The organism is Gilliamella intestini (assembly GCF_900094935.1).
Lineage (GTDB): Bacteria > Pseudomonadota > Gammaproteobacteria > Enterobacterales > Orbaceae > Gilliamella > Gilliamella intestini.
The window spans coordinates 1-57,671 of the sequence record NZ_FMBA01000001.1 but is presented as its reverse complement, the minus strand read 5'-3'; the positions used below and the strand labels follow the sequence as shown (position 1 = coordinate 57,671).

General features: G+C 34.0%; 50 protein-coding genes, 1 tRNA gene, 1 other RNA gene, 1 pseudogene and 1 riboswitch (1 of these 54 running past the window's edge). Of the genes and pseudogenes, 21 read left to right on the top strand and 32 right to left on the bottom strand.

Annotation, left to right across the window (positions count from 1 at the left end; all coding sequences use genetic code 11):
- Positions 1-557, bottom strand: partial view of a carbohydrate porin gene (locus tag GA0061080_RS00265; protein ID WP_091119062.1) — the beginning only. It extends 1,159 nt beyond the left edge of the window; 557 of the gene's 1,716 nt are visible here — the first part of the coding sequence; it begins with the start codon at positions 555-557; its stop codon lies beyond the left edge, outside the window.
- A 409-nt stretch (positions 558-966) separates the two neighbouring features.
- Here GA0061080_RS00265 and GA0061080_RS00260 point away from each other — a divergent pair, with 409 nt between their 5' ends.
- Positions 967-4,053: a beta-galactosidase gene (locus tag GA0061080_RS00260; RefSeq protein ID WP_091119058.1), complete on the top strand. Its 3,087-nt coding sequence runs from the start codon at positions 967-969 to the stop codon at positions 4,051-4,053.
- A gap of 86 nt (positions 4,054-4,139) precedes the next feature.
- On the opposite strand, the gene recB is transcribed toward GA0061080_RS00260, so the two are convergent.
- The 16 genes from recB to GA0061080_RS00185 form a co-directional block, all read right to left on the bottom strand.
- On the bottom strand, positions 4,140-7,616 hold the full coding sequence (gene recB / locus GA0061080_RS00255) for an exodeoxyribonuclease V subunit beta (RefSeq protein WP_091119055.1): 3,477 nt from the start codon (positions 7,614-7,616) through the stop codon (positions 4,140-4,142).
- Positions 7,595-8,053: a phosphohistidine phosphatase SixA gene (gene sixA, locus GA0061080_RS00250; RefSeq protein WP_091119051.1), complete on the bottom strand. Its 459-nt coding sequence runs from the start codon at positions 8,051-8,053 to the stop codon at positions 7,595-7,597. Before sixA ends, recB begins: the two co-directional genes overlap by 22 nt.
- 10 nt (positions 8,054-8,063) lie before the next feature.
- A complete protein-coding gene (locus GA0061080_RS00245) occupies positions 8,064-8,360 on the bottom strand; it encodes a YfcZ/YiiS family protein (protein ID WP_091119047.1) in 297 nt (98 codons plus the stop codon).
- Positions 8,361-8,542: 182 nt separating this feature from the next.
- Complete coding sequence (locus GA0061080_RS00240) at positions 8,543-10,309, bottom strand: DEAD/DEAH family ATP-dependent RNA helicase (protein WP_091119043.1); 1,767 nt, start codon at positions 10,307-10,309, stop codon at positions 8,543-8,545.
- A gap of 347 nt (positions 10,310-10,656) precedes the next feature.
- Positions 10,657-11,517, bottom strand: coding sequence for a lipoprotein NlpI (gene nlpI, locus GA0061080_RS00235; RefSeq protein WP_091119040.1), 861 nt, complete (start codon positions 11,515-11,517; stop codon positions 10,657-10,659).
- 25 nt (positions 11,518-11,542) lie between these two features.
- Positions 11,543-13,657, bottom strand: a complete 2,115-nt coding sequence (gene pnp, locus GA0061080_RS00230; protein ID WP_065560646.1) for a polyribonucleotide nucleotidyltransferase — start codon at positions 13,655-13,657, stop codon at positions 11,543-11,545.
- Between the two features lie 306 nt (positions 13,658-13,963).
- Positions 13,964-14,233: a 30S ribosomal protein S15 gene (rpsO, locus tag GA0061080_RS00225; RefSeq protein WP_034909676.1), complete on the bottom strand. Its 270-nt coding sequence runs from the start codon at positions 14,231-14,233 to the stop codon at positions 13,964-13,966.
- Positions 14,234-14,382: 149 nt separating this feature from the next.
- The gene (locus GA0061080_RS00220; RefSeq protein ID WP_091119035.1) at positions 14,383-15,306 is read right to left on the bottom strand and encodes a LysR family transcriptional regulator; all 924 of its coding nucleotides are present in this window, start codon (positions 15,304-15,306) and stop codon (positions 14,383-14,385) included.
- Positions 15,307-15,551: 245 nt separating this feature from the next.
- On the bottom strand, positions 15,552-16,304 hold the full coding sequence (locus GA0061080_RS00215; RefSeq protein WP_085164448.1) for a TSUP family transporter: 753 nt from the start codon (positions 16,302-16,304) through the stop codon (positions 15,552-15,554).
- Entirely contained in the window at positions 16,301-17,374 is a 1,074-nt protein-coding gene (aroC, locus tag GA0061080_RS00210; RefSeq protein WP_065589546.1) for a chorismate synthase, read from the bottom strand. Before aroC ends, GA0061080_RS00215 begins: the two co-directional genes overlap by 4 nt.
- Before the next feature lie 30 nt (positions 17,375-17,404).
- A complete protein-coding gene (gene prmB / locus GA0061080_RS00205; protein ID WP_085164446.1) occupies positions 17,405-18,298 on the bottom strand; it encodes a 50S ribosomal protein L3 N(5)-glutamine methyltransferase in 894 nt (297 codons plus the stop codon).
- Between the two features lie 145 nt (positions 18,299-18,443).
- Positions 18,444-18,531, bottom strand: a tRNA-Ser gene (locus tag GA0061080_RS00200).
- A gap of 72 nt (positions 18,532-18,603) precedes the next feature.
- Positions 18,604-18,693 (bottom strand): cytochrome bd-I oxidase subunit CydH, encoded by a 90-nt coding sequence (cydH, locus tag GA0061080_RS13050; protein ID WP_141683063.1) that lies wholly within the window; start codon positions 18,691-18,693, stop codon positions 18,604-18,606.
- Positions 18,694-18,718: 25 nt separating this feature from the next.
- Entirely contained in the window at positions 18,719-20,797 is a 2,079-nt protein-coding gene (prc, locus tag GA0061080_RS00195) for a carboxy terminal-processing peptidase (protein WP_091119030.1), read from the bottom strand.
- A 9-nt stretch (positions 20,798-20,806) separates the two neighbouring features.
- On the bottom strand, positions 20,807-21,364 hold the full coding sequence (proQ, locus tag GA0061080_RS00190; RefSeq protein ID WP_091119026.1) for an RNA chaperone ProQ: 558 nt from the start codon (positions 21,362-21,364) through the stop codon (positions 20,807-20,809).
- Positions 21,365-21,427: 63 nt separating this feature from the next.
- Positions 21,428-21,784, bottom strand: a complete 357-nt coding sequence (locus GA0061080_RS00185; protein ID WP_091119022.1) for a DNA-binding protein — start codon at positions 21,782-21,784, stop codon at positions 21,428-21,430.
- Positions 21,785-21,963: 179 nt separating this feature from the next.
- Here GA0061080_RS00185 and GA0061080_RS00180 point away from each other — a divergent pair, with 179 nt between their 5' ends.
- From GA0061080_RS00180 to rnpB, 3 genes are all read left to right on the top strand, one after another.
- Positions 21,964-22,227: a helix-turn-helix domain-containing protein gene (locus GA0061080_RS00180; protein WP_065636293.1), complete on the top strand. Its 264-nt coding sequence runs from the start codon at positions 21,964-21,966 to the stop codon at positions 22,225-22,227.
- 235 nt (positions 22,228-22,462) lie between these two features.
- Positions 22,463-22,825, top strand: a complete 363-nt coding sequence (gene bamE / locus GA0061080_RS00175; protein WP_091119018.1) for an outer membrane protein assembly factor BamE domain-containing protein — start codon at positions 22,463-22,465, stop codon at positions 22,823-22,825.
- 167 nt (positions 22,826-22,992) lie between these two features.
- Positions 22,993-23,371, top strand: an RNA gene (rnpB, locus tag GA0061080_RS00170) — RNase P RNA component class A.
- A gap of 1 nt (position 23,372) precedes the next feature.
- Here rnpB and GA0061080_RS00165 read toward each other — a convergent pair.
- The 6 genes from GA0061080_RS00165 to GA0061080_RS00140 all read right to left on the bottom strand — a co-directional run bounded on the left by GA0061080_RS00165 (position 23,373) and on the right by GA0061080_RS00140 (position 29,687).
- Positions 23,373-24,068 (bottom strand): DedA family protein, encoded by a 696-nt coding sequence (locus GA0061080_RS00165; RefSeq protein ID WP_034909688.1) that lies wholly within the window; start codon positions 24,066-24,068, stop codon positions 23,373-23,375.
- 30 nt (positions 24,069-24,098) lie between these two features.
- On the bottom strand, positions 24,099-25,556 hold the full coding sequence (gene tldD / locus GA0061080_RS00160) for a metalloprotease TldD (RefSeq protein ID WP_091119015.1): 1,458 nt from the start codon (positions 25,554-25,556) through the stop codon (positions 24,099-24,101).
- A gap of 137 nt (positions 25,557-25,693) precedes the next feature.
- A complete protein-coding gene (gene rng, locus GA0061080_RS00155) occupies positions 25,694-27,169 on the bottom strand; it encodes a ribonuclease G (protein ID WP_091119011.1) in 1,476 nt (491 codons plus the stop codon).
- Positions 27,170-27,180: 11 nt separating this feature from the next.
- Positions 27,181-27,666, bottom strand: a complete 486-nt coding sequence (gene mreD, locus GA0061080_RS00150) for a rod shape-determining protein MreD (RefSeq protein WP_091119008.1) — start codon at positions 27,664-27,666, stop codon at positions 27,181-27,183.
- Entirely contained in the window at positions 27,653-28,495 is an 843-nt protein-coding gene (gene mreC / locus GA0061080_RS00145; protein WP_091119006.1) for a rod shape-determining protein MreC, read from the bottom strand. The genes mreD and mreC overlap by 14 nt, the downstream gene beginning before the upstream one ends.
- Before the next feature lie 145 nt (positions 28,496-28,640).
- Positions 28,641-29,687 carry a rod shape-determining protein gene (locus GA0061080_RS00140; RefSeq protein ID WP_091119003.1) on the bottom strand — a complete coding sequence of 349 codons (1,047 nt, stop codon included), beginning with the start codon at positions 29,685-29,687 and terminating at the stop codon, positions 28,641-28,643.
- A gap of 371 nt (positions 29,688-30,058) precedes the next feature.
- On the opposite strand from GA0061080_RS00140, the gene accB reads away from it, so the two are divergent.
- The 3 genes from accB (at position 30,059) to GA0061080_RS00125 (ending at position 32,607) form a co-directional block, all read left to right on the top strand.
- The gene (gene accB / locus GA0061080_RS00135) at positions 30,059-30,514 is read left to right on the top strand and encodes an acetyl-CoA carboxylase biotin carboxyl carrier protein (protein WP_091118998.1); all 456 of its coding nucleotides are present in this window, start codon (positions 30,059-30,061) and stop codon (positions 30,512-30,514) included.
- A gap of 39 nt (positions 30,515-30,553) precedes the next feature.
- Positions 30,554-31,900: an acetyl-CoA carboxylase biotin carboxylase subunit gene (accC, locus tag GA0061080_RS00130; protein WP_091118993.1), complete on the top strand. Its 1,347-nt coding sequence runs from the start codon at positions 30,554-30,556 to the stop codon at positions 31,898-31,900.
- Positions 31,901-31,968: 68 nt separating this feature from the next.
- Positions 31,969-32,607 carry a bifunctional 4-hydroxy-2-oxoglutarate aldolase/2-dehydro-3-deoxy-phosphogluconate aldolase gene (locus GA0061080_RS00125; protein ID WP_091118990.1) on the top strand — a complete coding sequence of 213 codons (639 nt, stop codon included), beginning with the start codon at positions 31,969-31,971 and terminating at the stop codon, positions 32,605-32,607.
- A 55-nt stretch (positions 32,608-32,662) separates the two neighbouring features.
- Here the strand turns inward: GA0061080_RS00125 and GA0061080_RS00120 are convergent, their stop codons facing one another.
- Together GA0061080_RS00120 and GA0061080_RS00115 are read right to left on the bottom strand one after the other, a co-directional pair.
- Positions 32,663-33,433, bottom strand: a complete 771-nt coding sequence (locus GA0061080_RS00120; protein WP_091118987.1) for an ABC transporter permease — start codon at positions 33,431-33,433, stop codon at positions 32,663-32,665.
- Positions 33,426-34,370 (bottom strand): ABC transporter ATP-binding protein, encoded by a 945-nt coding sequence (locus GA0061080_RS00115; protein WP_091118985.1) that lies wholly within the window; start codon positions 34,368-34,370, stop codon positions 33,426-33,428. Before GA0061080_RS00115 ends, GA0061080_RS00120 begins: the two co-directional genes overlap by 8 nt.
- A 230-nt stretch (positions 34,371-34,600) precedes the next feature.
- Here GA0061080_RS00115 and mog point away from each other — a divergent pair, with 230 nt between their 5' ends.
- The 4 genes from mog to GA0061080_RS00090 all read left to right on the top strand — a co-directional run bounded on the left by mog (position 34,601) and on the right by GA0061080_RS00090 (position 38,006).
- Positions 34,601-35,179: a molybdopterin adenylyltransferase gene (gene mog, locus GA0061080_RS00110; RefSeq protein WP_091118982.1), complete on the top strand. Its 579-nt coding sequence runs from the start codon at positions 34,601-34,603 to the stop codon at positions 35,177-35,179.
- A gap of 163 nt (positions 35,180-35,342) precedes the next feature.
- The gene (gene argR / locus GA0061080_RS00105) at positions 35,343-35,801 is read left to right on the top strand and encodes a transcriptional regulator ArgR (protein WP_091118979.1); all 459 of its coding nucleotides are present in this window, start codon (positions 35,343-35,345) and stop codon (positions 35,799-35,801) included.
- A gap of 108 nt (positions 35,802-35,909) precedes the next feature.
- Positions 35,910-36,083: riboswitch (Lysine riboswitch) on the top strand.
- Positions 36,084-36,157: 74 nt separating this feature from the next.
- Positions 36,158-37,522 carry a lysine-sensitive aspartokinase 3 gene (lysC, locus tag GA0061080_RS00095; protein ID WP_091118973.1) on the top strand — a complete coding sequence of 455 codons (1,365 nt, stop codon included), beginning with the start codon at positions 36,158-36,160 and terminating at the stop codon, positions 37,520-37,522.
- Between the two features lie 241 nt (positions 37,523-37,763).
- Positions 37,764-38,006 (top strand): GlsB/YeaQ/YmgE family stress response membrane protein, encoded by a 243-nt coding sequence (locus tag GA0061080_RS00090; protein WP_065636280.1) that lies wholly within the window; start codon positions 37,764-37,766, stop codon positions 38,004-38,006.
- Between the two features lie 47 nt (positions 38,007-38,053).
- On the opposite strand, the gene GA0061080_RS00085 is transcribed toward GA0061080_RS00090, so the two are convergent.
- Positions 38,054-38,386, bottom strand: coding sequence for a hypothetical protein (locus GA0061080_RS00085; protein WP_091118969.1), 333 nt, complete (start codon positions 38,384-38,386; stop codon positions 38,054-38,056).
- Positions 38,387-38,499: 113 nt separating this feature from the next.
- Between GA0061080_RS00085 and cysS the strand changes: the two genes are divergently transcribed.
- A complete protein-coding gene (cysS, locus tag GA0061080_RS00080) occupies positions 38,500-39,897 on the top strand; it encodes a cysteine--tRNA ligase (protein ID WP_091118965.1) in 1,398 nt (465 codons plus the stop codon).
- A 116-nt stretch (positions 39,898-40,013) separates the two neighbouring features.
- Here cysS and trmJ read toward each other — a convergent pair whose 3' ends face one another.
- Positions 40,014-40,703, bottom strand: coding sequence for a tRNA (cytosine(32)/uridine(32)-2'-O)-methyltransferase TrmJ (gene trmJ / locus GA0061080_RS00075; protein WP_439330208.1), 690 nt, complete (start codon positions 40,701-40,703; stop codon positions 40,014-40,016).
- Positions 40,704-41,017: 314 nt separating this feature from the next.
- Between trmJ and raiA the strand changes: the two genes are divergently transcribed.
- From raiA to mutY, 3 genes are all read left to right on the top strand, one after another.
- The gene (gene raiA, locus GA0061080_RS00070) at positions 41,018-41,350 is read left to right on the top strand and encodes a ribosome-associated translation inhibitor RaiA (protein ID WP_065589529.1); all 333 of its coding nucleotides are present in this window, start codon (positions 41,018-41,020) and stop codon (positions 41,348-41,350) included.
- A gap of 100 nt (positions 41,351-41,450) precedes the next feature.
- Positions 41,451-42,602, top strand: a complete 1,152-nt coding sequence (gene pheA, locus GA0061080_RS00065) for a bifunctional chorismate mutase/prephenate dehydratase (protein ID WP_091118958.1) — start codon at positions 41,451-41,453, stop codon at positions 42,600-42,602.
- Positions 42,603-42,607: 5 nt separating this feature from the next.
- Complete coding sequence (mutY, locus tag GA0061080_RS00060) at positions 42,608-43,648, top strand: A/G-specific adenine glycosylase (protein ID WP_091119245.1); 1,041 nt, start codon at positions 42,608-42,610, stop codon at positions 43,646-43,648.
- A 242-nt stretch (positions 43,649-43,890) separates the two neighbouring features.
- Here the strand turns inward: mutY and GA0061080_RS00055 are convergent, their stop codons facing one another.
- Both GA0061080_RS00055 and GA0061080_RS00050 read right to left on the bottom strand, forming a co-directional pair.
- Positions 43,891-45,075: an FAD-dependent monooxygenase gene (locus tag GA0061080_RS00055; RefSeq protein WP_034909725.1), complete on the bottom strand. Its 1,185-nt coding sequence runs from the start codon at positions 45,073-45,075 to the stop codon at positions 43,891-43,893.
- A 15-nt stretch (positions 45,076-45,090) separates the two neighbouring features.
- Positions 45,091-45,270, bottom strand: coding sequence for a Sec-independent protein translocase subunit TatA (locus GA0061080_RS00050; protein ID WP_034909727.1), 180 nt, complete (start codon positions 45,268-45,270; stop codon positions 45,091-45,093).
- Between the two features lie 626 nt (positions 45,271-45,896).
- Here GA0061080_RS00050 and GA0061080_RS00045 point away from each other — a divergent pair.
- Both GA0061080_RS00045 and GA0061080_RS00035 read left to right on the top strand, forming a co-directional pair.
- A complete protein-coding gene (locus GA0061080_RS00045; protein ID WP_167349144.1) occupies positions 45,897-46,586 on the top strand; it encodes a LexA family transcriptional regulator in 690 nt (229 codons plus the stop codon).
- Between the two features lie 914 nt (positions 46,587-47,500).
- A complete protein-coding gene (locus GA0061080_RS00035) occupies positions 47,501-49,336 on the top strand; it encodes an ABC transporter ATP-binding protein (protein WP_091118947.1) in 1,836 nt (611 codons plus the stop codon).
- A 73-nt stretch (positions 49,337-49,409) separates the two neighbouring features.
- Here GA0061080_RS00035 and dacB read toward each other — a convergent pair whose 3' ends face one another.
- On the bottom strand, positions 49,410-50,846 hold the full coding sequence (gene dacB / locus GA0061080_RS00030; protein ID WP_091118943.1) for a serine-type D-Ala-D-Ala carboxypeptidase: 1,437 nt from the start codon (positions 50,844-50,846) through the stop codon (positions 49,410-49,412).
- A gap of 181 nt (positions 50,847-51,027) precedes the next feature.
- On the opposite strand from dacB, the gene GA0061080_RS00025 reads away from it, so the two are divergent.
- Positions 51,028-52,044, top strand: coding sequence for a TerC/Alx family metal homeostasis membrane protein (locus GA0061080_RS00025; RefSeq protein WP_065635265.1), 1,017 nt, complete (start codon positions 51,028-51,030; stop codon positions 52,042-52,044).
- A gap of 49 nt (positions 52,045-52,093) precedes the next feature.
- On the opposite strand, the gene cycA is transcribed toward GA0061080_RS00025, so the two are convergent.
- Positions 52,094-53,467 carry a D-serine/D-alanine/glycine transporter gene (gene cycA, locus GA0061080_RS00020; protein WP_091118939.1) on the bottom strand — a complete coding sequence of 458 codons (1,374 nt, stop codon included), beginning with the start codon at positions 53,465-53,467 and terminating at the stop codon, positions 52,094-52,096.
- A gap of 201 nt (positions 53,468-53,668) precedes the next feature.
- On the opposite strand from cycA, the gene mltA reads away from it, so the two are divergent.
- The 3 genes from mltA to asmA all read left to right on the top strand — a co-directional run bounded on the left by mltA (position 53,669) and on the right by asmA (position 57,339).
- On the top strand, positions 53,669-54,766 hold the full coding sequence (gene mltA / locus GA0061080_RS00015; RefSeq protein WP_091118935.1) for a murein transglycosylase A: 1,098 nt from the start codon (positions 53,669-53,671) through the stop codon (positions 54,764-54,766).
- 71 nt (positions 54,767-54,837) lie between these two features.
- The gene (dcd, locus tag GA0061080_RS00010) at positions 54,838-55,419 is read left to right on the top strand and encodes a dCTP deaminase (RefSeq protein ID WP_091118931.1); all 582 of its coding nucleotides are present in this window, start codon (positions 54,838-54,840) and stop codon (positions 55,417-55,419) included.
- A 33-nt stretch (positions 55,420-55,452) separates the two neighbouring features.
- Positions 55,453-57,339: an outer membrane assembly protein AsmA gene (gene asmA, locus GA0061080_RS00005; RefSeq protein WP_091118927.1), complete on the top strand. Its 1,887-nt coding sequence runs from the start codon at positions 55,453-55,455 to the stop codon at positions 57,337-57,339.
- 26 nt (positions 57,340-57,365) lie between these two features.
- Here asmA and GA0061080_RS12870 read toward each other — a convergent pair.
- Positions 57,366-57,671, bottom strand: a pseudogene (locus GA0061080_RS12870) (hypothetical protein); the annotation flags it as partial.

Here is a 57,671-nt window from a genome sequence, read left to right as displayed (position 1 = left end):
TATTCATTACCAAATCGACCTAATGCACCTTCAGCATAATTTTTAGGTTTACCGTTGCTTGAGGTTGACCAACCACCACGGAAGTAACCATTATAAGAAAATCCTATTTCTTCTTTAATATAATCTTTAAATTCAGCTAAAGTAAATGATGTCTTTTCTAGATGATTGGTGTCTTGCGTAGTATCGTTTTTTGGTGCACTAACTAGTACAATTTGATTATTATTTGCTTGTACTGGGTTAATAGGTACCTGTTGATTTGTAATTATCGGTTTTTGGCTATTTTTAAGTGCTTTTTTCTGATTATTTATAACAATTTGTTGTTTTTGAAGGTTATTATTTAATTGAGCAAGCTTTTTATTAGATTCAATCACTTGTTTTTTCAAATCATTTGACTCTTTGCTAAGTGTTAATAGCTTTTGCTCTAATAACGCAATTCTTGCTTCTAACTCATCTTGAGTTGTAGCCATAGCATTGGGTAAATAACACAAACCCAATATAGTTATTAAAACAATTCTTTTTGGCCTGAATTTACATACAATTTTTTTTGAAATTTTCATTTTTCCCCCTATTCATTATTTAAAAAATAGATAAATATTTTTTAATTTGAGACAAAAAAAAACCTAAAGAATAGCCATAGCTATTCTTTAGGTTTTGCCCGCTGTAAGTCGGTAACAATCCAACACCTTTTAATTGGTAGTTTCAATATAACCAATAAAAACTACTATTCAAAAGCTAAATACTAATATTGTGATTAATATCACATTAAAAATTATGATGTTGTATACAACATATTGCGAATATATTTCTACTACAATTTTTGAACCAATAAAAACCTACAAAACTAGATTTAACAAATATGTATACGGTTACATAATTGTTATCTAGATCACTGTATTTAGTTACAAACTATCTATAATAACTAATAAATGACGTAGTAATATTAGCAATAAATAAAACGGAGAGCGTATGAATCCTTCTTTCAATGAAATTATAAACCGTCACGATTGGAATAATTTATCTGTTTTGAATTTAAATCGACTTGAAACACATCCGAAATTTCATAGTTGGCGAGATAAAGCGCAAGCTAAAAATAATAGTGATTCAAATGCTGTATTGTCATTAAATGGTGAGTGGTTTTTTAGTTATTTTACAAGTCCCAAACAAGTTCCAGAGTCATGGTTACAAAAGGAACTTGACGCAACCACAATTGAGGTGCCATCTAACTGGCAGTTGAAGGGATATGATGCGCCGGTTTATACCAATATACGTTATCCTTTTCCATATAACCCGCCTTATGTACCAGATGAAAATCCAACAGGATGTTATTCACGATATATTTCTATGACTAAAGAGTGGCTGACTAAAGGCGATACACGGATTATATTTGATGGGGTTAGCTCTGCATTTCATCTTTGGTGTAATGGACGATGGGTTGGTTATTCACAAGATAGTAGAATTCCAGCAGAATTTGATCTAACGCCTTTTTTGAAAGTCGGTAAAAACCGCATAGCAGTATTAGTCTTAAAATGGTGTGATGGCAGTTATCTTGAAGATCAAGATATGTGGCGATTGAGTGGTATTTTCCGAGATGTTTCTCTACTGAATAAACCTAAATCACACTTACGTGATATTCACATTGATACTTTACTTGACGATTGTTATCAAAATGCCACTTTATCTTTACAGGCCGATATTCAGCATGATGGAAATATGGATTTATTGGATGTAGGTATTGAATTGTGGCAACAAGATAAGTTAGTTGTTGAGCATATGCAATCAATCGGTTTACCTTTTGTTGACGAAAAAGGAGGGTACACTGACCGTTTACGTTGTCAAATACCGGTTACTAAACCACAATTATGGAGTGCTGAAACCCCAAACCTTTATCGAATTGTTGTTAGTTTATATCACAAAAAAACAGGCTTAATTGAATCAGAAGCTTATAACGTTGGATTTAGAACCATTGAAATTAAACATGGGCAACTATGCTTAAATGGTAAACCACTATTAATTAAAGGCACAAATCGCCATGAGTTCTATCCTGATTTGGGATATGCATTAACCGAAGAAGCAATGTTGCATGATATAAAATTGATTAAACAACATAATTTTAATGCTGTGAGGTGTAGTCATTATCCTAATGATCCTCGTTGGTATGATCTTTGTGATCTATATGGACTATATTTAGTTGATGAAGCCAATATCGAATCACATGGTATGTTTCCTATGTCTCGTTTGTCGGCCGATCCTAGATGGCTTGCAGCTTATAGTGAACGAGTAACGCGAATGGTTCAGCGCGATCGTAATCATCCTTCTATTATTATTTGGTCGTTAGGAAATGAATCAGGGCATGGATCAAACCATGATGCACTTTATGCTTGGATTAAAAGTAACGATCCAACTCGTCCTGTGCAATATGAAGGTGGTGGTGCAAACACCACTGCTACTGACATTATTTGTCCTATGTATGCCCGCGTTGAGCAAGATCAACCACACCCTAATGTTTCCAAATGGGCAATAAAAAAATGGATTTCATTACCAAATGAAAATCGCCCACTTATTTTGTGTGAATATGCCCATGCAATGGGTAATAGCCTAGGTGCATTTTATAAATACTGGCAAGCGTTCAGACAATATCCTAGACTACAAGGTGGGTTTATTTGGGAATGGGCTGATCATGGGATACGCTGTTCTACACCTTCTGGCGATAATTATTGGGCTTATGGCGGTGATTTTGGTGAAACTTATCATGATAGGCAATTTTGCTTGGATGGATTAGTCTTTCCTGATAGAACTTCTCACCCAAGTTTGATTGAAGCCAAAAAGGTACAACAGCCATTCCAATTTAAGCTAATTAGTCAAAAACCGTTGATTATTGATATTACGAGCGAATATCTATTTCACCATGCAAATAATGAAACTTTATATTGGGAATTATTAGTTAATGGAAAAAAATATCAAAAAGGAAAAATTAAGCTTAATATTAAACCCAATAGTTCATTACAAATAACTTTACTTGACAATATAGCAAATGATTTAAATTGTGAAGATTTACATTTATCAGTTAGTGTTATTCAAAACAAGGCTACACCATGGTCACAAGCTGGTCATATTGTTGCATGGGAACAGTGGAAATTAGCTAATTCTTATATTCCTTCATTAGCTTTTTGCCAAGCAAAAAATAAACTAAAATTGACTGAAACTAAAGATGATTACATTATTAATTACAAAAACCAAAGTTGGCAATTTAATAAAAAAACTGGACAGCTTTACCAATGGACAAAAGGTAATAAACCATTATTAGCTTCACCTTTTACTGATCAATTTGTTCGTGCACCTATCGATAATGATATTGGTATTAGTGGCGATTTTGATAGTAATAATAATCCATTCGCTTGGGTTGAGCAGTGGAAAGCCGCTGGTTATTACGATCTAACCCACCAATGTTTAGGTATGCATCTTACACAATCAACAGATAAAATTGTGATCGAAGCACTGCATGGATATTTGTTCAAAAACAAAAAAGTAATTCAAACTAAATGGCAATATGAGTTCGATCAAGAAGGCAAATTAACTTTATCTGTGCAAGTTGATATTGCTAACGATATGCCTGCACCAGCGAGAATTGGTTTAAGTTATCAAATGAGACAGATTCCTAAAAAAGTAAAATGGCTTGGTTTAGGACCTCATGAAAATTATCCTGATCGAAAAACATCTGCTATTTTTGGTGATTGGTCGTTACCTTTTGCAGAACTTTATACTCCTTATATTTATCCATGTGAAAATGGGTTACGTTGCGAGGTTAAAAGATTGCAACTTAATGAGATGATCATAACTGGACATCAGTTTAAATTTAACGTTAATCAATATGGGACAGAGCAATTAATAGAAAAAACTCATCGTCATTTATTGGAACCTAGGTCATGCGCATATATAAGTATTGATGCTTATCATATGGGAATTGGTGGAGATGATTCTTGGACACCAAATGTACATCATGAATTTTTACTGACCGATAAACATTATAGTTATCAGCTTATGTTTAAATGTTAAATAAGCCATCTAAAAATAAGGCACCGTTTTGAGTGCCTTATTTTTATTCAATTGTATTTTTCGATATGGTTATTTCTTAATAATTGTTATATTCCATTTAACATTTCACCATCAAACAGCTTATCAAGTTCTTCGATAAATTCTTGCTGAGGTAGGTGATAAAAGATGCCTTGCTCGGGCATTCCTCGTAAAAAGAGATAATATACCCCTCCAAAATGCGTTTGGTATTGGTAATTAGACAAACGTCCTTTTAAAAAACGATGCAATGCTAAACAGTAAAGTTGATATTGTAGGTCATAGCGATGATCGCACATCACTTTTTCAAGTGCTTCTTGGCTATAAGCATCAACACATTCACCTAGCCAATTAGATTTATAATCAACCACATAATATTTTCCTTCAAATTTGAAGACTAAATCGATAAAGCCTCTTAGCATACCTTGTACCGACTCAAAATCTAATTCGGGACATAATCTTGACAAATGATCATATTGTTTACATAAACTATCTAATTGCTGACTAGTGACTGTTTTGCGTATAGGGAGATAGAATTGCAATTCGTTAATATGTTGCCCCATTAACACTTGCGATAATATTAAATTTGGATCATGCAGTTTTGTAGTCAATATCTGTTGCATCCAATTTGTTACTACGCTATTCCACTCTGTTTCTAAATTGAGCTTTTTTACCATCTGATTACATAATTCAACAAGATTATCTGATGTGATATCTTCCATAATGCTGTGCATTAATGTACCGACATATGCTCCTTTAGGAAAATGGTGGATATCATATAGTGTGTCGTTTGATTGTACTATATCGGATTCGTATGGGGATTCGTCCCAGTCATTAATAAGATCAGGCTTATAAGCCAATACATTATGATTATGCCTTTGTAATTCAGTATAACTTGTGACCCGCCAACTGTTTGAGATATTACGCGAAAATACATTAGCCGATAATGATTGGTCTGGCAAAATTGGCGGAATATACTGTTCGCTCTCTATAGGTAATTGGACATCAATTAAATTAGCTATGTTGGCAATTGATCTTAATTCACTTTTTAATAAATGATTAATAGCCGATTGGCTTTTTTTCAATGAAGCAAGTCCAATACTGCAATGATAAACCGAGCGAGTCATTGCAACATATAATAGCCGCAAATCTTCAGCAAGTCGCTCTTTTTCTATCTGCTCTTTAATCTCATCAGACAGTAACCATGCATATGTTGGCTGATAGTCATTATTTTTATCATGATAAAATTGGCTGTCGGACGTACGATATATTGAAATAAATGGTAACCAAACAATCGGAAACTCTAATCCCTTTGATTTATGAATAGTAATAATCTTGACAAGGTTTTCATCACTTTCAAGGCGTTGCTGATGATTTTCTAAATTCGGATCTGGATTAATGATTTGTTTTGTCAACCAACGAATTAAAGCGTGTGCACTATCTAATTCATTTGATGCTTCTTGAAGTAACTCTCCTAAATGCATTAAATTGGTTAACGTTCGTTCACCATCTTGGCGAGCTAAGATGTTTTCAGCTAGATGTCGTTTTTTCATCATTCGGCGTAACATAACCAATACACCATAATATTGCCAAATTGCTTGATATTGTTTGAATTCTTCGACCAAACTTTCCCATTTATCTTGATCGTCAGTGATTTTTTCAAGATCAGTCATGGTTTGACCTAATAGCGATGTCATTAATGCTAGCTTGAGCATTGTTTCGTTTTCTGGCATTAAAACAGCTTGCAATAGGCTCAATACATCTTTTGCTTCATTTGAAGAAAACACACTACTATTGTTTGACAAGTAGACACTTTTAACACCGCAATGAGTCAATTTTTGTTGAATAACTTCGGCTTCACGTCCATTACGCACTAAGATTGCAATGTCTGCAGTAGTCACAAGACGTTGTTCGTTTTCGCTATCAATTAACATTGACGAATTAGACAGTAAAGTCACTATTTGGGTAGCACAACAACTAGCCATGTGTTCTTGATAATCAGAATTGGTTGCAATATCATCAGGCAGTAAGTAAGCAGCTAATGCCGATACTTCTTGGTTGTTAACTTGTAAAGACTTTTGCTGATTCCGTTTTGCCGCTTCCATGGGTAAAAAAGGAATATCATTAAATATAAATGGATTATCACAATTAGAAAATAATTGGTTAACAGCTTTGACCATCGAAGCAGATGAACGATGGTTTACATCCATGGTAAAAGAATTTTCCCCTGTCGATTGTTTAGCTTTTAAGTAAGTGAATATATCAGCACCTCTAAAGCTGTAAATTGCTTGTTTTGGATCACCAATAAATAGTAGCCCTCGATCCAACTTTTGCTTGTCATAAATACGATCAAAAATTTGATACTGAGCAGGATCGGTATCCTGGAATTCATCAATTAAAGCAACACAATATTTTGAGGCTATACTTTGCGCCAATCGATCGCCCGTTTTTGCTTTTAGTGCGCGATTAAGTTGCCCAATAAGATCGTCAAAGCTCATCTCGCCATTTTTTAGTTTTTCGTTATAGAGCCCTTTTTGAATTACGCTGACGATATCCATTAATATTTGACTTTGTAGATCAAAAGATTGTTTATATAGATCGTCAATTTGTTCAAAAAACGAATGACATGGAACACTTTTTCCTTCTTTCGTCTTTTCGATTAAAACTGATTGCTTAAATTTTTCAAGTTCGTTGGGTAATTCAAACGTTCGAGTTTCGCTGTTAGCCCATGCCGATACTTTAATTACCCAATTAGGTAGATTTCGACTACTATATGATTGTTTGCTGACACCTGATTGTGTAATGATTTCAACTAATTTTTCAGACAAAGCTAACCAAGATTGTTTGATATTTTCAATTTTTTCATAGCATTGCTGGTAAAAAAGCTTTATTTTTGTGCTTATATCTAGGTTTACCTTGTCAGCATTGTTAAGATCTAATCCTAAATATGGGGTGATGTCTTTTAGTAATGCCGTTGGATCTTGCCATGTAGCAAGCACTAAATAAGCAAGTGATTTATCAAGCGGTGTAAAATAGTGACGCCAAAAATCTTGGGTTACTCTTAATTTTAATTCATATTCATCTGAGATTAGCTTTTGCTCAAATAAAACACCCGATTCAAATGCATGGCTAGTTAGTATTCGTTGGCAAAAACTATGTATAGTATAAATAGCCGCATCATCCATTGACTGTTGAGCAATAGTAAGTTGCTGTACTGCAAATTTTCTATCATAAATTAATTCAATGAGTTGTTGATAAATAGGATCTTTATGATGTCCTTGTAATAACCCTATTCGCAGTTCTTGAATATTTTGCCTTATCCGCGATCGAAGTTCTTGAGTTGCTGCTTTAGTAAAAGTCACAACCAAAATTTCGTTAACATTTAAAGGCCTTGGATAACTATTTTGACCAATGCCCAATAATAACCTTAAGTAAATAAAGGCAAGGGAATAAGTTTTACCAGTCCCTGCCGATGCTTCAATTAAAGTTCGACCAGTTAGAGGTAAATCAAAAAGATTAAGTTTTTTTACTCCGCTTGATGAAACCATTCAAGATTTCCTGCAGAGTTTGGTAATAAACTAATACAAGCAATTGCAGCAGTAGAAAACATAGGAGGAGAAACTTGCGGACATAGTTCATTAACTAAATATCCCACTAATGGCAAATGCGATACAATAATCGCATTTTCAACCCCATCATTTAACAATATTGCTAATACGTCAGCAATATGAGATGGACTACCGCCAGGCACTAAAAATTGATTAGTTTCAACTCTTTTAACACTAACCTGTGATGATAATTCTGTCAATGTTTGTTGAGCTCGTAAATAAGGGCTAACTAAACCAATTTCAAATTGAAAATTTTGCTGTTTAAGCCATTTGCCAGCTAGATTTGACTGATTAACGCCATAATTTGTTAATGTTCTACTTGAATCTGATAAAGCAGAAAACCCTGCTTCACCATGTCTCATAATACAAACTTTCATCGATATTCAATCAACGTAATTTTAATTGGAAAATCATGCATTCTGCACCACAGCAAAAAGTGAATTTTACTGATAATTTAAAGCCATCATTAATTTTTTCAATATTACTCTCAATTTTGCAAGGCTCAGTTTCAACATCTTTGGCAGCTTGTGTTAATGATGCCAACTTTTGTTGAGCTTCAGATTCTGTCGCAAAAACGTGCTCATATTCAGCGCTACAATCCTCGTTGTCAATTATTGTACCAACATCCACGCAACAACATGCTGCTGTTTCGTTTGCTTTACATTTGTTTAAAGAATCTGTCATGCTCACCTCTAATTAACTGTTAATATTTCTAATAGTATACTCTTAATCATAACTTAGGGTAAAGCGCTAACTCTGTTTTGTTATCTATCTGAATATGATGCCGTATGTGGCCACTAAACTATTTTGTTAGTTGAGATAAAAGGAATTAAAGATACCTCTGCCGAATGGCAGAGGCCAATACATTAGAATTTAGGTGCTGTTGGGCGACTGCGTTTTTTTACAAACGCTTTATCAGATGTATCTGATTTATTGTTTTTACGAGCTCGTTTAGTATCAGACGTTGCTCCACTGATTAAGCTCATTTTCATTGGTTGATTAAGTACTCTTACTTTTTCAAAATGTTTTAGTATGTCTTTTGGCATGCCTTTTGGTAATTCAACAGTTGAATAAGTATCATAAAGTTTGATATTGCCAATATAACGGCTACTAATATCGGCCTCATTGGCAATTGCACCAACGATATGCCGTACTTCAACACCGTTTTCTTTACCAAGTTCGATACGGTACATATCCATATCACCCACATCGCGACGCTCACGACGTTTTGGTGTTTCGCGATTATCTCCTCGTAGACGGCGCTCACCACTACGGTTATCCCGATCTCGCATTTCACGCGATGGTTTAAACACTGGATCTGGTGGCAAAATTAAAGGGCGTTCCCCTTGTGCTAATTTTAATAAAGCGGTTGCAATCGTTTCAAGATCGGCTCCGCTATTAGCTTGTATTTGTGCTAATAACTTTTGGTACTCATCTAAATTACTACTCTCAAGTTGTTTCTGGACTTGCTCAGTAAATTTAGCTAAACGACGCCGTTCAAGTAGCTCTTTTGATGGCAATCCAACTTCTGGAATTGTTTTTTTGATAGTTTGCTCTATATTCTTAAGTAAACGACGTTCACGGCTATCAACAAATAAAATAGCTCGACCAGCACGACCAGCGCGACCTGTTCGTCCAATACGATGAACATAAGATTCAGAATCTAAAGTGATATCATAATTGATAACTAAGCTAATACGCTCAACATCTAAACCACGAGCAGCAACATCAGTTGCAACTAATATATCTAAACGACCATTTCGTAAACGATCTAATGTTTGTTCACGCAATTGTTGTGTCATATCACCATTTAATGCAGCACAACTATAACCGTGCTTTTCAAGCACTTCCGCCACATCTAAAGTAGCTGATTTTGTTCGAACAAAAATAATAGCCGCATCAAAATCTTCTGCTTCTAGAAAGCGAACGATAGCTTCGTTTTTACGCACACCCCGAACAAGCCAATAACTTTGGTCAATATCAGGGGCTGTTTGCTTGGTACCTTTGATCTGGACTTCTTTAGGATTTTGCATAAATCGTTTAGTAATACGACGAATTGGCGCTGGCATTGTTGCCGAAAATAAAGCTGTTTGATGATCATCAGGAATCGTTGTCATAATACTTTCAACATCATCAATAAAACCCATTCTTAACATTTCATCTGCTTCATCAAGTACTAATCCCTTAAGATTAGAGAGATCTAAAGTTTTACGATTTAAGTGATCAAGCAAACGTCCTGGTGTACCAACTACAATTTGAGGACCTTGTTTTAAGGCACGTAATTGAACGTCGTAACGCTGTCCACCATACAAAGCTAGTACTTTAACCCCTTTCATATATTTTGAATATTCAGAGCAAGCATCAGCAACTTGTATAGCCAATTCCCGTGTAGGAGCTAATACTAAAAGTTGTGGTGCTTTTAAGTTTGCGTCAATATTCATTAAGAAAGGAATTGAAAATGCAGCGGTTTTGCCACTACCTGTCTGTGCCATACCCAATACATCATTACCCTCTAATAATAGAGGAATACATTCAGATTGGATTGGTGATGGTTTGCTAAAACCAAGATCATTTAATGCGTTAAGAATATCCTCGGATAAACCAAGATCAATAAAAGAAACTTCTTTTGTCATGTAAACTCGCTTATAAATTTTGAATATATAAACTTACTTATTTAGTAAAAATCCTGATAATTATTAACTAATATCATATAAGTTTTATCTTATTTTTTTAAACCAAATAAAGAAAGCAGATATAAATTTATGCCAGCTCACTAAATTGAAAATTTACAACTCACCCCAATAACTAACTGCCTATGTTAACTCAACAAATCGAATCTAAAAAAATAAACTAAGGTTGATTGATATTTATATATCTAAGATAAAGCTAACCGCATTATCTAATGTTAAGAACATATTATTTGGCAAATCAGAACTACGCTATAACAATATTTTCACTTTTAAAACTGGCATGACCCTTGTTACTCTTCTTTTTCTTCAAGTAACTTCATTTCATAAAGTGCCTGTTGATGTTCAACATAGTTATAAATATTATTGGCTAAAGCATATTTAAATAACATTTTGGCACGTTCGTTGTCACCTTTACTTTGATAATATTTACCTAAGTAAAAGTAGGCTTCACAAAGGCGTTCGGCTAATTGTCGATTATTCTCTACACCTTGTTGAAGGTTCTGCATTAATTTAGATTCGCTAATTTTACCTAAATAAAATGCAATAATATTGCCACTATAACTCGTTTTATCATTAATCAGATCATAACGTTTTTGTAGCTCATTTTTGGCGGCTTTATTATCATTTTCCTTTTCAATCAAATAAAGCCATAGAATTCTAATAGGTTCATTCACATCATATTGATAAAACCGTAATGCATCACGCTCTGCAGCCTGATAATGGCCTGTACGATACAACGTAATAGCACGATTTAAATATGCATAAGTATAAGTGGAATCAAGCTCTAATGTAGTATTAAACGACATCAAAGCTGTATCAAAATCACCATCTCTTAATGCATAAGTTCCTAAAAAGTTGTAAATGTCAGGAACTTCCGGATTTAAACCCAACAAATAGGAAAAATCGCTTTGAGCAAAGGCTTTAAACCCCAATGAATCATAGGCGATACCTCGCTCAAATATGAGTTGCATTCGCGTTCCAGTATCAAGGCCTTTTTGAGATAGCTGTTGGCTGAGCTGAGCAATTTTTAACTCATCATCATATGAAACTTGCTCAGGAACAGCTAACAAAGGTTGAGAATTAGAACAACCTGACAAAAGAATAACAGCTAGCAAAATGCCGCATACAGTTCTCAGGTTGAATAATCCCATTTTTATCCCCTAATGAATAATAATTTTATTCTGCTGTTGAAGCAACTTCTGGTGTAGGTTCGACTGCATCTTTCATACTCAAACGGATTCTACCTTGGCGATCAATTTCTAGTACTTTAACATTTACTTCTTGACCTACTTTTAGATAATCAGCCACTTTTTCAACTCGATGATCGGCAATTTGGGACACATGAACAAGTCCTTCTTTACCACCAATAACCGATACAAAAGCACCAAAATCAACGATTCTTGTCACTTTACCTGTATAAATTTTACCAATTTCGACATCAGCAACTAAGTTAGTAATACGTGCCATAGCATCTTTGGCTTTATTGCCATCTGAAGCTGCAATCTTAACAGTACCATCATCAGTGATTTCAATAGTTGTTCCTGTTTCTTCGGTTAAAGCCCGAATTGTTGCGCCACCTTTACCGATAATATCGCGAATTTTGTCAGGATTTACATTCATTGTATAAATACGTGGTGCAAACTCTGAAATTTCTTGGCGAGGCTTATTAATTGCTTGTTCCATTACACCTAAAATATGTAAACGAGCACCTTTAGCTTGATTAAGTGCTACTTGCATAATTTCTTTGGTTATACCTTCAATTTTGATATCCATTTGCAATGCACTTACACCTTCGCGTGTACCTGCTACTTTAAAGTCCATATCACCAAGGTGGTCTTCGTCACCAAGAATATCTGACAATACGACAAACTGATCACCTTCTTTTACTAATCCCATTGCAATACCAGCAACAGATGATTTGATTGGTACCCCTGCATCCATAAGAGCAAGTGAAGCACCACAAACAGAAGCCATTGAAGATGAACCATTTGACTCAGTAATTTCAGACACTACTCGAACAGTATATGGAAATTCTTCACGGCTTGGCATTACAGCCGCAACACCTCGTTTAGCTAGGCGGCCATGACCAATTTCTCGGCGTTTTGGTGAGCCAACCATGCCTGTTTCGCCAACAGAATATGGAGGGAAATTGTAATGAAGTAAGAACCGTTCGGTATATTCACCAGTTAACTCATCAATGATTTGTGCGTCACGCTCAGTACCTAATGTTGCAGTAACTAGTGCCTGAGTTTCACCACGTGTAAACAGTGCACTACCATGAGTTCTTGGTAAGACATTAGTACGGATATCAAGTGCACGAATCATATCTTTTTCACGACCATCAATACGCGGTTCACCAGCAATAACACGCTTACGAACAATTTGACTTTCCAACTCAACAATAATATTAATCACTTCGTTTTCATCAAGCTCGTCATTTTGTTCTTTTAGTACAGCTAAAACTTCTTCTTTAATTAAATCGATTTGTGCATAACGTGCTTGCTTTTCAGTAATACGATAAGCTTCGCCCAAACGATCTTTAGCTAATTCAACAATGGCATTATATAGCACCTCATTTTTAGCCGGTGCTACCCAATCCCATTTTTCACAATTGGCTTTTTCTACAAATTCGTTAATATTATCAATAACAACTTGTTGTTGTTCATGACCAAATACTACCGCTGCTAACATTTGATCTTCAGTGAGTAAATCAGCTTCAGATTCAACCATTAATACTGCACTTTTTGTGCCCGCAACAACTAAATCTAGACGACTGGCTGCAAGCTCTTTTACTGATGGATTTAATACAAATTCATCATTAATAAAGCCAACACGTGCAGCACCAATAGGACCGTGGAATGGAACACCAGATAAGCAAAGTGCAGCAGAAGCGCCAATCATTGCAACTAGGTCAGGGCTCACCTCGGGATTAACCGAAACAACGGTTGCAATAATTTGGATTTCATTAACAAATCCTTCAGGAAATAATGGACGAAGCGGGCGGTCGATTAAACGTGCAATTAGAGTTTCACCTTCACTTGGACGACCTTCACGTTTAAAAAATCCACCAGGAATACGCCCCGCAGCATAGGTACGTTCTTGGTAATTAACTGTTAATGGGAAGAAGTCTTGACCTTCTTTTACTTTTTTATTTGCAACAACCGTGACAAATACAGCAGTATCATCCATATTAACCATAACAGCTGCGGTTGCTTGACGAGCCATAATACCAGTTTCTAAAGTCACGGTATGACGACCATATTGAAATTTTTGACATGTCGGATTAAACAAAATAGTGTCCTCTTGTTATTTGTTATGTTGAAGTTTGATATTTCGACAGGACGCAGCATTACGCTACGCTTATTGATACTCTCTTCAACAATGTGGGATATATACAACAAAAAGATTATTTCACTGTCACGACTAATGACAAATCTATAAATTATAGAGCTCTCATTAGTCGCGCGAAACATGAGATATAATCTTTACTTTGTTGGCTTACATAAAATAATAATTTTTAACGCTCCATATTATATCAGAGCATCGATTTTTCACAACGAAAAAGAGGCCTAAGCCTCTTTTCAAGTAGATTGTCAATTAGCGACGTAAACCTAGTTTTTTAATCAATTGGTTATAACGTTCAATATCTTTACGACGTAAATAATCTAATAATTTACGACGGCTAGACACCATACGTAATAGACCACGACGGCTATGGTGATCTTTTTTATGCTCAGAAAAATGACCTTGTAAATCATTAATACGTGCAGTTAAAAGAGCAACTTGAACCTCTGTTGAACCAGTGTCGTTAGTGCCACGACCATATTCGGCAACGATTTTCGCTTTAGCTTCTACAGTTAGAGACATAATAAACCTCTTAAAATAAATATAAAAAATGGAATGACCGATCTCTAATTCAGACATTCCTCGGTGCCCATATAGTGAATATATGAGCGAGGAAATTATACTGAAATCTATAAAAATAGCAATTTGATTTATTTAGTTAACAGCAATATTTACTTAAGCTCAAAACCATACTCTTCTTGAATTAGTTTTTTTAGCGCCTCAATATAATTTTGAGCCGATAAGCTTAGTTGAGCCTTTTGTGATGTGATCCAGCCTATTAGGATTTTTTCTTCTACATCTAACGGTATTGATAAAATATCAGATCCGTTTAAGTCAGCACTTAAAACCCCTGTACTAATGGTATAACCATTAAGTCCGTGCAATAGGTTAAATAAGGTTGCTCTATCACTAACGTGTATACTCTTTTTATGATAAACCGTACTTAAAATTTCTTCGGAAAAATAAAATGAGTTATACTCTCCCTGCTCAAAAGAGAGATAAGGATAATCCTCTAAATCATCTAAAGTTAATAACTTCATGGATGCTAATGGGTGATGAGTACTGATAAATACATGAGGATTAGCTTCAAAAAGTGGGTTAAAGGTTAATCTATGTTCTTTCAGTAACCGTAAAATCACTTTTTTATTAAAATCATTCAAATACAAAATACCAACTTCACTACGTAAATTAGCTACATCGGTGATAATATCATGTGTTTTTGTTTCCCTAAGCGTAAACTCATACTCATCTGTTTGATTATTTTTAATTAAATTGACAAAAGCATTAACCGCAAAAGCGTAATGCTGAGTGGATATGCTGCATAACTGCTTAGAGGGTTCTTTTTTGGAGTAGCGCTGTTCCAATAGCTCAGCTTGATCTAGAACTTGTTTGGCATAACCTAAAAACTCAACACCATCAGGTGAAAGTGAAACTCCTTTAGAACTGCGCACAAAAATCTCAATACCAAATTCAGCTTCTAGATCTTTCACCGCCGTTGATAAGCTTGGCTGAGTAATATATAAATTCTTAGCTGCTTCATTAATTGAGCCTGAACGTGCAATTTCTAAAATGTAGCGTAATTGTTGAAGTTTCATAATATCGGTTGACGAGTTAACACAAACTATCTTATATGACACAAATATATACTATATAATATTTAAGTGAAGTAAATATTTGTTGCTATTTTATACTCAAACATATAGTTACCGGAAAGTTTTTGACAAAAATTTTAATATAAATGAATTATGAAAGGCAAAAATGAGAAGCAGTAAAATTGATAATAAAATTACTTTAGATATTTTAGATAAAGAAAAATGTAAATTATTTAACTTATAAGTAATTAAAAAAAGTTTTCGTAAATTAATTTTATACTCATAAGGGTCGAAACTGTAATTAACATTGGTCGAATTAATTTACGACCTTTGGCGATAACCATTTTAGCACCAAGCCTTGCTCCTATAAATTGACCAACTAACATAACCAATCCAATTGACCATATTACTTCGCCCCCTATAATAAAAAACAACAAGCCGGCCAAATTTGAGGTAAAGTTTAGTACTTTGGTATGTGCAGTCGCTTTAGTTAAATTAAAACCAGCTAACGTGATATAAGCTAACGCATAAAATGAACCAGCTCCAGGGCCAAAAAAGCCATCATAAAAACCAATACCAAAGGCAGGAATTAATGCGAATTGAATAAGTGAAAGGCGACTGTTACGGTCGTTTTCTCCAATAGTTGGAGAAAGTAAAAAATAGAGCCCAACGCTAATAGTTAAAATTGGTAATAATAATTTTAAAAAATCAGCTTGGATACGCATCACAGATAATGTTCCAATTGCTGAACCAACAAAAGCAAAAACGATTGCCCATTTTTGTTGTTTCAAATCCACCATATGCTGCCGGATAAAATATAGGCTAGCAGAAAACGAACCACCGCAACTTTGCAATTTATTGGTTGCCAATGCACTAGCTGGTGGCAGTCCAACAGCAAGTAATGCAGGGACAGTTAATAAACCACCTCCGCCAGCAATAGAATCAATAAAACCGGCCAAAGCAGCAATCAGAAAAAGTAAAATAAGCAGATCATAACTCATAATTTATTTACATCACCACATTGAGCCCGATAACGAAGGTAGTGATCCATCAGCACAATAGCAACCATTGCTTCAGCAATTGGTACAGCTCGAATGCCAACACATGGATCATGTCGACCATGTGTAGATACTTCAACGCTTTCACCCAAAATATTAACTGATTTACCTGGAATTTCTATACTAGGCGTGGGTTTAAGAGCTATGCTAGCTGATATGGTTTGTCCTGAACTAATACCACCTAAAATCCCACCGGCATGATTAGATAAAAAGCCTTTAGGTGTTATTTCATCACGATTTTCGCTACCACGTTTATTCACAACAGCAAAACCATCGCCAATTTCTACACCTTTCACGGCATTAATACTCATTAGTGCATGCGCAAGATCAGCATCTAGTTTATCAAATACAGGTTCGCCAAGTCCTACTGGAATATTTTCAGCAACAATGCAAACTTTCGCACCTATTGAGTCACCCTCTTTTTTTAATGACCGAAGCAGCTGTTCAAGTGCATCTAATTTACTCTCATCTGCGCAAAAAAATGGATTGTGTTCAACTTGTTGCCAGTCTTTCAATTCACATTTTACATCACCCATCTGAGCCAAATAACCACGAATAGTAATGCCAAGCTTTTCTTGTAGATATTTTTTTGCAATAGCGCCGGCAGCAACTCTCATAGCCGTTTCACGAGCAGAGGAGCGACCGCCACCGCGATAATCGCGTATGCCATATTTATTTTGATAAGTGTAATCTGCATGGCTTGGTCTGAAGATATCTTTAATTTTACTATAATCTTGAGAACGTTGATCGGTATTTTCAATAAGTAAACCAATACTCGTCCCAGTTGTAACACCTTCAAATACGCCTGACAAAATTTTGACTTGATCTGCTTCTCGGCGTTGAGTTGTATAACGAGATGAGCCAGGTCTACGACGATCAAGATCATTTTGCATGTCTGATTCTGTTAACGCAAGTCCAGGAGGAACACCATCGACAACACACCCTAATGCTACTCCGTGCGATTCACCAAATGTGGTTACTTTGAATAATTTTCCGATTGAGTTTCCAGCCATAATAAATTTATTCCAATGATTAAAAACAGCTTATTTAAAACAGTAATGATATTGAATCAGTTCTTCACGTGTGATAGAAAATACACCCAACCCACCACGTTCAAATTCTATCCAATTAAAAGGGACATCGGGATATTGTTGTTGTAGGCTAACCCAACTATTGCCGACTTCACAAACTAATACACCTGCTGGTGTTAAATAATTTATCGCATCTCGTAAAATTTTTTTTACCAGATCTAAACCATCAAAGCCCGCTTCTAATGCTAATTTAGGTTCATATAAAAACTCATCTGGCAAATCACTCATATCTTCACTATCAACATAAGGCGGATTAGTGACAATCAGATCGTATTGTTTTTCAGGCACATCATCAAATAGATCTGACAAAATAGGAGTAACTTGAAAATCCATTTCGTGCATCTCAATATTTGTTTGGGCGATATCTAATGCTTCTAATGAAATATCAGTTATATCAACTTGAGCATCAGCAAATTCATAAGCGCAAGCAATCCCTATACAGCCACTACCAGTACATAGATCTAAAATATTTTTAGGTTCAGTTAATATTATTTGCTCAAAATGGTTATCAATTAGTTCACCAATAGGAGAACGAGGAATTAATACACGCTCATCCACATAAAAAGCATGTCCACAAAACCAAGCTTGGTTAGTTAAATAAGGGGTTGGTACACGATCTTTTATTCGCTTTTGAATAATATCAATAATTTGATTTTTTTCATCATTAGTTAGATTAGCGGAATAAAATTCTTCAGGAATAAACAACGATAATCCTAACGTTGCTAAAATTAATTGTTTAGACTCATCAATAGGATTATCTGTACCATGACCTAAAAAGACATCTGATAGACTAAGTTGTGATGCTGTCCAACGTATAAAGTCTTGAACTGTGCGTAAGTTTTCCATAATGGCTCCAAATGATTAAGGAGAGGAAGGTATTGTTTGTCATTTTAAGCAGCTAATCTTAATTGGATTTGTTAAAGTAATTCTGATAGCCATTTTAACAATAACATTGAACCAGATGTTCTTTCCTGCTATGACTAAATAGTTATGGCGGTGAGGAAGGGATTCGAACCCTTGATACGTTGCCGTATACACACTTTCCAGGCGTGCTCCTTCAACCACTCGGACACCTCACCTAATTATTAGAGCCTGCTTTGTTAAAGCTAGCTGCATACTATAATAATCACAATGTAATTAATCAAGCTTTTTTAATTCATACAAACAATAATACCAAATATAGCTATAATAGCTAGTATACCAACTGTTGTAATCAATGCATATTTTAAATTTGAACACATATTATTATCTCCAATTATTTTGTTATTAGTTAGCTTTTTCGATTGGTGAGTCGAACGAAATAATTTCACTAATAGATTTATTGCTTTCAATTTTCGGATAATTAGGTGCAAAATCTAGGAGTATCTCAATCGATTCATCTAAGTAAGGATCGGGTTGTTTATAATCTTTAGGTACATCATCTAATTTAGTAATTGATGGCAAGCCTGCTTTTTTCAAACGCTCATTCATCCTTGTTAAATCACGCTCATCATTAGCTTTCTGCTCTAATTCTCGCTTTTTCTTATTAAGCGAAACAATATATTGACGACCTTTTTTATCATTAAATCTTTTAATATCTTCATCAATATAGATAAACTCAGAATTCTTTGAAATTCTAGCCAAATGTTGTGATTCTAAATTAGGTAGCAATGGCTTAATATTAGCAAGAGTTAAATAATCAGCCGAAGGAATTTTATCCCAAGGTAATGCGTTATCTAAGAATCGTTCACCTGTCTCATCAACGTATTTTACTTTATTCATTTCAATATCTGGTTCAACACCTTTTAGTTGTGTACTGCCACCGTTGATACGATAAAACTTTTGTATTGTGTACTGTGCACCGCCTAGCTCAGGCCAATTTGGATGTAGTCTTGCGTCAACTGGATAAGAAATATTACGAGAAGTTTGGACGGTTCCCTTACCATAAGTTGTTTCACCTACTATTAATGCGCGGCCATAATCTTGCATAGCCGCAGAAAATATTTCTGATGCTGAAGCACTGTAGCGATTAATCATTACAACAAGTGGTCCAGTATATTCAATACCTTTATTTCGGTCATCATAAGTAATAACCTTTTGTAAATTATCACGAACCTGAACAACGGGCCCACTATCAATAAACAAACCGGTTAAAGTAATAACTTCAGCTAATGAGCCTCCACCATTATCGCGTAAATCAATAATCAAACCTTGCAAATTTTCTTTGTTTGCTGTTAATAAAAGACTTTCAACTTTTTCAGTTAGTCCCATATAGAAACTAGGTATTTCAATAACGCCTACTCTACCACGCTGATTATCAACGATCTTTAATTTCGCTTCACGATCTTCAAAACGAATTTTATCACGAGTAAGTTCAATTACTTTTGCCTTACTATTATTACCCACAGGTAAAATTTCTAATTTCACAACAGTGCCTTTAGGACCGCGAATTTTATCGACTATATCATCTAAACGCCAACCAATAACATCTTCAATTGCAGAATCTTTTTGACCTACACCAATAATTTTATCCCCGATGCTAAGTAGCTTACTTTTTTCCGCTGGCCCACCCGTCACAAAAGACATTATTGTGGTATAATCATCTTGCTGGCTTAATGTTGCTCCAATTCCTTCGAAAGATAAACTCATCTCTGAGTCAAAATCTCGTTTTTTACGTGGTGCTAAATAGCTAGTGTGGGGATCGATTTCTCTTGCAAATGCGTTCATAAATACTTGAAAAGCATCTTCATTATTTGATTGTATGATCGTCTTTAGAACGCGATTATAACGTTTAGCTAATACCTCGCGAATCTCTTTTTCATTTTTCCCAGATAAAGATAAACTGAGTTCGTCATATTTAACGCGTTTATCCCAATAGGCATCAAGTTCACTTTCAGAAGTCGGCCATGCAATTTCTTCACGATTGAAATCGACCTCATCATTAGCAGAAAAATCCATAGGCCGCTGTAAAACTTCAAGAGCATATTGATAACGGTTATAACGTTTTAATAAAAAACGATTATAGATGTCATAAGCTGTATTTAAATTACCATTAATTAATTCCTGACCTAATGACTCTTGTCTATCTCGAAAGCTATCAACATCACTTTGAATAAATATTGATTTGTTTCCATCTAATAATTTGAAATAACGGTCAAAAATTTGAGCAGAAAAAGCACCATTTAAAGCAAAATTACGGTAATGTGATTGAGTAAAAAAATTCGTTACACGTTTAGCAACAACTTGGTGAATTTCATCTTGCTTCAAAACAGGAATTTGTTCTTTAGCCTGCGATTTTGCCTGAACGTTTTGACTAACAATACTCAAAATAAGGCTAAGCGTGATAACTTTCAGTAATTTATTCATTCAAACTCTCTACTTATTAATAATATGTTCAGGTTTAACCGTTAATTCCATGCCTACACCAACCTTGACTTTAATATGCTCTTTTTCAATATTGATGATTTGTACTTTTATAGGTTTATTACCTACTACAACTTTAACAAAATCACCAATTTTTAAATTGTTAGATTTTTTAAACTTTTTAAAATTCGTATGCTTATTTTTACGTTTTTCTTTTGCTCGTTCTTTAAAGCGTATTTTAGCCTTTTCTTTACTCTCTTTTAATTGTTGTTGTGCATGCTCCATTTGCTCTTGATTAATGACGTCATGAGGATTACCATATAAATCAACACGATTAGTCCCTTCTTTTATACTATACAAATAGCGCCAACTCATTGTGTATGCACGCAGAGCGGCTCGAAGTTTAGTTTTACTAAGTATTTCACCATTATCTAAACAAGAAAGAATATCTTGAAAAATTCCAATTTTTAATGGTTTAGCCTCACCTTGAAGGGTAAAGCAATTCGGGAATTGTTGAGCTAAATAAGCAATAATCTCTTTACTATTTGTTAATTGAAACTGACTTTCCATTGTTTATTCCATAGTAACTAAATTTCAGGGACGTTAAAGTATATCGCAGCTTATACAATAACACTAATCATCTTTTTTCTGTTTATTAATAAAAGTAATAAAATCTTTAATACCATTTCGCATCAGCCATGAAGATACAATAGATTGTTCATCTGTAGATAATTGTTCAAATGCAGTGATCCAAAGTTGTAAAGGCTCAATTGGCGAAATGATATAGTTAGCACTTTCTTCTTCACTATATAATGCTTTTTTAACGTTAAGTGGCAAGCTACCAATATGATATTCTAGGGCTTTACCTCGAACACCAGTCCTTTTTCTAGCTGTCCAGTTTTCAGTTCTTGCTTTACGATTAACACCTTGTATCGTTGACGGCATCCCTGCAACACTTGATAGCTCTTTTGATGAGAACCACTCTTTCATTTTCACTATCCCATTTTAACACAATTAAGAAAAAATTATAGAAATCAAAGAAACTTTGATACAATAAATAAGAAACACCTTATTATTGATAATTTAAATTCAATTATAAACTTACTTGTTTTAGTAATTTTAGAGCATAACATAGATATATAAGGTTATAAACTAGGAGGAAATAAAAAATGAAAATAAAGTTTAATGATTGGCATCCTGCGGATATTATTGCTGCCCTAAAAAAGAAGGGTACAACACTTGCAAATCTATCTCGCCAATCAGGCTTAAGTTCATCAACACTTAGCAATGCATTAGTTCGCCCATGGACAAAAGGAGAAATTATTATTGCCAAAGCATTAAATTTAGAACCCCACCAAATTTGGCCCAGTCGTTATATTAATTCAAAAACAAAGCAACCAATAAAACGTGTTCTACGGCAGAGCAAAGAATAAATTTTAAAATAGCCTGTAGATAAAAAATGAATAACAACAACCTTGAAGAAAATATAGAAACATATAGAAACATAAAAGTGTTTCCATGTTTCTATCTTAGTAATAGTTATGATCTAATTGAATATTAATTACTTTTTCTAAAAATATAAAATTTCTCTTATTTTAAACGTTGCCCAACATATGCTATTATTGTCAATTACCAATAAAAACATTAATCACCTTAGGCAACAATATAATGAAAAATATAACAAAATACCTTATCACGTTATTTTTAATCATAATATTATCAAGTTGTTCACAAAAGAACTTTGTAGAGCATGGAACTCCTCTAAGTAAGGAAAAAGTAAGAAATATCGTCGAAGGTTCGACAACTGAATCCCAAATTCTATCTATATTTGGTGAACCAATAAACAAAACAATTCTTAATAGCAACGAAACACAGTGGACATATCAATACACTAAAAAGAGCTCAACAAGTCATATGTTAATTGGTGAAACGCAATACAATATTATTGAAGGAAAGCTTGATATTATTATGTCTAAAGGGGTAGTAACATGGTTCAATTATGATGAAAACCAACGACAGAAAAAATGGTAATAAATTATCTTGTTTTATAGCACATCAACAAGATGTGCTAAGAATTTGTTATTTCAATCCTATGGAATTACATTACATTACTTTACTCATGTTTAAATTTCAGTCATCTATTTCCTAAAGAAAAGACATCTCTGGACAAAATTGCACTTTAGGTTATACTCGTCCATGAAATTAACCAGACAATCGCTGCTTTGTTGTTTTTATAAAGAAACAAAGGGGAGGAAAGTCCGGGCTCCATAGGGCAGAGTGCCAGGTAACACCTGGGGAGTTTTGGCGAGAGCTAAAATTCACGACTAGTGCAACAGAGAGTAAACCGCCGATGGCTTATTTTATAAGATCAGGTAAGGGTGAAAGGGCGTGGTAAGAGCACACCGCGCAACTGGTAACAGTTGTGGCACGGTAAACTCCACTCGGAGCAAGGTCAAATAGGGATTCATTGGCGTGGCCCGCGTTGAATCCGGGTAGACTGCTTGAGCTAATGCGTGAGTATTAGCCTAGAGGAATGATTGTCCACGACAGAACCCGGCTTATCGGTTAATTTCACTTTCTACTTCTTGTTATCGTTTAATCCAATTTTAGATTGCTTTTTATTGCTTAAAGAGCGCTTAACAGCGAGAAAAATTGAAAAAATTAACCCTAACACCAACAACAAAACAGGTATTAGCATTAATAAAGACATGATCTGCTTTTCATACTCTTTGAAAACTGGTGATAATCCAAATAGGTAACCTAATGTCACAATCAAGAAAATCCATAATGTAGCACTGATTATATTATAAATATGGAATTTTCGACTGTGTAGTCCTGATAATCCAGCCATCATCGGTAATAATGTACGTACAAAAGCAATAAATCTCCCAATAAATAGCGCTTGTAATCCGTACTTATGGAATAATACTTCAGATTTATGATGATATTTTTCAGGTATATGTGCCATCCAACCTTGGACAAGCTTAGTATTACCAAGCCAAAGTCCTTGAGCATAACCTAACCAAGTACCTAAAGCAGCGCCAGCAATTAAAATAAAATTAATTAAACCAAAATGGAATACATTTTGGCTAATTAACACACCAGTTAAGAATAATAGACTGTCTCCAGGTAAAAAAGCCGCTGGTAAAACGCCATTTTCTAAAAGAATAATGACAAACAACATCCCATATAGTGTCCATAGCACATTAGGGTTTGAAAGCGTTGCAATGTCCAAATTAACAAACGCATGATAAAGTGTAATTATTGTTTCCATCTATTTTTAAATCCCATTGATGTATTATTATTAGTGGTTAATGGTACCACCAACGGTTAAATTATCCACTTTTAAAGTGGGTTGCCCAACCCCAACAGGTACGCTCTGCCCTGCTTTACCACAAACACCTACACCAGAATCTAATGCTAAATCATTACCTACCATAGATATTTGCTGCATAGTTTCTATACCTGAACCGATTAATGTGGCACCTTTAACTGGAGTTGTTATTTTTCCCTTTTCAATTAAGTAAGCTTCTGAAGTTGAAAACACAAACTTACCAGAGGTGATATCTACTTGTCCACCAGCAAAATTAGGTGCATAAAGACCATAATCGACGCTACTAATGATATCGTCAAAAGAAGAATTTCCTGCCAACATATAGGTATTGGTCATTCTTGGCATAGGTAAGTATGCATATCCTTCACGACGACCATTACCAGTTGAACATGTATTCATCAATTTTGCGTTAATCTTATCAAACATATAGCCTTTTAAAATACCATTTTCAATAAGCACTGTTTTTTGACTTGGAGTACCTTCGTCATCAATAGATAGTGAGCCACGGCGATTTTCAATCGTGCCATCATCAACAATAGTACAAACTTCTGAAGTAACTTGTTCACCAATTTTTCCAGAAAAAACTGAACTGTTTTTACGATTAAAATCGCCTTCTAAGCCATGACCTACAGCCTCATGTAACAAAACGCCAGGCCAACCAGCACCTAAAACAACAGGCATTGTTCCTGCTGGTGCGGCTTTAGCAGAAAGAGAAACAAGTGCTTGACGCACGGCTTCTCGCGCATAGCTGTCAGCATAACTTTCTGATGTTTTTGGGTTGATTGTTAAAAAATATTCATACCCAAATCGACCGCCACCCCCACTACTTCCTCGCTCACGTCTCCCCTCTTTTTCAACCAAAACTGAAACGGATAAACGCACCAAAGGACGGGTGTCAGCTTTTAATGTACCGTCTGTTGCTACTATTAAAATATCTTCATAACTTCCTGTTAAACTGGCTGAAACTTCAATAACGCTAGGATCGATTGAACGTGCTAAGTGGTCAATTTGTTGCAACAATTCAATTTTCTGTTCTTTAGAAAAAAAATTGATCGGATTGATTGACGAGTATATAGATACTGCTTGAGCAGATTTAAAAGGCGTCACTTTGATAGGTGTTTGTATTTTAGTAATTGAATTGGCTGCTAATATACTTTGTTCTAACCGAGCTAATGAAAGTTGATCAGTATAAGCAAATCCGGTTTTTTCACCAACAACGGCTCTAACGCCAACACCTTGGTCACGGTGAAATGAGGCATTTTTTATAATACCATCTTCAAGTAACCAGTTTTCATAATAGCCAGACAAAAAATACAAATCACCAAAATCAATTTTCCTTGAGCTCAGCATATCAAGCAAATGCAAAAGATCTTGTTGGCTTAGATTGTTTGGGTTGAGTAGTCGTTCACTCACTTGAGTTACTATCATAAATTCCTTAAATTCTAATTGTTAATAGAAGTTTTTGATAATCGATTATAACTAGTTGATCATAACAATTATTTAACTTTCATTATTTTTATACTGAAACGTATAGTTTCCTGAAACTTTTTTACAAGACATTGCTTCTACATTAATACAACATCATATTGTTCTTGAATATAAAGTGGTTCAACTTTTACTTCAACATGTTTACCCACAAATACCTCAACTTCAGCTAAAGCATGAGACTCATCATTAGTTAAAGCATTAGCCACAGCAGCCGAGGCATAGACCAAAAAGTATTCTGAATGATGCGCTTTATAAACACGAACTATATCTCGTAATATTTCGTTGCAAACTGTTTCTACCGATTTGACCATACCACGCCCTTTACATGCTGGACATTCTTCACAGAGAATATGCCCTATACTTTCACGTGTTCGCTTGCGAGTCATTTCAACCAACCCTAAACTCGAAAATAAATTAACAGTTGTCCTAGCCCTATCTTTAGATAAAGAATCATGGAGCGATTGTAACACCCGTTCACGATGCAGTTCTTCTTGCATGTCGATAAAATCAATAATAATAATACCCCCTAAATTACGTAAACGTAATTGCCGTGCAATAGCTATTGTTGCTTCTATATTTGTATTAAAAATCGTCTCTTCTAAATTTCGATGACCTACAAATGCACCAGTATTGATATCAATAGTAGTCATGGCTTCAGTTTGATCAATAATTAAATATCCGCCAGACTTTAATTTGACTTTACGTTCTAATGCTCTTTGAATCTCATTTTCGGTATCATAAAGATCGAAAATAGGTATATTACCACGATAAAGAGATAATTTATTGGTTACTTCGGGCATAAATTCTTGCGTAAATTCAACTAATAAATCATAAGTTAATTTCGAATCCACTAAAATTCGCTCAATTGGATCACCAACAAAATCACGCAATACTCGTTGTGATAATGCCAACTCCCCATAAACTAAATTCTTACTTACTGGGCGAGCCATGCGTTCTTGAATTTTAGCCCAAAGTCGTTTTAAAAAATTAGCATCTTGTTCTAACTCATGCGCACTTGCACCTTCTGCAGCCGTTCTAACGATAAAACCAGCCTCTGTTGTCACATATTGCTCTACAATATTTTTTAACCTTTCACGTTCTTGTTCACTTTCTATGCGTTGCGATGTAGCTACATGCGCAGAATTTGATCCTGGCATTAATACCAAATAACGTGATGGCAAAGTAATATCGGTTGTAAGCCTAGCCCCTTTAGTTCCCAATGGATCTTTAACCACTTGTACCATTAAGTCCTGTCCTTGGCGAACAAGTTCAGAGATATCTTTTACTTGAAATTGTTCTTGCTCTGTATCTGATACACACTCAGTATGAGGCATAATATCTGATGCATGTAAAAAGGCAGCTTTATCAAGACCAATGTCTACAAAAGCGGCTTGCATACCAGGTAAAATACGAATTATCTTACCTTTATAAATATTTCCAACAATACCGCGTCTAGACTCACGATCAACATGGATTTCTTGCAATACACCATCTTCGATATAAGCAACTCGAGTTTCAGATGGCGTTACATTCATTAATAATTCAACAGACATAAGATTCCCTTTTAATCGATAGCAAAGCTTCGTCTTATTAGTCGCAAAAATAGATAGATGGCAATCCATAATAAACCATCAATACAGCTTGATATAAAAATCAATGATGATATTGTTATAGTATGATAAATACAGATTTGAAATAAAAATACCAGTAAATTATAGCATACCGATACCCCAAAGATGATAAACGACTGTTGCCATAACGCTAAATTACGTATTAATTGAAATTTAAAAACAAGCAAATAAGCAATAAATGAATAAATAAAAGCATGAATTCCCAAAATAGAACCAGTGCATAGATCCATTATAATTCCAAATACAAAAGCGGTACCAATCCCAACTCGATGAGGAAGCGCAATCAACCAATAAGAAAAAATTAAAATCAATATATGTGGCTTAAATATGCTATATGATGGAGACCACGGAATGATTTGTAAACATAAGCCAATTAATAGCGTTATCCAAATAATCATTATTCGATTACGATCCATCATGTTTTACTCCTTGATTTCCCCACAATAACAATAAATAACGTAAACGTTTCAAATCCGCTGTCGGTGTTGCTGAAATAATTGGGGTTGAATCTGTAATATCAAGTTTTACTGAACTAACTACAGCTACCGGATATCCTTCAGGGAAACGACCATCAAGTCCTGAAGTAACTAAAACATCACCGACTTTTATATCGACGTTATTAGGCATAAATTCTAATGTTAAATCATTACTACATCCATTTCCCACAGCAATCATACCAATATCATTTCTTAATACTTGTACGGGTATTGCGTGTTGATAATCGCATAACAAAATTGCACGACTAGTTGATTGAGCTGTTTGATAAATTTGCCCTACAATTCCTTTTTCATCCACAACAGGTTGTCCTACATAAACACCATCTTGTTTACCTTTATTTACAACAAATTGATAAACATAAGGATCAGTGTCTGTAAGTAATACTTGTGCAGCCATCTTCTGTTCATCATGCCTTAAAGGAGAACCTAACAATTCACGGAGTCTATCATTTTCATGTTTTAAATGCTCAAGTAATAATAGATCGTTTTTTTGTTGTAATAAGTCTGCATGTAAATTTGTATTTTCATTTATTAATGTTTCTCGTGTTTTGGACATCTCGTAAAGAGAATCAAACGACGACTTTGGTGCATTTGAAACATAATATAGAGGAGAAATAAGGGTATCTAAATAATAACGAATTTCTTTAAATGGGCGATAATTGACATCTAATACAATTAGAACCAAGGCTAACGCCAAAGAAGTAAATAATTGTACACTAAGAGGGGAGCGTTTAGAAAAAAGTAATTTCATTGCCAGTACTTACCTGCTTAAAGCTCAAGATCTAATTATTTCAAAATATGACTCCGCCGACACAATTGTCGGCGGAAAAAAATATGAGATGCATGCATAACTATTGTTTTATCAACATGAAACTAATTAACAATAACTTATTAAGTTATTCTTCACTAAATAGATCACCACCATGCATATCAACCATATCTAGCGCCTTGCCGCCACCTCTGGCAACGCACGTTAATGGATCTTCAGCCACTACTACATGAATCCCTGTTTCAGCTGATAATAACTTATCAATATTACGTAATAAAGCACCACCACCGGTTAAAACCATACCATGTTCTGAAATATCAGAAGCAAGCTCAGGAGGGCACTGCTCTAATGCAACTTTTACCGCACTAACAATACCACTTAATGGCTCTTGTAATGCTTCTAAAATTTCATTAGAGTTTAAAGTAAAGCTACGTGGCACACCTTCAGCAAGATTACGCCCACGCACTTCAATTTCAAGAACTTCATCGCCAGGATAAGCACTACCAATAAAATGTTTGATTTTTTCGGCTGTTGCCTCACCAATTAAAGCGCCATAATTGCGACGAACATAGTTAATAATCGCTTCATCAAATCGGTCACCACCAATACGAGCAGATGCAGAATAAACAACACCATTTAGTGAAATAACAGCCACTTCGGTAGTTCCACCACCGATATCAACAACCATTGAACCAGTAGGTGCAGATACAGGTAAATCAGCACCAATAGCTGCCGCCATTGGCTCTTCAATTAAATACACTTCGCGAGCCCCTGCACTTAATGCTGACTCTCGGATAGCTCGACGTTCAACTTGTGTAGCACCTACAGGAACACAGACAAGTACGCGAGGACTTGGTCTTAAAAAACTATGGCTGTGAACTTGGCGAATGAAATGTTGTAACATTCTTTCAGTGACAGAAAAATCAGCAATAACACCATCTTTCATCGGTCTAATTGCTGCTATATTGCCAGGTGTTCGCCCTAACATCTGTTTCGCAGCATGCCCAACAGCAGCAACACTTTTTGGAGTGCCTGTGCGATGATCTTGGCGAATCGCTACAACTGAAGGCTCGTTTAACACGATACCTTGCCCTTTTACATAAATAAGTGTGTTTGCTGTACCTAAATCAATCGATAAATCATTTGAAAACAAGCCACGAACTTTTTTGAACATAATAAAAACTCTTCCTAGAATTAATCTTGTTTAAGTATATTTCAGTATTAAAAAACAACCATGGAATCAAAAAATAGATATTTTCAACTTTATTAAGGCTAAATGGAGTATAATTTAAGCCTTTCAAACCATAGCAAATCTCAATAGTAATTGACGCTCAATATTGTATCGCAATTATAAAATAATACCTAGAAAATAGTATAACAAGTGATTGTAAAGGAGATATATAATGACAAAATCTGTTTTACAGTGTATTCTTCCGCGTTAATGTTGAGTTACAACTTTATTACCGACTAAAAAAACACCTTTAGCCGATAATAAGGATGCATTTAAATAATTGTTACTTATGTCAAATAAACACGGTGTAATTCATGGATATACGCAAAATTAAAAAATTAATTGAATTAGTTGAAGAGTCAGGTATTTCAGAGCTTGAAATTTCTGAAGGTGAGGAATCAGTTCGTATTAGTCGTGCTGCTCATACTACAAACTATTCGGCGCCAGTACAAAATATTCAAATTCCTCAACCAGCTCCTGTTGTTGTAGCTCCAACCGTTCAAACAGAAGTTGTAACAGATAATGTGGTAACTGATGGTACAACAATTAAATCCCCAATGGTTGGAACTTTTTATCGTACACCGAGCCCTGAATCAAAAGCTTTTGTTGAAATTGGTCAAACAGTAAATGTTGGCGATGTGCTTTGCATCGTTGAAGCGATGAAAATGATGAACCAAATCGAATCAGAAAAAGCTGGTACAATAAAAGCCATATTGGTTGAAAATGGTCAACCAGTTGAATTTGATCAGCCACTATTCATTATTGAATAATCTGAATTTATTATTGACAATACGATTAAGAGATTGAATATGCTTGATAAAATTCTTATTGCGAATCGTGGAGAAATAGCTCTACGCATCTTACGAGCATGTAAAGAACTTGGAATAAAAACTGTCGCCGTTCATTCTACGGCAGATAAAGACTTAAAACATGTATTACTTGCAGACGAAACCGTCTGTATTGGCTCAGCAGCATCGGTAAAAAGTTACCTTAACGTTCCCGCATTAATTTCAGCTGCGGAAGTAACTGGATCAGCTGCTATTCATCCTGGTTATGGTTTCTTATCTGAGAATGCAGATTTTGCTGAACAAGTTGAGCGATCTGGTTTTATTTTTGTTGGTCCTACACCAGATACTATTCGACTTATGGGGGATAAAGTATCAGCAATTCACGCCATGAAAAAAGCAGGGGTTCCTTGTGTACCTGGTTCAGATGGTCCTCTAAGTAGTGATATTGAAATTAATAAACAAATTGCTAAGCAAATTGGCTATCCTGTTATTATTAAAGCTTCTGGTGGTGGTGGCGGACGAGGCATGCGTATTGTTCGTGAAGAAAATGATCTTGAACAATCTATCAAAATGACCAAGTTAGAGGCCAAAACTGCTTTCAATAATGATATGGTTTACATGGAAAAATTCCTTGAAAATCCTCGTCATATTGAAATTCAAGTACTTTCTGATGGTCAAGGAAATGCTGTTTATTTAGGTGAACGAGACTGCTCAATGCAAAGACGGCATCAGAAAGTTGTTGAAGAAGCTCCTGCTGTTGGTATTACACCTAAAATGCGTAAATTTATCGGTGAGCGTTGCGTTAATGCATGTATCGAGATTGGCTATCGAGGTGCTGGCACATTCGAATTTTTATTTGAAAATGGCGAATTTTATTTCATTGAAATGAATACCCGTATTCAAGTAGAACATCCAGTTACTGAAATGATAACCGGTGTTGATCTAATTAGGGAACAAATTTTAATTGCAGCCGGTAAGCCGCTTTCAATTAAACAAAGTGATATTGAAATTAAAGGCCATGCGATTGAATGTAGAATTAATGCTGAAGATCCTAAATCTTTTATGCCATCACCAGGGAAAATCACTCGCTTCCATGCCCCAGGTGGCTTTGGCATTCGTTGGGAATCGCATATTTATGCTGGTTACAGTGTCCCACCTTACTATGACTCAATGATTGGTAAATTAATTGCTTATGGTGAAACACGTGAAGTCGCTATAGCACGTATGAAAAATGCATTAGCAGAACTGGTTATTGATGGAATCAAAACCAATATTGATCTTCATATTGATATTATGAACGATAAAGGTTTCCAAAAAGGTGGCACAAATATTCATTATTTAGAAAAGAAATTAGGTATTTATGAATAACAAAATAATCCCTATTTATTAGGGATTATTGCTTTATTTAAGTATCAATAAGATATGGGTAGAAACAAATGAAAAAATGGAAACGAAGTGCTGAAGAAATTTTAACTATGGGACCAGTGGTTCCGGTTATCGTTATTGAACGAATTGAGGATGCTGTACCGCTGGCTAAAGCTCTTATTGCTGGCGGAGTGAAGGTACTGGAAGTAACATTAAGAACAGCTTGTGCGATTGAAGCAATTAAGAAAATCATCAAAGAAGTTCCTGAAGCAATTGTAGGAGCAGGAACAGTAACTAGTGTTGAACAACTAAAACAGGTTACTGAAGCTGGTGTAGAGTTTGTTATTACACCAGGAATTACCGATGCTATTTTAGAAGCTGCAGTTGCAGGTCCTATCCCTGTTATTCCTGGTATTGCAACTATTTCTGAATTATTAAAAGCCCAAGAATATGGTTTAACTGCATTAAAATTCTTCCCAGCTGAAATCAATGGCGGAGTTGCAGCATTAAAAGCATTTGCTGGCCCTTGTGGATACATGAAGTTTTGCCCTACGGGCGGTGTAAACCCTAAAAACTACCGTGATTATTTGGCACTTAATAATGTATTATGTGTTGGTGGAACTTGGTTTATTCCAACGGATGCCATAGCAAAAGGTGATTTTACTAAAATCACTGAGATGGCTAAGGAAGCTGTTGTTGGTGCACAGTAGCTAATTATTATTCCGCCGATCAATATCGGCGGCTATTACTATTTCCTAGCTTTAATTAACTTCTCAATCCTAGTCCACTATCAATCAGTCGCCATGCAATTACATAAAGTACAGTTACAAATAAAATAAGCATTGAAAATGTGATCCATAATGGCACATCTGACACGCCTAAAAATCCATAACGAAAACCATTAATCATATAAACAATGGGATTAATTTTCGATATCCATTGCCAAAAAGTTGGTAACATAGAAATTGAATAAAAAACGCCACCTAGGTAAGTTAATGGTGTTAACACAAATGTTGGAATAATGCTTATATCATCAAACGTCTTAGCAAATACAGCATTGAGTAGGCCTGCTAATGAAAATAAAATCGAGGTCAGTAGCAATGTAAAAATAACAAACAACCAAGAATGTACATCAAAACGGACAAAAAATAGCGATACGATAGTAACCAAAATACCCGTTAAAATACCGCGCATCACACCACCACCTACATATCCTAGAATAAGAATATTTGTTGGTACCGGTGCCACCAATATTTCTTCAATATTACGTTGAAATTTAGCACTAAAAAAAGATGAACAAACATTGGTGTAGGAATTAGTAATTACTGACATCATTATTAAGCCTGGCACAATAAATTCCATATAGCTAAAACCGCCCATGTCGCCAACACGAGAACCAATTAAATTACCAAAGATAATAAAATAAAGCGACATGGTAATAACAGGTGGAATTAAGGTTTGAATCCAAATTCTTAAAAATCGGGTTACTTCTTTACGCCAAATACTTTTTAAGGCAATCCAATATAAATTATTCATTAATGCCACCTTTTTGTTTAGTATCACTATGCAACAGCTCAACAAATAACTCTTCTAATCGATTCGCTTTATTTCGTACGCTGATAACTTTAATATTTTGTTTATTTAATTGTTCAAATAATTGATTTAATCCATTTTGTTTATCTACTTTCACTTCCAACATCCCAGGCTCAACATCGGAATAATTATAGCCATTTAACTCAATCTGCTTAGGCGTCGCCACATAATCAATAACAATTGTTTCAGATTGGCTTTTCGCCAATAGCTCACGCATTGATGAGTTTGCTATCAATTTGCCGCTCTGAATAATACCAATATTTCTACAGAGCATTTCTGCCTCTTCTAAATAATGTGTGGTTAAAATAATTGTGATACCTTGACGATTGATTTCACGTAAAAAATCCCACATAGAACGGCGTAATTCAATATCAACACCTGCAGTCGGTTCATCAAGAATTAATAATTTAGGTTCATGTATGAGAGCTCTGGCTATCATTAATCGCCTTTTCATTCCACCTGATAACATATTAGCTCGACTATGGCGTTTATCCCACAAATCTAAAACTCGCAAATATTTTTCCGCACGCTCTAATGCTATTTTTCGGGGCAATCCATAATAACCACCTTGATTAGTGACTATTTGTAACACTTCTTCAAATTGGTTAAAATTGAATTCTTGCGGTACAATCCCTAATTGTCTTTTGGCATTTACAATATCGGTATCTAAGTCATAACCAAAAATTTTCACTTGCCCACAAGTTTTAGTTACTAATGAACTAATAATACCTATAGTTGTTGATTTACCAGCACCATTTGGCCCTAGCAAGGCATAAAAATCACCAGCTTGTACAGTTAAATCGATACCTTTTAATGCTTCTATACCATTTTTATAGATTTTTTTGAGTGAGATTAACTCAAGTGCAGGAATTGATGGCATGAATATATCCTAAGTGAATCAATTGTTATTTTAATAATATGATATCATGTTAAATGAATCGACAATATAATCAATCATTGTAAAGAGTGTTTTAGTTTAGTTTAGTTTTATTTATATCAATATAAATAAATTATAATTTCTAAAATAAAACATATATTATTAATTAAATACTAATAACGTATCTTTAATTATCAATCTGCGTCTAATTTATTGTTTAAGGTATAAGTATCATGTTTAAGATTGGATTAGTTTCAGTGTCAGATAGGGCCTCAAGTGGCGTTTACCAAGATGAAGGCATACCATCATTAATATCATGGTTACAAACAGCACTGAAAACACCATTTACAACCAAAAACCATATTATTCCAGATGAACAAGTTGTTATTGAACAAACATTATGCGAACTTGTTGATAATCAACATTGCCATTTAATCTTAACTACTGGTGGCACAGGTCCTGCAACTAGAGACGTAACCCCTGATGCAACATTAGCAATCGCCGATCGTGTAATGCCTGGTTATGGTGAACAGATGCGTCAGATCAGTTTACATTTTGTACCAACTGCTATTTTATCTAGGCAAGTTGGTGTTATTCGCAAAAAATGTCTAATCATCAACCTACCAGGTAGACCAAAATCAATTAAAGAAACACTTGAGGGTATTAAAGATGATCAAGGTAATGTTATTGTCAGTGGCATATTTGCTAGTATCCCTTATTGTATACAACTACTAGAAGGACCTTATATTGAAACCTATGACCAAATAGTAAAATCTTATAGACCGAAGGGTGCGATTAAATCAACGCTTTAATTTTATGCATATTTAACGCATAATTATGTATATAATAATTACTACTGATACATTAAAATTGGTAGTAGTTATTTTGATTTAAATATCAATTAGACTTTATTATGAGCCTTATAACTACATTTATTAGCAGTAAAGAGTAACAAATTAGACGCCAAGGAACATTATGAAACAAGCTAATCTCACAAAAACATTTAAAGAGATGCTTCGTCAAGAGAAGTTTAGTTCACAAATAGAAATCGTACAAGCGTTACAAGAACAAGGGTTTGATAACATTAATCAATCAAAAGTTTCACGTATGCTAACCAAATTTGGTGCGGTGAGAACCAGGAATGCAAAATCCGAAATGGTCTACTGTTTACCTGCAGAAATAAGCGTACCAACAACTAGTAGTCCATTAAAAAACTTAGTGATTGATATTGATTTCAATAGTTCAATGGTAGTGATACGTACTAGCCCTGGTGCCGCCCAACTCATTGCTCGATTACTAGATTCAATTGGTAAATCAGAAGGTATTTTAGGTTCAATTGCGGGTGATGATACAATCTTTAGTACACCAACTAAAGAATGTACAGTAAAAAAATTATATCAAACCATTATTGAATTGTTTGAACGAGAGCTATAAATCTTTCAATTTCACTATATTACAACCAAATAATTTTTGGTATTTAAACTATTGACACAATTGATAAAATCGTTAATCCTATATAGTGCTGATTTCGTAACAGAAGTTGCAAAACGAAGAGGCGCATTACTCAGGTAAGTCATTTTAGGGCCTGGAACCACTAATAAATGATCGAGGGGACGTAATGCCGAGGTTTGATTACCCATCCAGAAGTAATCAAATCGACTGCAAGGGCTGAATCCCTTGGGTTGTCACCTTAACAGGTGGAGCGCTTCATGGTTTGTACTTTTTAATTATAAATAGAACATGCCCGCTCTAACTCTGTTAAAAATAAAAATTTTTAATATGAGGAATCCATGGAAACATCATTTGTAATTGCTAAATTTGGTGGTACTAGTGTTGCCGATTATCCAGCAATGGTAAATAGTGCCAATATTGTAATCGCTAATCCTAATGTTAAAGTTGTAGTGTTATCGGCATCTGCCGGCGTGACCAATTTGTTAGTTGCATTAGCAGAAGGTCGTGATACCGATGTTCGCTCTCAACATATTGCAAAAATTCAATCTATCCAATACAACATCTTAGAACAGCTACCTGAAAACCCCGAACTCCGAAATGAAATAGACCAAATCATTGCTAATATAGCCTCATTGTCAGAAGCGGCAAGTTTAGCTACATCGCCAGCATTAACTGATGAACTTGTTAGTCACGGTGAAATAATGTCTTCCAAACTCTTTGTGGAGATATTAAAAGAAAAGCAAAAAAATACTACATGGTTTGATGTACGTAAAGTATTGCGCACTGATAATAAATTTGGTAAAGCCACACCTAAAATTGAAGATATTAAACAACTTTGCTGTGCACATTTAAAATCACTAAACAATCAAAATATCATAGTAACACAAGGATTTATAGGTAGTGAAAGTTCAGGAAAAACTACAACCTTAGGGCGCGGTGGTAGCGACTATACCGCTGCTTTATTAGGTGAAGCATTAAATGCAACTCAAATTGACATTTGGACTGATGTGGCAGGAATTTATACTAACGATCCGCGCATTACTCCAGCGGCTAAACGTATTGATGAAATATCTTTTGCCGAAGCAACAGAAATGGCAACATTTGGTGCAAAAGTGTTGCACCCTGCAACATTAGTACCCGCTGTGCGTAGCAATATCCCAGTTTTTGTTGGTTCAAGCAAAGCGCCTCAAGAAGGAGGAACAATTGTTTACAACACAAACAGCATTACATCTAAATTACCCGTATTTAGAGCTTTAGCATTACGCCGTAAACAAACTTTACTAACCCTAACCAGTTTAAATATGTTACATGCGCAAGGTTTTCTTGCAAATGTGTTTACGATATTAGCCAAGCATAATATTTCTGTTGATTTAGTTACTACATCAGAAGTAAGTGTCGCATTAACTATTGATACCACAGGTACTAACACCAACGGTAACAGTTTATTAACAAAAGAATTATTTAATGAACTATCAACAGTTTGTAATGTAACTGTAGAGGAAGACTTAGCACTAATTGCGATCATAGGCAATAACTTAACCTCAACACGAGGCATACCAAAAGAAGTGTTTGGTGTATTAGATGAGTTTATTATTAGGCTTTGCTGTTATGGAGCAAGTACACACAATCTTTGCTTATTAGCAAAAAGCAATGATGCCGAGTCAATTATTAAAATTCTACATAAAACAATTTTCGAACAATAAGATTAAAAGGGGGATTAAATCTCCCTTATATTTCATTACTAATATTTACTTGTTTTTATTATAACCTCGTTAAAAAATGAAAACACACCGAATATTAAAATTAATAATCTTTATATTTTACATATCATTTCTGACTTTTGAACAATCGGTTAAAACTATTACATTGAACATCAGCATCTGTTAGATTTTTTAATATATTTGAGTAAACTAACTTTAATTTCAATAACAAAAGGAAATAATCATGGGTATCATTAGTTGGATAGTTCTAGGATTAATTGCCGGCTGGATTGCGAAGTTTTTTATGCCACTTGGACGTGTAGGAGTGATTAAAACTATTTTATTAGGTGTAGCTGGGGCCTTAGTGGGTGGGTATATTAGCACCTTCTTTGGTTGGGGTAGTGTGACAGGATTTAATTTCCCAAGTTTATTTATTTCTGTTTTGGGTGCTATTTTACTGATATATCTTTATCGTCTTTTAAAATAAAATTATGTCTCAATCAAACTTGGTTGAGTTCTTCCGCCAAGTTTGATTTATATAAGCAAAGAAATTATTTTTGCCATCAATTCAAACAATTTTTTTAATATCCAAAAACAAACATAGCCTAAACATAAGAAAAAAAATATCATTAAACATAAAATGCCAAATGTAATTAATGCAAAAATAAAACAGACGAAAAGTACTGGTATAAAGTAAATAATATCTATTTTTGTTATAGTATTAATAAATATAAAAAAAACTATTGTTATAGCAATTAATACTAACCAATATAAAATTTTCATAACTTTATTTTTAGGTTTAGCATCAAGAGCAATACCTGTAGCTTCCAAACCTACCCTTATGACATCAAAAATATCAAATAGCATAACCAATATTTCCTTTCATTTTTGTTGTAAAGATGTTAATAAGTAATTTCGCCGTATCTAGATTTTTGTTATATTAATATTTAAAAATCACTTATTAATAAATAGTAATTATAATGCTAAAAATATTCAATACATTAACACGCGAGAAAGAAATATTCCAACCTATTACCCCTAATAAAGTTGGACTCTATGTTTGTGGAGTGACAATTTACGATCTTTGTCATATTGGTCACGGACGTACTTTCGTTGCTTTCGATGTTGTCGCACGTTATTTACGTTTTTTAGGTTACGATTTAACTTATGTTCGTAATATTACTGATGTTGATGACAAAATAATTAGACGTGCGTTCGAAAATGGTGAAACCTGTGAGCAACTTACAGATAGAATGCTACAAGAAATGTATACCGATTTTGATGCACTAAATATTCGTCGGCCTGATATAGAGCCTCGTGCAACTCATCATATGCCACAAATTATCAAATTAGTTGAAGAGCTTCTCGAAAAAAAACATGCATATATTGCCAATAATGGTGATGTCATGTTTTCGGTAGACAGCGATCCGAATTACGGTATGTTATCTCGCCAAAATTTAGAGCAGCTACAAGCTGGTGCTCGTGTTGATGTGGTTGATGTTAAACGTAATCCAATGGATTTTGTATTATGGAAAATGTCAAAACCTAACGAACCAAGTTGGGATTCCCCATGGGGTAAAGGGCGCCCTGGTTGGCATATTGAATGTTCAGCAATGAACAGCTATCAATTAGGTAATCACTTTGATATTCACGGTGGTGGTTCAGATTTAATGTTTCCACATCACGAAAACGAAATTGCCCAATCAACTTGTGCTCATGATGGGCAATATGTCAATTATTGGATGCACTCGGGTATGGTGATGATCGATCAAGAAAAAATGTCAAAATCACTCAATAATTTTTTCACTATTCGTGATGTATTAAAGCATTATGATGCTGAAACAGTACGTTATTTTTTATTATCTGGTCATTACCGTAGCCAATTAAATTATAGTGAAGATAATTTAAAACAAGCAAGAATAGCACTTGAGCGACTATATACAGCCTTGCGTGATACTGATGCGAATCATCCACATACAACACCTGACAGTAATTATTATCGCCAGTTTTGTAATGCAATGGATGACGACTTTAATACACCAGAAGCTTATTCAACGCTTTTTGATCTGGCTCGTGAAATAAACAAAGCCAAAGCCGATAATAATATGCTCCTCGCAAATGAATTAGCAGCTGAATTACGTTATTTATCAGCAGTACTTGGATTATTAGAGCAAGATCCTGTTAAATTTTTACAGGGCGATAAGCAAGATGATGTTGATGTTGCATTAGTTGAAGCATTAATAAAACAACGTAACGAAGCAAGAGCAAGCAAAAATTGGTCGCAGGCCGATGAGGCTCGTGACAAATTAAATGCAATGAATATTGTCCTTGAAGACAGTGCAAACGGCACAACATGGCGTAAAAAAGCTAATAGCTAATACTTAGAATTGATATTTTGATTAATAGATAAGGTAATATATTAGATAAGGTACTATATTAAACAGTATCAACCTTAAAATAACACCCACAAATCTGTGGGTGTTTCTATGTGTCATCAATGCAAAATTTTATTAATCGAAGTTAAAATGCCTCGCAAAATATTTAGTTCCTGTTGTTCAATACGTGCACGTGTAAATAATCGACGCAAACGCCCCATAATTTGCCCTGGATGATTGGCATTAATAAAGCCTGTCTGTAATAAAGTTTGTTCTAAATGTTGGTAAAAGCGCTCTATATCAGCATCTATAGGAAACTCAGTTTCAGCCATATTCTCATTTTCCCTCTCAGATTGCTTATCTTCAAGATTGAGCATTGACATACGAATTTCATAACACAAAACCTGTACCGACATAGCAAGATTTAAAGAACTATAACTAGGGTTAGCTGGAATTCCAACATGGTAATGACACTTTTGCAATTCTTCATTAGTTAAACCAACACGCTCACGCCCAAATACCAAAGCGACTTGAGTATGGAGATTTGAGGCTTCTTGAATAATCTTATCGCCACACTTTTTGGGAGTTAAATATGGCCACTGTAAACTACGAGAACGCGCACTAGTACCAATCACTAAAGTACAATCAGCAATGGCTTGTTCAAGTGAAGAAAAGATTTGTGCATTTTTTATAATATCACGGGCACCTGCAGCTAACGAAATCGATTGAGAATCAGGTTTTATGATCGGATTAACTAAACAAAGGTTAGTTAATCCCATAGTTTTCATTGCTCTCGCAGCAGAGCCCATATTGCCTGTATGAGACGTTTCAACCAAAACAATCTTCACATTATCTAAATAACTCACATTGTCCTCATTATTGAAAATTACCTATAACATAGGATAAACTAAATAATTATTAATACAGTATATATTAAAACCATGGTAAAATCAGTTTCATCCCGTCCACATGTTATGCAATATTTAGTCAATGAAATCTATTTTAAAATTAAACTAATAAAAATCAGGCAAAAACAAAAATCTTATTAACGAGACTAAAATAATTTGCCAATGTAATAACAACATTAAAATTAACTTTGTTGATAAAAAAGAGGAGGTCAATTATGACTTTAAGTATTACCAGTAAACAAATGGAAGTTACCCCTGCTATTCGTAGCTATCTAGAAGATAAATTTTCGAAGTTAGATAAATGGAGAGCACTGTTAATCAACCCTCATTTTATTTTATCGAAAGAACCAGATGGATTTATTGTTGATGCAACAATTGCTACCAAAGGAACTTCATTAGTTGCCTCTGCCAAACATATTGATATGTATGCTGCAATAAATGACCTTATTGATAAGCTTGAAAAACAACTTAATAAACTACAACACAAAAATGAATCTCGGCGTGCGGTTAACAGCATAAAAGACGCAGTATTAGAAGAAGAAATTTAATTTGTTAATTTTCTTGATTGAATAAAAAGGCACTTTGATGGTGCCTTTATTTTTTTGCTTGTTATAATACAAACTATCTTTTTTAAATAACTAATAAAAAATGGCTACAAATCCTTTATTATCTTTGCGAGATAAAATTAATAAATTAGATAAAACATTGTTAGAGCTTATTGCCCAGAGGCGCCAACTTTCAACGCAAGTAATTCATACGAAAATTGAAGCAAACATTCCTGTGCGTGATATTGATCGTGAACGTTCACTTATCAGAACCTTAATCAATGAAGGCAAAGACTATCATCTTGATGATATTTTCATTAAACGCTTATATCAATTAATTATTGAAGATTCTGTACTATTACAACAAAAAATCTTGCAAGAAAAGCTTAATCTCAGCACAATCACCACAGCCAAAGTTGCCTTTTTAGGCCCCAAAGGATCTTATTCGCATTCTGCTGCTCGCCGCTATGCTAGCACTCACTTAGATGAAATGATTGAATTAAGCTGTTCAACCTTTAAAGAGATTTTTGAACAAGTCGAAAATAGTGCCGTAGATTATGGAATTTTACCAATAGAAAATTCAAGTTCTGGCTCAATTAATGAAGTTTATGATTTATTGCAAAAAACTAATCTGCATATTATTGGTGAGCTCTCTTTACCTATTGATCATTGTGTTCTTGCTATACAAAATTCACAGCTAGAGCAAATCGATACTATTTATAGCCATCCACAACCATTCCAGCAATGTAGTAATTTCTTAGAGAACTATCCTCATTGGAAAATCATATACTGCGATAGTACTTCATCAGCAATGGAAACTGTAGCTAAATTGAATCAACCTAATGTTGCAGCTATGGGTAATAAAGATGGTGGTGAATTATATGGACTACAAGTCCTTGAACATAATTTTGCTAACCAAAAAGAAAACATTACTCGTTTTATTGTGTTAGCTCGTCAGCCGATAGAAGTATCTGATCAAATCCCGGCTAAAACCACAATTCTCATGAAAACAGGTCAGCAAGCAGGTGCTTTAGTTGATGCGCTATCGGTATTACGTAACCATAACATTGTTATGACTAAACTTGAATCACGTCCAATTCATGGTACGCCTTGGGAAGAGATGTTTTATATCGATTTGCAAGGTAACATTCATTCTTATGAAATGCAAACAGCTCTCAAAGAATTGGCATCAATGACTTTATATACTAAGGTACTAGGTTGCTATCCTAGTGATTCTATTGTTGCTGCAATGTAATGGCTATGACAATACAATACTTTCCGCAAGCTGTCCTGACGTGGTATGAACAATATGGCAGAAAATCGCTACCATGGCAGGTCGAAAAAAGCTCTTATCATGTTTGGTTGTCTGAAGTGATGCTACAGCAAACCCAAGTTGCAACGGTTATTCCTTACTTTAACCGTTTTATTGAGCACTTCCCACAAATAACAGATTTAGCAAAAGCGCCAATTGATGATGTATTGCATCTTTGGACAGGACTTGGTTATTATGCAAGAGCACGTAATTTACATAAAGCAGCACAATTAATTGTGGATAAATTTAATGGCATGTTCCCTACAAAGTTCGATGATGTCGTCGTACTTCCAGGCATAGGACGCTCAACAGCTGGTGCAATTTTATCTCTTGCACAAAATCAACATTATCCAATTTTAGATGGCAACGTAAAACGTGTTTTAACCCGATATTTTGCTGTTGAAGGTTGGCCGGGTATTAAAACTGTCGAAAATAAACTTTGGCAATTAAGTGCACAAGTCACACCGAAACATAAGGTAGCAAAATTTAATCAAGCTATGATGGATATTGGGGCTATGGTTTGCACACGCACTAAACCTAAATGCTCCTTATGTCCATTGCAAACCCATTGTCTAGCATATAAAACCGAAAGCTGGCAACTCTATCCCACAAAAAAAACTAAAAATGCCATTCCCAAAAAGACAGCCTATTTTTTAATGCTGGAATATGATCATACAATTTGGCTTGAAAAAAGGCCTCCGTCTGGTATTTGGGGAGGATTGTATTGTTTTCCTCAATTTTCAAGTAAACAAGCAATAACTGACTGGTTAAAAAAACAAGGTATCGAAACAACAGCACCAAAGCAACTTGTTGCATTTCGCCACACATTTAGTCATTTTCACTTAGATATCTTTCCTATTTATTGTGTCATTACCAAGTATACAAAATGTTTTAATGAACATAGTGGCTATTGGTATAAACTAAAATCTAACAACGCAAAAATAGGTCTTGCTACCCCTGTTTATAACTTATTAAAACAAACAATTTAGTCACGATTTATTATCAATATTGGTGCACTTTTTAGTGCATCATTATTATTCTTGTTTAACTATAATTTGCTAAGCACATTAGATCATGCGGCTTTAGTTCAGTTTACTTATTTTATGGTTGGATTGTTATTTCTGAAATAGATTCTTAATCTATTAAGTATCATAATTTATTTTTTATACTGAAACACATACTTACCTGAAAGTTTTTGACAGCCACAATAATAACTAGATATAGGTTTAAATTAAATATGCATAGCATATTTAATCAGTTGCTTTTTTAATAGCTGACTATTATCAATAACATTCATACCAATTGTTCTTAACGTCTTTTTCAACAAATTATCACCATTAAACATATCTTGAATAGTTTGCATGGCCGTGAGCATAACTAACGCATCTTTGCGACGATTAAACTCAAATGATTTTAAATTTTTTACAAGCCCAATATCTTTATTAGTTTCAATTAATTGTTTAATGGTTGAAACTAATAAAGCAGAATCTTGAAAACCTAAATTTACCCCTTGTCCTGCTAAAGGGTGAATAGTATGAGCAGCATCGCCAATAAGTACTAACCGATGCTTAATAAATTGTTTAGCAAATCGCGCTTTTAATGGGAATACCATTCTAGGGTTAATTAACTGGCATTTACCGACTTTATCACCAGTCAACCGAAATAATTCGTTCGAAAATTCTGATTCAGAAAGTGAAGTTAAAGTAGACGCATTATCTGGTTTTGTCGACCAAACTAAACAACTTTTATTTACATTCCAAAGAGGAAGAAAAGCAATAATTCCATTGGGATAAAACACTTGCCTAGCACAGGATTGATGAGGATATTCAGTTTGAACAGTTGTAATCACAGCATGATGAAGATAATCACGCTCAAGAACAGAAATATTTTCACTCCTACGCACCCAAGAATGAGCACCATCAGCCCCTATCATTAATTTAGCTTGTAAAACAGCTTTATTTGCAAGTGTCAAAAAGACAAAATCATCATTAAATGTACAATCAACTGCTTCATGGCTATAAATTTTAATATTCGAACAGTTTAAGGCAAACTGGTAAAGATAATGAGAAATGACATTATTTTCAATTATGTATCCAAGATTAGAATAACCGTAATCTTTGGCTTGGGCAGACAAATGAGCTTGACCATTTTTTTCCCATACACCTATCTCAGTAAATTCCTGTACACGCTTGCTATTACATAAATCATCCCATATACCAATTTTTGAAAAGTAGCGCTGGCTAGCGCCATTAATAGCAGAAGCTCTAATACTTATTTCAGCATGAGGCAAGAATTCATGCTGACAAAGTTTAGTATCTATAATCGCAATGTTTAAATCACATTGGCTAAGTGCACAAGCAGTGGCTAAACCAACTAATCCACCACCAACAATTACTACGTCAAATTGTAAATTCATACTAAATAAATGCAACTATTTATTATCATCTAACTTATTATCACTTTTTGATTCAACTTCGTCATCATTCATCGCTTTTTTAAAACCCTTCAGCGCTAAACCAAGATCCGAACCTAAATTACGTAACTTCTTAGTGCCAAATAATAAAATCACCACGGCAAGAAACACTAAAAGATGTGGAATACTAAAAGACATAATCAAATCCTCTCAATAAATATAACGCTCTGTTAGGATAAGCTTTAAAGCAAGTTTTATAGAATACTGATTATACTCTTTTTATGAAGGGATTTCATGAATAGTTCAAAAATAAAAAAAGACCTGTATAAAACTATACAGGCCAACATGAAATATAAGGAATATAAGGAAAGAAAACAATGAAAAATCCTTACCCTGCTTATTATCCATTTTTTTTCGCTTGAGTCAATATTTTTATTTGTTTTTTATTTGTTTTTATTTGTTCAATTATTAACCCAAAAGAATAAAATAAATAAAAACAATAAATTAATAATAGATGACTATTTAGGATGCATTTGATTAATATCAAAAACATTTAAAAAAAGAGATTGTTATCATTTAAATATTTTTTTTAACAGAAAAACACGAAAGATAAAATAGAAAAAAAACCTCTTTATTTCCTAAAAATATCACTACTTAAAAAGTAAAATACAGAAAAAAATAGAAAGTAAAAGTATAAATAACCAAAAAGCAAATTAAGTAAGAAAATTTGTTTTTTGGTTAACTTTTCACACTATTTGCTGTTTAAAATCGCAAAAAATACATTATAATTAATAAAATTACACTGGAAAAATAATGAGATGAAGATGAAAGTAACTAAAAATAATAATGTCAAAACATTTAAAGACAGATTACACAGCTCAATGCAGGGCTTATCTATTTCCGCCTTCGCGAAAAAATGCGATATGTCTGAAACAGTCATTAGAGATTATTTATCGGGTAAAACCTACCCGTCACTTATTCGTCTAGAAGTTATTGCTGAAAAATGTAATGTATCTTTCAATTGGCTTGCCACCGGCCATAGACAAGAATTTGTGGATTCGAAAGACGAAGAAGATGTTTACAACGAAAATATTTATCGAATTCCTGTCTATAAAAAACAATTACCAACTAAAGAAGAGGCACAAAAGGAACGTTTTATTAGAGAAACACCTCCTGTAATGAACTATCCCATTATTGAGGGGTGGGTCAAACATCGTGGTTTAGATGCTAAAAGGTTAATCATATACTGGGCTAAAGGTGATTTAATGTCGCCAGATATAGAAAACAATAATGGTCTAATTCTTAACACTGAAATAAATGATATTGTTGATGGGGCTATCTACCTAATTGAATATGAAGATATAACTTTTTTAAGAAAGGTACGCTTAACTCTCGATGGATGGTTGCTAATTTGTAATAATAGTCAACACCCTACCATTGAAGTACCCAAGAATGATTTTCATAAATATCATATTGTTGGGCGCGTTGTACTAATTATTAAAGATATTTTTTAATACTCTTAATTGTAGGAAAACGCCAAGTTGTTTATACTTCATGGTTAAAATAATCCTTTAAAAAAGCTAAGGTGTTTTCCTAACATTGCTTTATAAGGTTTAACGGCACTATAAAAATTAATCAAGCGTTTGAGCCTTTGTTTTCTTTTTTGAGTCGTTAAATATTGGCTGATGCTATAACTTCCCATTAACGTATGTATCACTATTTCAGCTTTTCCATTCATTTGTGGGCAGGTGATTTTTGCTTGACATACCGGTTATCACACAGTTCATCTAAATAAATCAAGGGATTATAATTCTGTTAAAAAGTTTCAGGAGCGTGCTACGTTTATGTATAAAAATTAATAAAATCAAATGGATATGTAAAAGCAAATATTCTCTAGTCTGCTGCTTTGTTTGATTTTTCAGTAAAGGAAAACCTTAGGTATCAGCCTGTCGCATTTATCTAGGATAAGTTTTGTTATCGCCTTTAGCTTGTCGTCTTAATTTATTTTCAATGGATTTTTCGATTTTTAAACAAACAGTTAATACCTAACTGATGGGTTTATAACGTTCATTTTTCCAACAAAAAGGGACAAAAATTCTAATCGAACCTTATTTATCACGTTATAAATGGTCGGGAAACCATAACGCGCTTAGCCAAATTAGTAACAGTTATTTTTCAAATTTTTGTAAATAACACGAGCAATTGCTACACATAATATAAAATTGAGGAAATATTTAAAATTTATTTGCTCATAAGTTATTTATTATTTTTAATATCTGCATTCACAATTATATAATTTTTCACTTTTTATTTAAGATATTGCATAAAACTTTAATGAAAATGTATTTACATCTATTTGCTACCCTTGTATTTTTCTATATTATTGACAATATCACTGTTAAAATTTTTATTATCAATTAGGCCTGATATGTATCAATTTTTTGAAAAATTGGTGTCATCTTATCCAAAAGATGAACCTAAACCTATGGCTAAAAATTTTTTTAGTTTCATTTGGCAATCAACTAAAGGAACTCGATTATTTTTACTATTATTAATTATTTTTAGTGCATTAGCTGGAGCTTTTGAAGCTTTTTTATATGCGGCTCTAGGTAAAGTTATTGATTGGCTTGCTGCTGTTGAGCCTAACAAATTTTGGCAACAAGAAAAAACAACATTAATGCTGTTAGCCTTAATCACTTTAGCAAGCACCATTATTATTGGACTACAAACCATTATTAAACATCAATGCCTTGCTGGAAATTTTCCAATGCGAATGCGCTGGAACCTACATCGATTAGTGCTAAATCAAAGTATGCGTTTTTTTCAAGACGAATTTGCAGGAAGAATATCAGCAAAAGTCATGCAAACAGCACTTGCGGTTCGTGATACTTGCTTTTTAGTGACAGATATTTTTATCTATGTTTTGATTTCGTTTATTACTATGGCAACTATTATCGGGCAGTTAAATATTTGGTTATTAATACCATTTGTATCTTGGTGTCTAATCTATGGTATATCCACGTATTATTTTATTCCCCGCTTAAGTAAAGTCGCTAGTATGCAAGCTAATGCTCGTTCTACGATGACAGGGCGTGTAACAGATGCCTATACCAATATTATGACAGTCAAACTATTTTCTCACTCTGGTAATGAGGCAAAATATGCTCAAGAATCAATGGATGAGTTTTTAGTTACTGTTAATAAGCAAATGCGCTTAGTCAGTAGTTTTGAAATTGTTAATCATTTATTATCTGTTTTGTTAGTATTAAGCACAACAGGCGTTGCCTTATGGCTATGGACAAATCAATTAATTGGTGTTGGAGCAATTGCAACAACAACAGCTGTAGCGCTTCGATTAAATGGTTTTTCACACTGGATCATGTGGGAAATGACAGCCCTATTTGAAAATATTGGTGTTGTGAAAGATGGTATTAATACTTTTTCTATAACTAAAAGTGTTGTCGATCAGCCTAATGCTTCTAAACTTAATGTAACTGAAGGAAAAATCGAGTTTAAACATATTAATTTCAGCTATGATGAAAAAAAACAAAGTTCAATAATTAAAAATTTAGATCTAACGATAAAACCAGGTGAAAAAATTGGTTTAGTTGGTCGTTCAGGAGCAGGAAAATCATCACTTATCAATTTGTTACTCCGTTTTTATGATTTACAAAGTGGCAAAATTATAATTGATGGACAAGATATTACAACTGTCACCCAAGAAAGCCTACGATCTCAAATTGGTATGGTTACACAAGATACGTCATTACTACATCGAACAGTTCGAGAAAACTTGCTCTATGGTAACAATCAAGCGACTGAAGACCAAATGATTATCGCGGCCCAAAAAGCACACGCTGATAACTTTATTCAAGCATTAGTTGACGCAAATGGTAGAGTTGGGTATGACGCATTTGTTGGTGAACGAGGGATAAAATTATCGGGTGGCCAAAGACAACGAATTGCCATTGCACGCGTCATTCTTAAAAATGCGCCTATTTTATTATTAGATGAAGCAACAAGTGCGCTAGATTCTGAAATTGAACAAGCAATTCAAGAAAGCCTATACACATTAATGGAAGGGAAAACGGTGATCGCTATTGCTCACCGTTTATCAACCATTGCGGCAATGGATAGATTAGTTGTACTCGATCAAGGTAAAATTATTGAACAAGGAACTCACCAAGAATTGCTTAAGAAAAATGGATTATACGCACAACTTTGGAAACATCAAAGCGGTGGGTTCTTAGGGCAGAGTGTTTGATTTTATACTTTACTAACAAATAAATTAGGACACATTGTTATTTTCATATAACAACTATGTGTCCTTTCACCAATCAGTTAATAAATTTTTTATAAAACTCTGATTCAAAGCGCATAATTGCACTATTTTTAGAACCGCTTTGATTATCCGCATGGTAACCTGATAATAACTGCACAAAAGCCATATATTTACCATCAGATTTTTGTATAAATCCAGCTAAATTATAGCATCCTTGAATATAACCAGTTTTAGCACGTATCGAATCCTTAAAAGGTGCTTGGTTAAAACTCTTGCGATTTTGTAAAGTTCCATCAACCCCAGCAATTGGTAGTTTCTCAATAATTCTTAATTGTTCATCATGGGCTGCAATATATTGTAAAACTTCCATTAATTTGTCTGCACTTACCAAGTTTAATCGAGATAAACCAGAACCATCAGCAATCACTAAGTTTTCAAGATCAATACCTGCTTTTTTGCGTAAAATTTGTTTAACTGCATCACCACCATTACGCCATGTACCTTGGACATTATAATAATGTGCACCTAAAGTTCTAAAAATAACATCGGCATACAGATTCTTTGATTTTTTGAGCATTACAGTTAATAAATCAGAAAGTGGCGCTGATTGATTAGATGCTAATAAAGTTAACTTTGAGTTAGTCCTTTGATTGATTTCAATGCTCGATCCTGTGTAAGTTATCTTTTGTAATTTAAGTTCATTTTTTAAAATAGTAGAAAAATACTCAACACCATCAACCACCGCAAATTTTAATGGTATTTTATCTGAACCTGCGTCAATACAGCCTGATAGATAATATCGATTTTTATATGAATAAGTAACATCTAATTCACAATACCTATCATTGATATCTTTGCTATTTTTTGCAATAGTTTTTACACTACCTATAACTACAACTGGAATATTAGTCGGTCCAGAAATAGAGGCCTTTTCGCCTACTTTACCTGGTGTCACTGTTGCATAAAAACAGTTATCATCAATAATTGCTGCCGATGGAGAGGCATTATAACAAGCTGTTAAATTATTCCATGACCACCCTTGAGCTTTGTCATGGCTTGTAAAAATTGAAGTATCTAAAATTATATTTCCTACAATTTTTTCAATACCTTTCTGACGTAAAGTAGCAATCATATTTTTTAATTGAGCTCGAGTAAACGTTGGATCACCACTTAATTGAATAATTAGATCACCATTTAACTGCTTTTTACTTATTGAACCATTGGTTTGTATACGAGTTATAAATCGAAAATCACTGCCTAGCTCAAGTTGAGCGGCTAAAGCAGTTATGAGCTTTTGAGTACTTGCTGGTTGTTTAAATTGATCACTTTTATATTTTGCTATTGTCTTAGGTTTAGTCCCCACCGATTGAACCAAAATTGATAAATCACTTCCTTTAGGTAAAGAAGATAGATAAGGTTCTACTGGTTGTGCATTTAATAATCCAGAAAAAAAAGAGAAAAGGAAAAAAATAATTACCTTGAATTTTATCATGAATATTGGCTCAAAATGTTATTAAATAAAAACAGTTAAATATGAGTTGCAAATATAACTTTTTTTGATTTAGCTAGCAATATATACTCAAGCACTTTTATAATTATGTACGATTGAAAAATGCAACATAACAAAAAGCAAAATTAACCCCATATAACTTTTGAAACTAGGTAATATAATTATGATTCAACATTCATTAGGTTTTCCAATAGAAACGATGTTGGTATTTATTGGACTAGCCTTGGCTGCAATTATTATTGATTTATATGCCCATCATAGCGATAAATCTATCAGTTTAAACAATGCTATTATCTGGTCAGTATTTTGGGTAATAGTTGCATTAGCATTTGCTCTATTTTTATACATCCATCATGGCCGAGAGGTGGCTAGTTTATTTATTACTGGTTACGTTCTTGAGAAAGCTTTATCAGTCGATAATTTGTTTGTAATTATGGCTATTTTTTCATGGTTTTCAGTACCAAATAATTATCGTCATCGATTACTTTATTGGGGAGTTATTGGTGCTATTATATTTCGTGCCATATTTGTTATCCTTGGTACAGGATTGCTATATTTAGGTCCTTGGATGGAATTTGTGTTTTCAATTTTGGTTGCTTGCACAGGAGTAATGATGTTGAGAAATCAAGACAATGAACAAAATATAAAAGATTACTCAAATCACTTTGCTTTCCGCATCGCCAAACGTATTTTTCCATCTTATCCCAAAATTGTTGGCCATCGTTTTTTATTATCACAAAAGCAACTTGATGCAGAACTTACAAAACCTGAAAATAGTAATTTAGTTGGTAAAATACCTAAAAGTTTTTTTTATGCTACACCACTATTTTTATGTATTGTTGTAATTGAACTTAGTGATGTCATGTTTGCATTTGATTCAGTTCCTGCTGTGATCGCTGTTAGTCAAGAACCGTTAATCGTTTATAGTGCCATGATTTTTGCCATTTTAGGCCTTAGAACAATGTATTTTATTTTACAAGCAATGAAGCAATATTTAGTTCACATTGGTAAAGCGGTTACCTGTTTACTTTTTTTTATTGCAGGAAAATTAGCTTTAAATGCAAGTAATCACCTATTTGGGTATGGTATTGATATAGATGCAACTACAAGTCTTTATATCATTTTAGGTATACTTGCTTTAGGTGTCATTGCCAGTATTATTTGGCCAGAAAAAGATTAAAATTAATGTTATATAAATCATAGGCAGGTCCCCCTGCCATTTATTAGAGTTAAGTACGTTTTAAAGAGCGAATATAATAACTGATCCCTAAAATAATAAACCAAATAGGTGTAGCCACTAACGCTTGACGAGTATCAGCCTCAAAACTAAGTAACACAATCATAAAAGCAAAAAAAACTAAACAAACATAACTCATCAAAATTCCACCTGGCATTTTAAATTGAGATTGCTGATGCAAATTATCTTTTTTACGACGATAAGCAATATAAGAAATAAGAATCATCGACCAAATGAACATAAATAAAATAGCTGAAATTGTAGTGACTATGGTAAAAGCTTCCATTACATTAGGTACTAAGTAAATCAATACAACGCCGCTAAATAAACAACTACACGAAAATAATAAACCATTTGCTGGCACCGAACGGCTTGATAACTTACCAAAGGGTTCTGGAGCATCTTGTTTTTTAGCTAGTCCAAATAACATTCTACTTGTTGAGTAGATACCACTATTAGCTGAAGATGCTGCAGATGTTAGTACGACAAAATTAATGATGCTTGCTGCAGCAGGCAGACCAATTAAGGTAAATAACTCAACAAAAGGACTTTTATTTGGCGAAATAAATCCCCACGGTGTTACACTCATAATAATGATTAAAGCAAAAACATAAAAAAAGATAATTCGTGCAGGTACTGAATTAATAGCACGAGGCAAGTTTTTACTTGGGTCAACGGTTTCAGCTGCCGTTGTACCAACTAATTCAATTCCCACAAAAGCAAAAATAGCAATCTGGAATCCTGCAAAAAAACCCATAGTACCATGAGGGAAAAAACCACCATATTTCCATAGATTAGAGAATGCAGCGGTGGTATTTGTTTGCTCGGAATGAAACGCAGTTAAAATCAGTACTAGTCCAATACCAATGAGCGCTAAAATTGCAACAATCTTAATCATTGAAAACCAAAACTCTGTCTCACCAAACATTTTTACTGTTAATAAGTTTAAAGTTAATAATAAAACAACTGTCAACAACATTGGTATCCAGGATTGTAACTCGGGAAACCAATGTTGTGCATATCCAGCAATTGCAACAACGTCGGCGATCCCTGTAACAACCCAGCAAAACCAATAAGTCCAACCTGTAAAAAATCCAGCCCAAGGACCTAAAAGCTCATTGGCAAAATCACTAAACGACTTATACTTCAAATTAGAAAGAAGAATTTCCCCCATTGCACGCATAACAAAAAAAAGGATAAAACCAATAATCATATAGACAAAAATAATAGAAGGTCCGGCAAGGCTAATAGTCTTTCCTGACCCCATAAATAAGCCAGTACCAATTGCTCCACTAATTGCGATTAATTGAATATGACGGTTAGAAAGGTTTCTCTTTAGATCATGCTTTGAGGATGTAATGCTCATCGCTATTATTTCCTTTTATATTCACAAATTTTCAATTTTCTAAATAAGAATTTAGGACTATAAAGTCTATAGAATAAAATCGCAAGCCTAATTGTTATGAAAAATTTTTATAACTATATTATATTTATTGGTAGTTTCTTATAATAGAATTGTGTAGCATAAATAGCTATATTCTTTAACTTATTATAATTATTTACCCAGATGAAACAAAACATTCGTTATTATTGTTTTTATTTTTTATGTATTTTATGTGCTTTATTTATTTTATTTTTTTTAATAACTATTCTAAAAAATTCAAATAAACCAACTAATCAAGGCCAGCAATATAAAGATGGGCAATTATCTTTACCACTTAATATAAATTATCCTCGATTAAATACTCCCATCAATATATCAGACTATATTATTCAAGTTGAAAAAATTAAATCGTCATCTCCTGCTTTGTATCGTAAAAATGAACATATATATAAAGCTATAAATGAATGGATTAATCATTCTTTAAAAACTGATGAATTTTATAAAGTTGGACTTAATAGTTATGAAATGGTTGGACAAGATGGATACGGTAATGTACATTTAACGGGTTATTACACGCCAATAATCAAAGCAAGACATCAACCAACAGCAGAATTTAAATATCCTATCTACAAAATGCCCACTAGTAGTGGAGAGCAATTACCCAATCGTGAGCAAATTTATAATGGTGCATTAGCAGGAAAGGATCTTGAAATCGCTTATAGTAACTCTTTAATGGATAACTTTATTATGGAAGTGCAAGGTAGTGCTTATATTGATTTTGAAGATGGTTCACCTTTAGTCTTTTTTTGCTATGGAGGTAAAAATAATCATAGTTATTCAAGTATAGGAAGATTATTAGTTGAGCAAGGTGAAATAACAAAAGAAAATATGTCTATACAATCAATTAAAGATTGGGCAGAAAATCAAAAAGAAGAACAACTTAAATCTTTATTAATTCAAAACCGTTCATTTGTTTTTTTCGAACCACAATATAATGCCGAGGTCATAGGTGCTGCTGAAGTACCTTTAGTGGCGAACGCATCGGTTGCTTCAGATAAGTCTATAATTCCTATAGGAGCTGTAGTATTAGTTGATGTACCACTTCTTGATGATGATGGCCAATATCGAGGTAGACGAGAAACTCGACTTATGGTTGCTCTTGATGTTGGTGGAGCTATAAAAGGTCAGCATTTTGACCTTTATTTAGGAGTTGGTGATAAACCAGGAAAATTAGCGGGATACTATAACCATTATGGACGTGCATGGGTACTAAAACCTTAAACAACTAACATCGACGCCATTAAAAGAAACTGTTAGAATAAAGTAATATAGGCTTGAATTAAGGATAACTCATGAGATTATGTGACAGAGATATCGAAGCATATTTACAAAATGGTAAATTAAAAATAATACCACAACCCGCAGCAAGTTGTATCAATGGTGCAACGGTTGATGTTAGATTGAGCAATCAATTTCGAACTTTTCGCGAACATACAACGCCCTATATAGATTTAAGTGGGCCTAAAGAAGAAGTGTCAGCAGTGCTAGAACGAGTAATGAGTGAAGAAATAGTATTATCAGAAGGAGATGCCTTTTACCTTCATCCTGGTGAATTAGCATTAGCGGTAACATTAGAATCAGTCACTATTCCTGATGATTTGGTTGGTTGGTTAGATGGCCGTTCATCGCTTGCCAGACTAGGGCTTATGGTTCACGTTACAGCTCATCGTATCGATCCTGGTTGGCAGGGGCAGATTGTGTTAGAATTTTACAATTCAGGAAAAATTCCATTAGCACTTAGACCTGGCATGACAATCGGAGCACTCAGTTTTGAAACACTAACAGGATCTGCTGCAAGACCATATAATCGAAGGCAAGATGCAAAATATAAAGACCAACATGGAGCAGTTGCCAGTCGTATTGATAAAGACTAAGCATTTTATATGCCTTAATAAAGGAACTTTAATATGATCAAAAAAATATTGATTATTCTATTTACCTTAATTCTAGCTATTTTAATTAGCATTTTTTCACTTATTATTTTTGTAGATCCTAACAACTTTCGCGGATTTATTTCAGATACAGTGAAAGATAAAACAGGTTATGAATTATCTATTGATGGTAATTTGCGTTGGCATATATGGCCACAAGTGAGTATTTTAACCGATTCAGTAAAACTATCTGAGACTGATGCCGCCAAACCTATTTTAACAGCAGATAATATGAGGCTTGATGTTGAGTTACTTCCTCTTTTCTCAAAAAAATTATCAGTTAAAAACATATTTATAAAATCAGCAATCATCAACATTACCGATGAAAGTAAAGGATCTGTTGCGAAAAATGAGGTGAAAACACCATCTAATTCTACCGCTGCTGCTAATGAATCAACTAACTCGAAAGATTCAAAAAAATCATCTAATTGGCAATTTAGTTTAAATAAATTTGAAGTTATTGATAGTACAGTGGTGTTCAAACATAAAAACGATTTAATTAATTTTAGAAATATTAATTTGATAATAGAACAAAATAATAATAAAAATATTTCCATTAATTTAAGTGGTAATATAGATAAAAATCAACAAAATTTATCATATATAGCACTTGCTAATGTCGATCTAAATCAATTTCCGGAACAAGCAATAATTGACTTAAAAAAGTTTGATTTCACATATAAAGGGATTGCTAACTCGGCCAAAGAACTTAAAGGCAATATAAATGGCGTATTTAACTATCAACAGGCCGCAAGGTCGTTAAAAAGCCAAAATTTATCTTTTTCAGTTAATGGAAATTATTTTACTGGCTATATCAATGCTGATTTAGCCAGTAAACCATATATAGATTTTCAGGTAAATTCAGATAAAATTGATCTTTATTCATTTTTAAAAATAGATGAAAAATCAAATAAAAAGGTACCAACTCAACAAACATCACCGGTGGTATCAAATATCACAAAAACCAATAATGAATTAAGTTTTTTAAATACTTTTGATGCTAAAGCTAAGTTAAGTATTAAACAGCTCAATGCTAACAAAATAAGATTAAATAATATTGATGTTGATATTACTAATAATGACGGTATTGCAATATTTAAAAATATTAGTTTTGATTTTGCCAAAGGTCGTATAGTTGCAACAGGTTTAGCAAATGGCAAACAAAAAAATACCCTAATGAAGCTTAATACTAAAATAACTAATATTGATTTAAATTCATTTTTTAATCAAATAGATATAGCTCATGATCTTGAAGGTTTATTTAACGCTACAGGGGATTTAGAAAGTAATAGTTTAGTTGGTTCAACACTTTTAGCTAGCTTAAAAGGTAATCTTGCTATTGTTGTGACTAATGCAAGACTCAATAATTTAAATATTCAAAGCATCATCCAACATGCAGCAGCTAAATATTCTAAAGAAGCCACAACACCAGAAAATCAAAAAAAATATACCGAATTTCATAAAATTACGGTTAATGGCTATTTGAAACAAGGTAACTTGGAGTTTTCAACATTAAATGCTAATTCTGAAATACTTGATGTTATTAATGGTTCAGGACAAGTTGGAATCTTAAAACAAGATTTGGATATTAATTTGAACTTGAAAATGTTAGGTGGTTGGAACGCTAAAAATGAAACGATTGCAAAACTACAAAAGTTGACAATACCACTACGTATTTATGGTCAATTTACTAAACTTCATTACCAAATTGATATGAGTAAATTACTTACCGATGTTATAAGTGATAAATTACAAGAACGTTTAGAAAAACTCCGTGACAAATTAGACAATCATAATTCGAAAGATCATTCAAAATCTAAATCAAAAGCAGCCGATATCTTAGGTGGGTTGCTAAGAAAATAGCAATAAAAAGGTGAGTTTGACTCACCTCAGATTGATGACAAACCTCGATATAATTCGGGGTTTATTTTTTTATTTAAACCATAAATAGGATTTTTAATTTGGATTTTATTAAATAAATTAAAAAATAGCTTAAAAAAACGTAACAAAAATAGCTTTATCGCTATTTTCTTGATATTTTGAGCCGTTGCAGCCAATAAACACTGCATTTGAACCTGCGGTCTATAGTCTGTTTTCGCCGAGCATAGACTTTTTTACCCCACTGGCTTAAACGAATCTCGTTGGCTTTCTCTTTATCTACTTCCCAGATATGGCGTGTGATGACTTTCTGTGTA

What these genes read in the sequence shown, in the direction of transcription:
- GA0061080_RS00245 (WP_091119047.1), bottom strand. Translation starts at nt 8,360, where the DNA reads ATGACAGATTCTTTAAACAAATGTAAAGCAAACGAAACAGCAGCATGT.
- GA0061080_RS00085 (WP_091118969.1), bottom strand. Translation starts at nt 38,386, where the DNA reads ATGCTATTTGATATTTTTGATGTCATAAGGGTAGGTTTGGAAGCTACA.
- GA0061080_RS00215 (WP_085164448.1), bottom strand. Translation starts at nt 16,304, where the DNA reads ATGAGTTATGATCTGCTTATTTTACTTTTTCTGATTGCTGCTTTGGCC.
- GA0061080_RS00260 (WP_091119058.1), top strand. Translation starts at nt 967, where the DNA reads ATGAATCCTTCTTTCAATGAAATTATAAACCGTCACGATTGGAATAAT.
- argR (WP_091118979.1), top strand. Translation starts at nt 35,343, where the DNA reads ATGAAACAAGCTAATCTCACAAAAACATTTAAAGAGATGCTTCGTCAA.
- trmJ (WP_439330208.1), bottom strand. Translation starts at nt 40,703, where the DNA reads ATGGGCTCTGCTGCGAGAGCAATGAAAACTATGGGATTAACTAACCTT.
- GA0061080_RS00090 (WP_065636280.1), top strand. Translation starts at nt 37,764, where the DNA reads ATGGGTATCATTAGTTGGATAGTTCTAGGATTAATTGCCGGCTGGATT.
- GA0061080_RS00050 (WP_034909727.1), bottom strand. Translation starts at nt 45,270, where the DNA reads ATGTCTTTTAGTATTCCACATCTTTTAGTGTTTCTTGCCGTGGTGATT.
- GA0061080_RS00180 (WP_065636293.1), top strand. Translation starts at nt 21,964, where the DNA reads ATGAAAATAAAGTTTAATGATTGGCATCCTGCGGATATTATTGCTGCC.
- rpsO (WP_034909676.1), bottom strand. Translation starts at nt 14,233, where the DNA reads ATGTCTCTAACTGTAGAAGCTAAAGCGAAAATCGTTGCCGAATATGGT.
- lysC (WP_091118973.1), top strand. Translation starts at nt 36,158, where the DNA reads ATGGAAACATCATTTGTAATTGCTAAATTTGGTGGTACTAGTGTTGCC.
- GA0061080_RS00055 (WP_034909725.1), bottom strand. Translation starts at nt 45,075, where the DNA reads ATGAATTTACAATTTGACGTAGTAATTGTTGGTGGTGGATTAGTTGGT.
- GA0061080_RS00185 (WP_091119022.1), bottom strand. Translation starts at nt 21,784, where the DNA reads ATGAAAGAGTGGTTCTCATCAAAAGAGCTATCAAGTGTTGCAGGGATG.
- nlpI (WP_091119040.1), bottom strand. Translation starts at nt 11,517, where the DNA reads ATGGGATTATTCAACCTGAGAACTGTATGCGGCATTTTGCTAGCTGTT.
- cysS (WP_091118965.1), top strand. Translation starts at nt 38,500, where the DNA reads ATGCTAAAAATATTCAATACATTAACACGCGAGAAAGAAATATTCCAA.
- mltA (WP_091118935.1), top strand. Translation starts at nt 53,669, where the DNA reads ATGAAACAAAACATTCGTTATTATTGTTTTTATTTTTTATGTATTTTA.
- mog (WP_091118982.1), top strand. Translation starts at nt 34,601, where the DNA reads ATGTTTAAGATTGGATTAGTTTCAGTGTCAGATAGGGCCTCAAGTGGC.
- tldD (WP_091119015.1), bottom strand. Translation starts at nt 25,556, where the DNA reads ATGATAGTAACTCAAGTGAGTGAACGACTACTCAACCCAAACAATCTA.
- GA0061080_RS00240 (WP_091119043.1), bottom strand. Translation starts at nt 10,309, where the DNA reads ATGACAAAAGAAGTTTCTTTTATTGATCTTGGTTTATCCGAGGATATT.
- cydH (WP_141683063.1), bottom strand. Translation starts at nt 18,693, where the DNA reads ATGTGTTCAAATTTAAAATATGCATTGATTACAACAGTTGGTATACTA.
- recB (WP_091119055.1), bottom strand. Translation starts at nt 7,616, where the DNA reads ATGGTTTCATCAAGCGGAGTAAAAAAACTTAATCTTTTTGATTTACCT.
- cycA (WP_091118939.1), bottom strand. Translation starts at nt 53,467, where the DNA reads ATGAGCATTACATCCTCAAAGCATGATCTAAAGAGAAACCTTTCTAAC.
- dcd (WP_091118931.1), top strand. Translation starts at nt 54,838, where the DNA reads ATGAGATTATGTGACAGAGATATCGAAGCATATTTACAAAATGGTAAA.
- GA0061080_RS00165 (WP_034909688.1), bottom strand. Translation starts at nt 24,068, where the DNA reads ATGGAAACAATAATTACACTTTATCATGCGTTTGTTAATTTGGACATT.
- mreD (WP_091119008.1), bottom strand. Translation starts at nt 27,666, where the DNA reads ATGATGGATCGTAATCGAATAATGATTATTTGGATAACGCTATTAATT.
- proQ (WP_091119026.1), bottom strand. Translation starts at nt 21,364, where the DNA reads ATGGAAAGTCAGTTTCAATTAACAAATAGTAAAGAGATTATTGCTTAT.
- pheA (WP_091118958.1), top strand. Translation starts at nt 41,451, where the DNA reads ATGGCTACAAATCCTTTATTATCTTTGCGAGATAAAATTAATAAATTA.
- rng (WP_091119011.1), bottom strand. Translation starts at nt 27,169, where the DNA reads ATGTCTGTTGAATTATTAATGAATGTAACGCCATCTGAAACTCGAGTT.
- dacB (WP_091118943.1), bottom strand. Translation starts at nt 50,846, where the DNA reads ATGATAAAATTCAAGGTAATTATTTTTTTCCTTTTCTCTTTTTTTTCT.
- mutY (WP_091119245.1), top strand. Translation starts at nt 42,608, where the DNA reads ATGACAATACAATACTTTCCGCAAGCTGTCCTGACGTGGTATGAACAA.
- GA0061080_RS00120 (WP_091118987.1), bottom strand. Translation starts at nt 33,433, where the DNA reads ATGAATAATTTATATTGGATTGCCTTAAAAAGTATTTGGCGTAAAGAA.
- GA0061080_RS00125 (WP_091118990.1), top strand. Translation starts at nt 31,969, where the DNA reads ATGAAAAAATGGAAACGAAGTGCTGAAGAAATTTTAACTATGGGACCA.
- GA0061080_RS00045 (WP_167349144.1), top strand. Translation starts at nt 45,897, where the DNA reads ATGAAAGTAACTAAAAATAATAATGTCAAAACATTTAAAGACAGATTA.
- aroC (WP_065589546.1), bottom strand. Translation starts at nt 17,374, where the DNA reads ATGGCTGGAAACTCAATCGGAAAATTATTCAAAGTAACCACATTTGGT.
- GA0061080_RS00140 (WP_091119003.1), bottom strand. Translation starts at nt 29,687, where the DNA reads ATGTTCAAAAAAGTTCGTGGCTTGTTTTCAAATGATTTATCGATTGAT.
- GA0061080_RS00115 (WP_091118985.1), bottom strand. Translation starts at nt 34,370, where the DNA reads ATGCCATCAATTCCTGCACTTGAGTTAATCTCACTCAAAAAAATCTAT.
- mreC (WP_091119006.1), bottom strand. Translation starts at nt 28,495, where the DNA reads ATGAAATTACTTTTTTCTAAACGCTCCCCTCTTAGTGTACAATTATTT.
- bamE (WP_091119018.1), top strand. Translation starts at nt 22,463, where the DNA reads ATGAAAAATATAACAAAATACCTTATCACGTTATTTTTAATCATAATA.
- prc (WP_091119030.1), bottom strand. Translation starts at nt 20,797, where the DNA reads ATGAATAAATTACTGAAAGTTATCACGCTTAGCCTTATTTTGAGTATT.
- GA0061080_RS00035 (WP_091118947.1), top strand. Translation starts at nt 47,501, where the DNA reads ATGTATCAATTTTTTGAAAAATTGGTGTCATCTTATCCAAAAGATGAA.
- GA0061080_RS00025 (WP_065635265.1), top strand. Translation starts at nt 51,028, where the DNA reads ATGATTCAACATTCATTAGGTTTTCCAATAGAAACGATGTTGGTATTT.
- GA0061080_RS00220 (WP_091119035.1), bottom strand. Translation starts at nt 15,306, where the DNA reads ATGAAACTTCAACAATTACGCTACATTTTAGAAATTGCACGTTCAGGC.
- accC (WP_091118993.1), top strand. Translation starts at nt 30,554, where the DNA reads ATGCTTGATAAAATTCTTATTGCGAATCGTGGAGAAATAGCTCTACGC.
- asmA (WP_091118927.1), top strand. Translation starts at nt 55,453, where the DNA reads ATGATCAAAAAAATATTGATTATTCTATTTACCTTAATTCTAGCTATT.
- raiA (WP_065589529.1), top strand. Translation starts at nt 41,018, where the DNA reads ATGACTTTAAGTATTACCAGTAAACAAATGGAAGTTACCCCTGCTATT.
- accB (WP_091118998.1), top strand. Translation starts at nt 30,059, where the DNA reads ATGGATATACGCAAAATTAAAAAATTAATTGAATTAGTTGAAGAGTCA.
- prmB (WP_085164446.1), bottom strand. Translation starts at nt 18,298, where the DNA reads ATGGAAAACTTACGCACAGTTCAAGACTTTATACGTTGGACAGCATCA.
- sixA (WP_091119051.1), bottom strand. Translation starts at nt 8,053, where the DNA reads ATGAAAGTTTGTATTATGAGACATGGTGAAGCAGGGTTTTCTGCTTTA.